The 56,931-nt window shown below is 61.7% G+C and carries 56 protein-coding genes and 1 other RNA gene (2 of these 57 running past the window's edge); 34 read left to right on the top strand and 23 right to left on the bottom strand.

The genetic code is table 11. The features are described from left to right. On the top strand, positions 1–358 hold the final stretch of the coding sequence (locus tag AMC88_RS00855; protein ID WP_004672645.1) for a prephenate dehydratase. 497 nt of this gene lie to the left of the window's left edge; 358 of the gene's 855 nt are visible here — the last part of the coding sequence; its start codon lies off the left edge, out of view; the stop codon is at positions 356–358. Between the two features lie 71 nt (positions 359–429). Here AMC88_RS00855 and AMC88_RS00850 read toward each other — a convergent pair whose 3' ends face one another. The 5 genes from AMC88_RS00850 to AMC88_RS00830 form a co-directional block, all read right to left on the bottom strand. Beyond that, on the bottom strand, positions 430–798 hold the full coding sequence (locus tag AMC88_RS00850; protein ID WP_004672651.1) for a VOC family protein: 369 nt from the start codon (positions 796–798) through the stop codon (positions 430–432). 124 nt (positions 799–922) lie between these two features. Beyond that, positions 923–1,183: a hypothetical protein gene (locus AMC88_RS00845; protein WP_004672654.1), complete on the bottom strand. Its 261-nt coding sequence runs from the start codon at positions 1,181–1,183 to the stop codon at positions 923–925. A 72-nt stretch (positions 1,184–1,255) separates the two neighbouring features. Continuing rightward, entirely contained in the window at positions 1,256–1,951 is a 696-nt protein-coding gene (locus AMC88_RS00840; protein ID WP_010015000.1) for a helix-turn-helix transcriptional regulator, read from the bottom strand. Between the two features lie 4 nt (positions 1,952–1,955). Next, the gene (nudC, locus tag AMC88_RS00835) at positions 1,956–2,915 is read right to left on the bottom strand and encodes an NAD(+) diphosphatase (protein WP_004674045.1); all 960 of its coding nucleotides are present in this window, start codon (positions 2,913–2,915) and stop codon (positions 1,956–1,958) included. Continuing rightward, entirely contained in the window at positions 2,912–3,322 is a 411-nt protein-coding gene (locus AMC88_RS00830) for an HIT domain-containing protein (RefSeq protein ID WP_004674046.1), read from the bottom strand. Before AMC88_RS00830 ends, nudC begins: the two co-directional genes overlap by 4 nt. An 89-nt stretch (positions 3,323–3,411) precedes the next feature. Here AMC88_RS00830 and ffs point away from each other — a divergent pair. From ffs to AMC88_RS00815, 3 genes are all read left to right on the top strand, one after another. After that, an RNA gene (ffs, locus tag AMC88_RS00825) (signal recognition particle sRNA small type) lies at positions 3,412–3,508 on the top strand. A 45-nt stretch (positions 3,509–3,553) separates the two neighbouring features. Beyond that, positions 3,554–5,425 carry a DNA polymerase III subunit gamma/tau gene (locus AMC88_RS00820; RefSeq protein WP_064824663.1) on the top strand — a complete coding sequence of 624 codons (1,872 nt, stop codon included), beginning with the start codon at positions 3,554–3,556 and terminating at the stop codon, positions 5,423–5,425. Between the two features lie 21 nt (positions 5,426–5,446). Continuing rightward, the gene (locus AMC88_RS00815) at positions 5,447–5,770 is read left to right on the top strand and encodes a YbaB/EbfC family nucleoid-associated protein (protein WP_004676719.1); all 324 of its coding nucleotides are present in this window, start codon (positions 5,447–5,449) and stop codon (positions 5,768–5,770) included. A 63-nt stretch (positions 5,771–5,833) separates the two neighbouring features. Here AMC88_RS00815 and AMC88_RS00810 read toward each other — a convergent pair whose 3' ends face one another. After that, a complete protein-coding gene (locus AMC88_RS00810; RefSeq protein ID WP_004676721.1) occupies positions 5,834–6,451 on the bottom strand; it encodes an MOSC domain-containing protein in 618 nt (205 codons plus the stop codon). 57 nt (positions 6,452–6,508) lie between these two features. Between AMC88_RS00810 and recR the strand changes: the two genes are divergently transcribed. After that, a complete protein-coding gene (gene recR / locus AMC88_RS00805; RefSeq protein WP_004676724.1) occupies positions 6,509–7,114 on the top strand; it encodes a recombination mediator RecR in 606 nt (201 codons plus the stop codon). 185 nt (positions 7,115–7,299) lie between these two features. Then, entirely contained in the window at positions 7,300–8,571 is a 1,272-nt protein-coding gene (locus AMC88_RS00800; RefSeq protein WP_037114987.1) for a lytic murein transglycosylase, read from the top strand. Between the two features lie 4 nt (positions 8,572–8,575). Here AMC88_RS00800 and AMC88_RS00795 read toward each other — a convergent pair whose 3' ends face one another. Together AMC88_RS00795 and AMC88_RS00790 are read right to left on the bottom strand one after the other, a co-directional pair. Continuing rightward, a complete protein-coding gene (locus tag AMC88_RS00795) occupies positions 8,576–9,031 on the bottom strand; it encodes a GNAT family N-acetyltransferase (protein ID WP_004673392.1) in 456 nt (151 codons plus the stop codon). A 12-nt stretch (positions 9,032–9,043) separates the two neighbouring features. Then, positions 9,044–10,675 (bottom strand): MFS transporter, encoded by a 1,632-nt coding sequence (locus AMC88_RS00790; protein ID WP_037114988.1) that lies wholly within the window; start codon positions 10,673–10,675, stop codon positions 9,044–9,046. 233 nt (positions 10,676–10,908) lie between these two features. Here AMC88_RS00790 and rimP point away from each other — a divergent pair, with 233 nt between their 5' ends. The 10 genes from rimP (at position 10,909) to AMC88_RS00740 (ending at position 23,217) form a co-directional block, all read left to right on the top strand. Further along, complete coding sequence (gene rimP / locus AMC88_RS00785) at positions 10,909–11,514, top strand: ribosome maturation factor RimP (protein ID WP_004673394.1); 606 nt, start codon at positions 10,909–10,911, stop codon at positions 11,512–11,514. 60 nt (positions 11,515–11,574) lie between these two features. Continuing rightward, on the top strand, positions 11,575–13,176 hold the full coding sequence (gene nusA, locus AMC88_RS00780; protein ID WP_004673395.1) for a transcription termination factor NusA: 1,602 nt from the start codon (positions 11,575–11,577) through the stop codon (positions 13,174–13,176). After that, on the top strand, positions 13,173–13,865 hold the full coding sequence (locus AMC88_RS00775) for an RNA-binding protein (protein ID WP_029531689.1): 693 nt from the start codon (positions 13,173–13,175) through the stop codon (positions 13,863–13,865). The genes nusA and AMC88_RS00775 overlap by 4 nt, the downstream gene beginning before the upstream one ends. 102 nt (positions 13,866–13,967) lie before the next feature. Continuing rightward, positions 13,968–16,721: a translation initiation factor IF-2 gene (gene infB / locus AMC88_RS00770; protein WP_064824662.1), complete on the top strand. Its 2,754-nt coding sequence runs from the start codon at positions 13,968–13,970 to the stop codon at positions 16,719–16,721. Between the two features lie 161 nt (positions 16,722–16,882). Further along, positions 16,883–17,287: a 30S ribosome-binding factor RbfA gene (gene rbfA, locus AMC88_RS00765; protein ID WP_012482211.1), complete on the top strand. Its 405-nt coding sequence runs from the start codon at positions 16,883–16,885 to the stop codon at positions 17,285–17,287. Positions 17,288–17,299: 12 nt separating this feature from the next. Further along, positions 17,300–18,232 (top strand): tRNA pseudouridine(55) synthase TruB, encoded by a 933-nt coding sequence (gene truB, locus AMC88_RS00760; protein WP_004677118.1) that lies wholly within the window; start codon positions 17,300–17,302, stop codon positions 18,230–18,232. A 78-nt stretch (positions 18,233–18,310) separates the two neighbouring features. Next, entirely contained in the window at positions 18,311–19,162 is an 852-nt protein-coding gene (locus AMC88_RS00755; protein ID WP_037117012.1) for an alpha/beta fold hydrolase, read from the top strand. A gap of 150 nt (positions 19,163–19,312) precedes the next feature. Continuing rightward, positions 19,313–19,582: a 30S ribosomal protein S15 gene (gene rpsO / locus AMC88_RS00750; RefSeq protein WP_009997779.1), complete on the top strand. Its 270-nt coding sequence runs from the start codon at positions 19,313–19,315 to the stop codon at positions 19,580–19,582. Positions 19,583–19,931: 349 nt separating this feature from the next. Beyond that, a complete protein-coding gene (gene pnp, locus AMC88_RS00745; protein ID WP_037117010.1) occupies positions 19,932–22,070 on the top strand; it encodes a polyribonucleotide nucleotidyltransferase in 2,139 nt (712 codons plus the stop codon). Between the two features lie 130 nt (positions 22,071–22,200). After that, the gene (locus AMC88_RS00740) at positions 22,201–23,217 is read left to right on the top strand and encodes a class I SAM-dependent methyltransferase (protein ID WP_004677114.1); all 1,017 of its coding nucleotides are present in this window, start codon (positions 22,201–22,203) and stop codon (positions 23,215–23,217) included. A gap of 92 nt (positions 23,218–23,309) precedes the next feature. On the opposite strand, the gene fabI is transcribed toward AMC88_RS00740, so the two are convergent. The 3 genes from fabI to fabA are packed head-to-tail and all read right to left on the bottom strand — an operon-like array spanning position 23,310 to position 25,914. Then, the gene (fabI, locus tag AMC88_RS00735) at positions 23,310–24,116 is read right to left on the bottom strand and encodes an enoyl-ACP reductase FabI (protein WP_037117007.1); all 807 of its coding nucleotides are present in this window, start codon (positions 24,114–24,116) and stop codon (positions 23,310–23,312) included. Between the two features lie 4 nt (positions 24,117–24,120). Beyond that, the gene (gene fabB / locus AMC88_RS00730) at positions 24,121–25,353 is read right to left on the bottom strand and encodes a beta-ketoacyl-ACP synthase I (RefSeq protein WP_037117005.1); all 1,233 of its coding nucleotides are present in this window, start codon (positions 25,351–25,353) and stop codon (positions 24,121–24,123) included. 45 nt (positions 25,354–25,398) lie between these two features. Beyond that, positions 25,399–25,914 (bottom strand): 3-hydroxyacyl-[acyl-carrier-protein] dehydratase FabA, encoded by a 516-nt coding sequence (fabA, locus tag AMC88_RS00725; RefSeq protein WP_004677111.1) that lies wholly within the window; start codon positions 25,912–25,914, stop codon positions 25,399–25,401. A 301-nt stretch (positions 25,915–26,215) separates the two neighbouring features. Here fabA and irrA point away from each other — a divergent pair, with 301 nt between their 5' ends. Then, positions 26,216–26,635 (top strand): iron response transcriptional regulator IrrA, encoded by a 420-nt coding sequence (gene irrA / locus AMC88_RS00720; RefSeq protein WP_003555773.1) that lies wholly within the window; start codon positions 26,216–26,218, stop codon positions 26,633–26,635. 63 nt (positions 26,636–26,698) lie between these two features. Here the strand turns inward: irrA and AMC88_RS00715 are convergent, their stop codons facing one another. Next, on the bottom strand, positions 26,699–27,334 hold the full coding sequence (locus AMC88_RS00715; protein WP_016735162.1) for a trimeric intracellular cation channel family protein: 636 nt from the start codon (positions 27,332–27,334) through the stop codon (positions 26,699–26,701). A gap of 114 nt (positions 27,335–27,448) precedes the next feature. On the opposite strand from AMC88_RS00715, the gene AMC88_RS00710 reads away from it, so the two are divergent. Further along, a complete protein-coding gene (locus tag AMC88_RS00710) occupies positions 27,449–27,922 on the top strand; it encodes a hypothetical protein (protein WP_037116998.1) in 474 nt (157 codons plus the stop codon). 3 nt (positions 27,923–27,925) lie between these two features. On the opposite strand, the gene AMC88_RS00705 is transcribed toward AMC88_RS00710, so the two are convergent. From AMC88_RS00705 to AMC88_RS00695, 3 genes are all read right to left on the bottom strand, one after another. Next, the gene (locus tag AMC88_RS00705) at positions 27,926–28,714 is read right to left on the bottom strand and encodes a YdcF family protein (protein WP_064824661.1); all 789 of its coding nucleotides are present in this window, start codon (positions 28,712–28,714) and stop codon (positions 27,926–27,928) included. 67 nt (positions 28,715–28,781) lie between these two features. Then, the gene (locus AMC88_RS00700; RefSeq protein ID WP_064824660.1) at positions 28,782–29,504 is read right to left on the bottom strand and encodes a YoaK family protein; all 723 of its coding nucleotides are present in this window, start codon (positions 29,502–29,504) and stop codon (positions 28,782–28,784) included. Positions 29,505–29,674: 170 nt separating this feature from the next. Continuing rightward, on the bottom strand, positions 29,675–30,082 hold the full coding sequence (locus tag AMC88_RS00695) for a hypothetical protein (RefSeq protein WP_010016109.1): 408 nt from the start codon (positions 30,080–30,082) through the stop codon (positions 29,675–29,677). A gap of 93 nt (positions 30,083–30,175) precedes the next feature. On the opposite strand from AMC88_RS00695, the gene AMC88_RS00690 reads away from it, so the two are divergent. Together AMC88_RS00690 and AMC88_RS00685 are read left to right on the top strand one after the other, a co-directional pair. Next, complete coding sequence (locus AMC88_RS00690; protein ID WP_004677104.1) at positions 30,176–31,387, top strand: alpha/beta hydrolase; 1,212 nt, start codon at positions 30,176–30,178, stop codon at positions 31,385–31,387. Positions 31,388–31,398: 11 nt separating this feature from the next. Next, positions 31,399–33,333 (top strand): mechanosensitive ion channel family protein, encoded by a 1,935-nt coding sequence (locus AMC88_RS00685; RefSeq protein WP_064824659.1) that lies wholly within the window; start codon positions 31,399–31,401, stop codon positions 33,331–33,333. Between the two features lie 27 nt (positions 33,334–33,360). On the opposite strand, the gene AMC88_RS00680 is transcribed toward AMC88_RS00685, so the two are convergent. After that, positions 33,361–33,720 (bottom strand): hypothetical protein, encoded by a 360-nt coding sequence (locus tag AMC88_RS00680; RefSeq protein WP_010024431.1) that lies wholly within the window; start codon positions 33,718–33,720, stop codon positions 33,361–33,363. A 25-nt stretch (positions 33,721–33,745) separates the two neighbouring features. Continuing rightward, entirely contained in the window at positions 33,746–34,402 is a 657-nt protein-coding gene (locus tag AMC88_RS00675; RefSeq protein WP_064824658.1) for a helix-turn-helix domain-containing protein, read from the bottom strand. 141 nt (positions 34,403–34,543) lie between these two features. Between AMC88_RS00675 and AMC88_RS00670 the strand changes: the two genes are divergently transcribed. Beyond that, the gene (locus AMC88_RS00670) at positions 34,544–35,557 is read left to right on the top strand and encodes a hypothetical protein (protein ID WP_064824657.1); all 1,014 of its coding nucleotides are present in this window, start codon (positions 34,544–34,546) and stop codon (positions 35,555–35,557) included. A 62-nt stretch (positions 35,558–35,619) separates the two neighbouring features. Here AMC88_RS00670 and AMC88_RS00665 read toward each other — a convergent pair whose 3' ends face one another. The 3 genes from AMC88_RS00665 to AMC88_RS00655 all read right to left on the bottom strand — a co-directional run bounded on the left by AMC88_RS00665 (position 35,620) and on the right by AMC88_RS00655 (position 39,371). Then, positions 35,620–37,401, bottom strand: coding sequence for a hypothetical protein (locus tag AMC88_RS00665; protein ID WP_184328567.1), 1,782 nt, complete (start codon positions 37,399–37,401; stop codon positions 35,620–35,622). A gap of 94 nt (positions 37,402–37,495) precedes the next feature. Beyond that, positions 37,496–38,161: a response regulator FixJ gene (gene fixJ / locus AMC88_RS00660; protein ID WP_064824655.1), complete on the bottom strand. Its 666-nt coding sequence runs from the start codon at positions 38,159–38,161 to the stop codon at positions 37,496–37,498. Further along, positions 38,127–39,371 (bottom strand): sensor histidine kinase, encoded by a 1,245-nt coding sequence (locus tag AMC88_RS00655; RefSeq protein ID WP_064824654.1) that lies wholly within the window; start codon positions 39,369–39,371, stop codon positions 38,127–38,129. Before AMC88_RS00655 ends, fixJ begins: the two co-directional genes overlap by 35 nt. 301 nt (positions 39,372–39,672) lie before the next feature. Here AMC88_RS00655 and AMC88_RS00650 point away from each other — a divergent pair, with 301 nt between their 5' ends. From AMC88_RS00650 to arcC, 4 genes are all read left to right on the top strand, one after another. Next, positions 39,673–39,879 (top strand): hypothetical protein, encoded by a 207-nt coding sequence (locus AMC88_RS00650; protein ID WP_037116985.1) that lies wholly within the window; start codon positions 39,673–39,675, stop codon positions 39,877–39,879. Positions 39,880–40,036: 157 nt separating this feature from the next. Beyond that, complete coding sequence (arcA, locus tag AMC88_RS00645) at positions 40,037–41,266, top strand: arginine deiminase (protein ID WP_037116983.1); 1,230 nt, start codon at positions 40,037–40,039, stop codon at positions 41,264–41,266. Between the two features lie 37 nt (positions 41,267–41,303). Then, positions 41,304–42,308: an ornithine carbamoyltransferase gene (locus AMC88_RS00640; protein ID WP_016735176.1), complete on the top strand. Its 1,005-nt coding sequence runs from the start codon at positions 41,304–41,306 to the stop codon at positions 42,306–42,308. A 1-nt stretch (position 42,309) separates the two neighbouring features. Beyond that, on the top strand, positions 42,310–43,245 hold the full coding sequence (arcC, locus tag AMC88_RS00635; protein ID WP_064824653.1) for a carbamate kinase: 936 nt from the start codon (positions 42,310–42,312) through the stop codon (positions 43,243–43,245). A 12-nt stretch (positions 43,246–43,257) separates the two neighbouring features. Here arcC and AMC88_RS00630 read toward each other — a convergent pair whose 3' ends face one another. Further along, positions 43,258–44,613, bottom strand: coding sequence for an amino acid permease (locus AMC88_RS00630; protein WP_064824652.1), 1,356 nt, complete (start codon positions 44,611–44,613; stop codon positions 43,258–43,260). Between the two features lie 265 nt (positions 44,614–44,878). On the opposite strand from AMC88_RS00630, the gene AMC88_RS00625 reads away from it, so the two are divergent. The 9 genes from AMC88_RS00625 (at position 44,879) to AMC88_RS00585 (ending at position 55,416) form a co-directional block, all read left to right on the top strand. Then, positions 44,879–45,238 carry a hypothetical protein gene (locus AMC88_RS00625; protein WP_016735179.1) on the top strand — a complete coding sequence of 120 codons (360 nt, stop codon included), beginning with the start codon at positions 44,879–44,881 and terminating at the stop codon, positions 45,236–45,238. A 191-nt stretch (positions 45,239–45,429) separates the two neighbouring features. Then, positions 45,430–46,359: a cation diffusion facilitator family transporter gene (locus AMC88_RS00620; RefSeq protein WP_064824651.1), complete on the top strand. Its 930-nt coding sequence runs from the start codon at positions 45,430–45,432 to the stop codon at positions 46,357–46,359. Between the two features lie 156 nt (positions 46,360–46,515). Further along, positions 46,516–48,777: an Orn/Lys/Arg family decarboxylase gene (locus tag AMC88_RS00615; RefSeq protein ID WP_064824650.1), complete on the top strand. Its 2,262-nt coding sequence runs from the start codon at positions 46,516–46,518 to the stop codon at positions 48,775–48,777. After that, positions 48,774–51,137 (top strand): ornithine decarboxylase, encoded by a 2,364-nt coding sequence (gene speC / locus AMC88_RS00610; RefSeq protein WP_064824649.1) that lies wholly within the window; start codon positions 48,774–48,776, stop codon positions 51,135–51,137. Before AMC88_RS00615 ends, speC begins: the two co-directional genes overlap by 4 nt. A 19-nt stretch (positions 51,138–51,156) precedes the next feature. Further along, positions 51,157–52,512, top strand: coding sequence for a putrescine-ornithine antiporter (potE, locus tag AMC88_RS00605; RefSeq protein ID WP_064829849.1), 1,356 nt, complete (start codon positions 51,157–51,159; stop codon positions 52,510–52,512). Positions 52,513–52,529: 17 nt separating this feature from the next. After that, complete coding sequence (locus AMC88_RS00600; RefSeq protein WP_064824648.1) at positions 52,530–53,453, top strand: amino acid ABC transporter substrate-binding protein; 924 nt, start codon at positions 52,530–52,532, stop codon at positions 53,451–53,453. A 130-nt stretch (positions 53,454–53,583) separates the two neighbouring features. Beyond that, positions 53,584–54,678, top strand: a complete 1,095-nt coding sequence (gene cax, locus AMC88_RS00595; protein ID WP_064824647.1) for a calcium/proton exchanger — start codon at positions 53,584–53,586, stop codon at positions 54,676–54,678. Positions 54,679–54,731: 53 nt separating this feature from the next. Next, complete coding sequence (locus AMC88_RS00590) at positions 54,732–55,043, top strand: potassium channel family protein (RefSeq protein ID WP_010021693.1); 312 nt, start codon at positions 54,732–54,734, stop codon at positions 55,041–55,043. 136 nt (positions 55,044–55,179) lie between these two features. Next, positions 55,180–55,416 (top strand): hypothetical protein, encoded by a 237-nt coding sequence (locus AMC88_RS00585; protein ID WP_016735186.1) that lies wholly within the window; start codon positions 55,180–55,182, stop codon positions 55,414–55,416. A gap of 52 nt (positions 55,417–55,468) precedes the next feature. Here AMC88_RS00585 and AMC88_RS00580 read toward each other — a convergent pair whose 3' ends face one another. Continuing rightward, entirely contained in the window at positions 55,469–56,623 is a 1,155-nt protein-coding gene (locus AMC88_RS00580) for an AI-2E family transporter (protein ID WP_064824646.1), read from the bottom strand. Positions 56,624–56,645: 22 nt separating this feature from the next. Further along, positions 56,646–56,931: the final stretch of a polyphosphate kinase 2 gene (gene ppk2, locus AMC88_RS00575; protein ID WP_004677082.1), read on the bottom strand. It continues 560 nt past the right edge of the window; 286 of the gene's 846 nt are visible here — the last part of the coding sequence; its start codon lies off the right edge, out of view — the gene reads right to left on this strand; its stop codon occupies positions 56,646–56,648.

The raw sequence follows: 56,931 nt of genomic DNA, 5'->3' as shown, positions 1-56,931 counted from the left end.
TGTCGAGGATACGGAAAACAACGTCACCCGCTTCGTCGTACTCTCGCGTGACGAGGAATGGGCGCAGCGCAATTCGGCGGAAGAAAAGGTCGTCACCACCTTCGTCTTCAACGTCCGCAACATTCCGGCGGCGCTCTACAAGGCGCTCGGCGGTTTTGCCACCAACAACATCAACATGACGAAGCTGGAAAGCTACCAGCTCGGCGGAAAATTCGTGGCGACACAGTTCTACGCCGATATCGAAGGCCATCCGAACGATCCGAACGTTCGCCGGGCATTGGAAGAACTGCGGTTCTTCTCCGAGAAGGTGCGCATCCTCGGCGTTTACAAGGGCCATGCGATGCGAGGCCTGCTTTAGGTCTTGTTTTATGCATGTCGCCGGGAGGCGCGGCTTCCGGCGACATGCAGGAGACAGAGCTCGCAGGGCGATTATTTGTCCGGCTCACAAACCCGCAACCGGTGGCCATCCGGATCAAGCACGACGAAGGTCGGGCCGAAATCGAGCTCGGTCAATTCCTGGGCGATCGGCAGTCCGCGCTGGCGCCAGTCCTCGTATTGCTTGGCAACGGCGTTTTCGCCCGCCACCATGAAGGCCACTTCGCCGCGGTTGCCGATGGCGGAGGGTTGCGGCTCGACCTTGCTGCGCCGCCAGAGGCCGAGGGTGAAGCCGCCGTCGAGCGGAAAGGCGACGAAATTCGGCGCCTCCACAGCCGGTTCGCGGTTCAGCAGGCTGCGATAGAAGCCGGCGCTCTCGCCAGGATCCTTGACGTAAAGGATAATCAGATTGGGGCTGGTCATTTCGGTTCTTCCTTTGATGTAATGGCTGAATGAACGCCTGCTGCCGATTCTGTCAGCAGGATACAGCGGGCGTTGCCGAAGCAACGCCCGGCCTTGTCGGGCGGAATGTCGATGATGAAACGGATTAAAGCGGGAAGCAGTCTTCGTGGCGCGGGTTGCGCCCGTCCATGAAACCGAGGTCGCGTTTCAGGTAATCAGGTGTCGCTTCGACGTCGAGTTTGGGGCGGCTTCCCCCGCCGATGCGGAAGAGGCCGATGGCAAACTGCAGCAGACCGAAGCGAACCGACTGCCGGGCATCGGCGAAGGTTTCAGCCGAGATAATGTCGGCAAAGCTATTGGTGGCGAAACGGTCGCCGGCCTGCTGAATGACTGGAGGCGTTACCATGATCAGTACTCCTTCCCTATTGGATTGAGACCGATCATAACGCCAACTGCTGACAGTTTATGGCAGCAGCGTTCAGCTCTCGAGCGGCACGTCCTGGGTCTCGCGCCATTCCTTCAGGAGCACCGTGCGGCGGCGCGGATAACGCACCTCGTGCAAAGCCATGTCGATGATGCGATCGGTGCGGAAATGGCGGAAATCCTGACGCAATTCGCACCAGGCCATCAGCACGCGCACATGCTCGAAATAACCGAGCGCGAAGGGCCAGACGCGGCGGCGCGAGATGCGCCCCTGCTCGTCGCCGTAATGCAGTTCGAGAACCCGCTCCAGGCGGATCGCCTTGCGGATGGCCGAGACATCGGCCTTGTCTTCGTCCCGGCGTTTCGGGCCGACGAAAAGGGCGGCCGAATCGATCATCTCGCGCATATCGGCGGGCAGCACGGCGGCGATCTTGGCGAGCGCATCGGCGCCGGCGCCGGCCAGGCGCGGCTCAGCGGCGCGGGCCACCCAGCGCGAGCCGAGCACCAGTGCCTCGAGTTCCTCTTCCGAAAACATCATCGGCGGCAGCATGAAGCCGGGCTTCAGCACATAACCGATGCCGGCTTCGCCTTCGATCATCGCGCCCTGGGCTTGCAGACTGGCGATGTCGCGATAGAGCGTGCGCAGGCTGACACCGGTCTCCTGGGCAAGCACCGTGCCGGTCACCGGCCGCCGATAACGCCGAAGCGTCTGGAGCAGCCTCAGCAGCCGTTCCGAGCGGGCAACCGGCATGGCGCTAGCGCTTCCACTCCACCCAGTCGCGCATCAGGCGGTGGGCGATCGCGCCCTTCGGCGGCGATGCCTTGCCGTTGGCGCCGGGGCGCTCCAGCATTTCGAGCGTCTCCTCGCGGGTGAACCAGCGGCAATCCTCGAGCTCCGTCTCGTCGCGGTTGATGCCGGTGGATTTCGCCTCGGCGTAACAGCCGATCATCAACGAATGCGGCATCGGCCAGGGCTGCGAGGCGTGGTAGCGGATGCGGCCGGTACGGATGCCCGATTCTTCCAGAGTTTCGCGGCGCACGGCGTTCTCGATCGTCTCACCCGGCTCGACGAAGCCGGCAAGACAGGAATACATGCCCGGCGCAAAATGCGGACTGCGGCCGAGCAGGCAGAGGTCGCGGCTCTCGTCGATCGTTAGCATGATGACGACCGGGTCGGTGCGGGGAAAGATCATGTGCTCGCAGGCGGCGCAGACACGCTTGTAACCGCCGATATGAATTTCCATTGCCGCGCCGCAGCGGCCGCAGAAGCGGTTGTCGCCGTTCCAGCGAATGAGGCTAGCCGCCTGGGCGAATTCGCCGAGCAATACCTCATCGATCAGCATTTCGCGAAACAGCGTGCGGCCGTCGGCAGGCTTGTACTGGCTGGCAAGGTCGTCGGCGTCGATGCCGACGGGCACGGCAAGGCGCGGTTCGCCAGACTTGCGGTAGCCGAGAAGCACCGTCTCGTCCCAATTCGGCCGAAGCTCCTGCAGTTCGTAGCGGGCAAAAAGCGGATCGAGCACCTGGCCGTCATGCTTCAGCACCAGCTTGTCATTGGCGAAGGCGAAAATATGCGTGCCTTCCCTCGCCAGCGCCTTTTCGACGGAGTGTTCATCGCGATGTTCGGAATCGCGATTGAGGTCGTTGCCGGCAAAGGCCGTGAGATTGCTGGGTTCCGGATGCGGCACATCCGAATCAAAAAGCGAATGGCTCATGATGAAAGGGCTTCCCGCAGCTTCGCTGTCAATTCGTCTCTCTTTTCGTCCTCGTAGGGCTCTGCCTGCCCGAAGCCCCAGACGGGACCGGGCCAGTTGGCATCGCCTTCGAAGCGGGCAATGACATGAACATGAAGCTGGCGGACGATGTTGCCAAGAGCCCCGACATTGATTTTTGTCGCGCCGGTGATCTCCTTCAAGGCCTTGGCGACCATCTCCGTCTCGAAAGTGAGCAGCACCTGGTCGAGCGGCGTCAGCTCGAAAATTTCGGTAATCCCCGTCCGGCGCGGCACGAGAATGAGCCAGGGCCACCTGGCGTCCCTCGACAATCTCAGATCACAGAGGCCGGTGACCATGACGCTGATGCTGTCTTTCTCCAGCCGGGGGTCGAGCACGAAACCGTCCAAAAGGCATTCCTCCCATGTTTTCCAACGACTAGCAGTTTTTTCGCATGTTGGCTTGCTTTTGATGACGATATTGCCGATATGTGCATCCGGGAGGTTGGTGGTGGACGAGCCACTCGCCAACCGGGTCAGGTCCGGAAGGAAGCAGCCCTAACGAGCCCGGCACGGGTCATCGTGCCAGCCTCCCACCTTCTCTTTACGAAGTGCCCGGCAATCCGGGCGACAAGCAGGGCGATGAGCGAAACCGAGCGACAATCAAAAGATGCCGCCTCGACGGGCACCGGATACCGGGTACTGGCTCGCAAATACCGCCCCAAGGATTTCACGGACCTGATGGTCGGCCAGGAGCCGATGGTCCGCACCCTGACCAACGCCTTCGAGACCGGCCGCATCGCCCAAGCCTATATGCTGACCGGCGTGCGCGGCGTCGGCAAGACGACGACGGCGCGCATCCTGGCGCGGGCGCTGAATTACAAGACAGCTGATGTCGACAAGCCGACGATCGACCTTCGCGCCCCCGGCGAGCATTGCCAGGCGATTATGGAAGGCCGGCATGTCGACGTGATCGAGATGGACGCCGCCTCCCATACCGGCATCGACGATATAAGAGAGATCATCGAGCAGGTGCGCTACCGACCGGTTTCGGCGCGCTACAAGGTCTATATCATCGACGAAGTGCACATGCTGTCGACGCAGGCCTTCAACGGGTTGTTGAAGACCCTGGAAGAGCCGCCGGAACATGTGAAATTCATCTTCGCCACCACCGAAATCCGCAAGGTGCCGATCACCGTGCTGTCGCGCTGCCAGCGCTTCGACCTGCGCCGCATCAGCGCGTCGGATCTCGTCGGGCTGTTTACGACGATCGCGGCCAAGGAAGGCATCGAGGCGGAAGCGGACGCGCTGGCGATGATCGCACGCGCCGCCGAAGGCTCGGCCCGCGACGGCCTGTCACTGCTCGATCAGGCGATCGCCCATGGCGCCGGCGTCGTGCAGGCGGAAGCGGTGCGGGGGATGCTCGGCCTTGCCGACCGCGCCCGCATCGTCGATCTCTTCCAGCATATCGTCAAAGGTGATGTCGCCGGCGCCCTCGCCGAATTCCAGAGCCAATACGAGGCCGGCGCCAATCCTGTCGTGGTGCTGACCGATCTTGCAGACTTCACCCATCTGGTGACGCGGCTGAAATATGTGCCGGATGCGGCAAACGATCCCTCGCTCAGCGAGATCGAGCGTACAAAGGCGGCGGAACTGGCCAAGGGTGTGGCGGTGACGACGCTGTCGCGCATCTGGCAGATGCTGCTGAAGGGCATTCCGGAAACCGAAGGCTCGTCGCGCACGGCAGGGGCGGCCGAAATGGTGCTGATCCGGCTGGCGCATGCTGCACATCTGCCGGCGCCCGAGGATGCGGCGCGGCGGCTTGCCGAATTTTCCGGCGACACTGCCGGCTCGCGCCCCACCTCCCCGCCTTCCGGCGGCGGTGGCGGCAACGGAACACGGGTTCCCTATCAGAGCAGCGTCGCGGCGCGTGCGCCCGAGCCGACACCGCGGCCGCAGCCCTCGGGGCCGACGGCGATGCTGCGCGCCGTGCCCAATCCGGAACCGCAGGCAATCGGCCGCGTCGAGACCAAGCCGGCTGAAGCGCCGAAGCCGCTGGTGCCGGTCAATACGATCGGCGATATCGTCGACCTCGCCGCCGAAAAGCGGGACGTCAAGCTGAAGGCGCTGGTGCGCAACTTCGTGCGGCCCGTCCGCATCGAGCCCGGCCGGCTGGACGTGAACCTCACCGAGGGCGCGCCAGGCACGCTGCTGAACGAGCTTGCCGTCAAACTCAAGGAATGGACAGGCATCCACTGGATCGTCAGCACCAGCCGCGAAGAAGGCGGGCCGACGATGGTGGAGGCGGAAGCCAAGGCGCAGCAACAGCGCGTCAGCGATGCCCGCCAGGACCCCGATGTCGCGGCGATCCTTGCGCAGTTTCCCGGCGCCAAGATCATCGACGTGCGCGTCAGGGCGCCGACGCCGGAGGAGGAAGCGGAAGAGGCGACACCGCCTGCCGCCGCCGAATCCGAGGACGGTGATATCCTGCCGGGCGACGACATAGAATTCTAAGTTTCAAGAAGGAGCGAGACGATGCGCGACATCATGGGCATGATGGGCAAAGTCAAGGAAATGCAGGCCAAGATGGAGCAGATGCAGGCGGAGATCGCCGAGCTCACGGCCGAAGGCAAGGCGGGCGGTGGCCTCGTCACCGTCGTCATCTCGGGCAAGGGCGAGCTGAAGAGCCTGAAGATCGACCCGTCGCTCTTCAAGGAAGACGATGTCGAGATCCTCGAGGACCTGATCGTCGCCGCCCACAAGGACGCCAAGGACAAGGCCGAGGCCCTCGCCGCCGAAAAGACCAAGGCGCTGACCGCCGGCCTGCCGATCCCACCCGGCTTCAAGCTGCCGTTCTGATAGCAGGCAGTAAGACTCGCTTTCACCGGAATCGTGCTGGCTATGCAGCGGCGAAATTGGCGCCTACGGCTGCGCTGCCAACATCGCCCGCAGCTTGTAGTGGATAGGGGCAGCGAGATATCGCGCCCGGTCAACCTGCGAAAGGCGTCGGCCGAACGTTTCCATCAGCTCCGGCATCGTGACCTTTTCTCCGGGAAAGGGTTGGTGCTCCAACGGCGTTCCGACTTCGGCAATGCCGCCGCGGATCACGCGGCAATAGATGCCGGGACGGGCGGCGGCGGTATAACGCTTGACGAATTTCGGGTCGGCCATTCTGGCGGCGAAGGTGGCGCAGGGGATGCGGCATGCTGTAACTTCGAGGACAAGGTCGCCTGATAGGAAGCGGTCGCCGACAGAAACAACGCGGTTGTCCAGATCCGAGATCACCATGTTTTCGCCGAAAGTGCCGGGCTCGTATGGCCGGCAGAGCTCCCGGCTCCACCAGTCGAGCGTCAGCGACCCCTCGATATAAACCGCCTGATCGACGCCGCCATGGTGCTTGCGATTGCAGATGGCATCGCCGACAAGCCCTTCGGCATCGATCATCACGGCGCCGTTGACGGCATGTTTGAAGATGCCGGTCTTATAGCTCTTACCGGTCAGCTTTTCCGGAGTGCCGGTGCAGAGCGCCAGGATTTTCATGGGACGGCCGATCCTTCCGCGATTCCGTTTTCGTTGCATATCAGTTAAGAACGGCGCATGGCAAAACGAGTCACCGGCCCTGAAATCGAAAAACTCATCCAGCTTCTGGCAAAGGTGCCGGGCCTCGGGCCGCGCTCGGCCCGCCGGGCGGCACTGCATCTGATCAAGAAGAAGGACCAGCTGCTGGGACCGCTGTCGAATGCGATGGGCGAGGCCTATGACAAGGTGAAGATCTGCTCGCGCTGCGGCAATGTCGATACGGTCGACCCCTGCACGGTTTGCACCGACGCTCAGCGCGACCAATCCGTCATCATCGTCGTCGAGGATGTCTCGGACCTCTGGGCGCTGGAGCGGGCCGGTGCGATGAACGCCGCCTATCACGTTCTCGGCGGCACATTGTCGCCGCTCGACGGGATCGGGCCCGACGATCTCAATATTCGCGGGCTGATCGACCGGATTGGTGAAGGCGGCATCCGGGAGCTGATCATCGCCGTCAATGCCACCGTCGAAGGACAGACGACCGCGCATTATATCACCGACCAGTTGCAGGGGCTCGACGTGAAGATCACGCGGCTGGCGCATGGCGTGCCCGTCGGCGGCGAACTCGATTATCTCGACGAGGGTACGCTAGCAGCGGCGCTGCGGGCGCGGACGGTGATATGAGGGGTTCTCGCATGTCGCACCGCCCCCCCCTCTGTCCTGCCGGACATCTCCCCCACAAGGGGGGAGATTGGCAAGATGCACCGGCCCCGCGAAATCTTGATCGTGAGCCAAGCGGCTCCGGTCCCCTGCCGCGTTTGATTGGGGCCACCGGGCGCTCCCAGCCGATCTCCCCCCTTGTGGGGGAGATGTCCGGCAGGACAGAGGGGGGTGCTCCGCGGCGGCTATGGACAATCGCACTTGCCGTCATGGCCGCCCTCCTCCCCCTTTCCGCCCACGCAACCCCTTCGAAGGCCGATGTCGAGGCGCAGTTCGAAAGCTGGGTGCAGAAGGATCTCTGGCCGGAGGCGAAGGCGAATGGCATTTCCGAGAAGAGCTTCAAAGCTGCCTTCTCCGGCGTCACGCTGAACTGGTCCCTTACCGACCTTGCGCCACCCGGCTTCCCGCCGCCGAAGGAGCAGAAGCAGACGCAGGCGGAGTTTTCCTCGCCCGGTCCCTATTTCAACGAGGACCGGCTGACGCGGCTTGCCGCAACCGGGCGCGGCTTTGCCGCGCAATACAGCTCGACGCTGAAGCGCATCGAGAAGACCTACGGCGTGCCGGGTTCGATCGTGCTCGCCATCTGGGGCCGGGAAACCGGTTTCGGCGCGGCGAAGATCCCGAATTCGGCGGTCGAGGTCTTGGCGACCAAGGCCTTCATGTCGACGCGCAAGGAGATGTTCCGCACCGAGCTGATGGCGGCGCTGCATATTATCGACGGCGGCGACGTCGCACCCGCCGATTTCAAAGGGTCCTCCGCCGGTGCGCTCGGCCAGCCGCAGTTCATGCCGACCAGCTATCTGAAATATGCGGTGGATTTCGACGGCGACGGCCACCGCAACATCTGGACCTCGGTGCCCGACACGCTCGCCTCGATCGCCAATTTCCTGGTCAAGAAGGGTTGGCAGCGGGATCGCGACTGGGGCTTCGAGGTGTCGATCCCGGAGGCGGTCTCCTGCGCCCAGGAGGGGCCGGATCTGGCAAAACCGCTGTCGCACTGGGCCTCGCTCGGCATCGACCGCATCTCCGGCAAGGGTTTTCCCTCCGGCGAGATGAAAGCGCAAAGCATGATGCTGGTTCCGGCCGGCCGCGACGGGCCGGAATTCATCGTCACGCCGAATTTCTACATCATCAAGGAATATAATAATTCCGACCTCTACGCGCTCTATATCGGCAATCTCGCGGACCGGATCGCCTATAATGGCGGCGCCTTCGAGGGCCGATGGGGCGATGTCGGCAAGATGCTGCGCTCGGATGTCGCCGCCATGCAGAAGGCGCTGGAACGGCAGGGCTACGATGTCGGCGGTTCCGACGGCCTGCCGGGTTACAAGACCCGGCGGTCGATCGGCCAGTGGCAGACGAAGAACGGCATGAAGCCGACCTGCTTTCCCGAGGCCACGATGAAGGACAGACTGAAATAGCCGTTCAGAGACTGCGCTTTAGGCCAACGTGGCTCGCGACGAAACCGAGCTTCTCGTAAAAGCGGATCGAATCCGTCCTCGTCTTGTCCGATGTCAGCTGCACGAGACCGCAGCCGCGCTCGGCGCATTGGACGATCGCCCATTCGATGAACGCGGAGCCGAGGCCGGAGCCGCGCAAACCTCGGGCGATGCGCACGCTTTCGATCTGGCCACGCCACATGCCGGTTCTCGAAAGGCCGGGAATGAAGCTCAGCTGCAGACAGCCGGCGATCCGATCCGACGCGTCGCTTGCCACGGCCAGCATCTGGTTGGCATCGGCTTCGATGGCGGCGAAGGCCGAGAGGTAACGCGGATCGATCGGATCCGCGACAATCTCCCTGGCGCTGCCGAGATCGTCATCGGCCAAAAGCCGGATGATAGCGGCGAGATCGGCTTGGCGGGCGAGCCTGAAACTGTGCATGCCTCTCCTCAATCAATGATGCAGGTCGATCGGCGCCTGGTGGAAGACGTCGCTATCAGGCGGAATGGCCTGGCGCTCGATCATCCGGTGAACATGCGGCAGGCCTTCGCCGCGGTGAAGCGCACGAAGTCTGTCGATGTTTTCGGCATCGGCCTGGGTGCGCCGCTGGTTGTGTCTGATGTATTCGACCCAGGTCGGCGTATGGTAGCTTTCGGTCCAGAGCCCGGGATTTTCGAGATCTCGCATCAGCGCCCAGTGCCGCGCACCGTCGCGGATGCGGATGCGGCGACGCTCGCCCATTAGCGCCATGAATTCGGCCAGGTCGTCGTCGGCGATCTCATAATCGACCTGGATAACGATCGGGCCGCTGCGCGGCGTGATGTCAAGGCTGAGCGCCGGCGCCGTGAAGCGATTGAGTGGATCGAGGTTGAGCGAGGCGAAAGCCGGCATCGAAAACCGCAGACCGATCGCAATGCCGACCAGCAAGACGACGGACGACATCAGCAGCGCATCGGCGACGCCGTAGCGGTCGGCGGCCACGCCCCAGAGCCAGCTGCCGCCGGCAATGCCGCCGAAGGTGACGGTCTGGTAGAGCGACAGTGCGCGGCCAACGACCCAGCGCGGCGTCGAAAGCTGCACGATGGTGTTGAAGAGCGACAGCGCCGAGACCCAGCAGGCGCCGGCGACGAGCAGCCCCGCGGAGGTGAGGACGGCGCTCGGACTGACGGCCGCAATGACGGCGCTGAGCGCAAAGCCGGCAAAAGCCAGGCGGATGATCGTCTCGCTGGAAAGCGCCTGGCGAATTCTCGCGCTCAGCACGGCCCCGCCGATCGCCCCGACGCCGAAAGCGCCGAGCATGAAGCCATAGGTCAGTGGCCCGCCGGCCACCAGATCAAGCGCGACAACCGGCAGCAGCGCCAGGATCGAGCTGGCGCCGATGCCAAAGATCAGACCCCTGACCAGAACCTTTTCGAGATTGGGCGACATCGAGACATATCGCAGACCGGCAAAGATGGCGCTGGCGAGCGCCTCGCGCGGCAGGGTCGAGACGGGCGTGTTTGGCCGCCAGCGCGACAGCGCGTAGATCAGCGGAAGGTAACTCAGCGTGTTGACCGCGAAGGCCGCGGCGGCGCCTGCGGCGGCCACGATCGCGCCGCCGATCGCCGGGCCGACACTGCGGGTGATGTTGAAGCCCATGCTGTTCAGCGTGACGGCGCCCGGCAGGTCGGCGCGCGGCACCATGTCGCCGACCGAGGCCTGCCAGGAAGGATTGTTGAGCGCAGTGCCGCAGCCGATCAGGAAGGTGAAGAACAGCAACAGCCAGGGCGTGATCCAGCCGAGAAGAACCGTGACCGTCAGCAGCGCCGAAACGATGAGCATCGTGCCCTGCGCCGTCAGCATGACGCGACGACGGTCGTAATTGTCGGCGAGCGCCCCCGATATCAGCGAAAACAGCATGATCGGCAGCGCGGTCGAGGTCTGCACCAGCGCGACCATGTCTTCCGAAGCGGTGATCGTCGTCATCATCCAGGCCGCGCCCACCGCCTGGATCAGGCCGCCGAAATTCGAGGAAAGGCTCGCAAACCAGATGGCGCGATAGGTCTCGTGCCGCAAAGGCGCCAATGTCGACGAAGTATACGCCACGATTCCTCCCGCTTTGCCGTTGTGCCCCAAGGCAATATATGCGCAAGACCGACGCTGGCTATAGACGCGGCCGCGCCGCGGCAAGCGAATTGGCTGAGACCTTGCAATTTCGTAAAAACCGGACTATATGCCTCTCAAATTCTTGATCGCTTGATGAAGAGTGGGCCGCAAGGACCCGCTCTTTTTTATTAGCGCGATCGCCCGAACAGCAGAAATTGCGAGGAGCGCACCGCTTGTCGGACATGACAAACGCAGACAACGAACTTGAGCCGCGGCTGATTACCGAAACCGGGCTCGACCAGCGTCTTGCCGATATCATCGAACCCGTTCTCGTCGGCATGGGCTTCCGGCTCATCCGCGTGCGTATGCTGAACCAGAACGGCATGACGATGCAGGTGATGGCCGAGCGCAACGACGGGACGATGACGGTTCAGGACTGCGAAGAAGTCTCGATGGCGATTTCTCCTGTCCTCGATGTGGAAGATCCGATCGATAAAGAGTATCATCTCGAAGTGTCTTCGCCCGGCATCGACCGTCCGATGGTGCGGAAATCCGATTTCGTCCGCTGGCAAGGCCACCTTGTGAAATGCGAGACGTCGATCATGATCGGCAATCGCAAGCGTTTCCGCGGCAAGATCGTCGAAGCGGACGCGGATGGTTTTACGCTTGAGCGCGACCAGATCGCTTACGGGGAAGAGCCGAAAGTCTCCATTCCCTTCACGGCGCTTAGCGATGCGAAGCTCATTCTGACCGACGACCTGATCCGTGATGCCTTGCGCGCCGACAAGCTGGCGAAAGCGCAGGCCGCCAATCAGAACGAAGCGGACGAGCAGGAATAACCGATTAACAGACCGCTCCCAGGGACGGGAACCCCGGAGCAAGGACGGAGAAACAAGACAATGGCAGTCAGTGCGAACCGGCTCGAACTTCTGCAGATCGCAGATGCAGTGGCGCGCGAAAAGGTCATCGACCGCGAGATCGTGCTTGCCGCAATGGCCGATGCCATTCAGAAGGCAGCACGCTCGCGTTACGGCACCGAGTCCAACATCCGCGCCGACATCAATCCGAAGACCGGCGAAATCCGCCTGCAGCGCCTGCTCGAAGTCGTCGACAAGGCCGAGGATTATTCGACGCAGATCCCGCTGGAACTCGCCCGCGACCGCAACCCCGACGCCGCACTCGGCGATTTCATCGCCGATCCGCTGCCGCCGATGGATTTCGGCCGTATCGCCGCACAATCCGCCAAGCAGGTGATCGTGCAGAAGGTGCGTGAGGCCGAGCGCGACCGCCAGTTCGACGAATTCAAGGATCGCGTCGGCGAAATCGTCAACGGCACCGTCAAGCGCGTCGAATACGGCAATGTCATCGTCGATCTCGGCCGTGGCGAAGGCATCATCCGCCGCGACGAAATGATCCCGCGCGAAAACGTGCGCTATGGCGATCGCGTCCGTGCATACGTATATGATGTCCGTCGCGAGCAGCGCGGCCCGCAGATCTTCCTGTCGCGCACGCATCCGCAGTTCATGGTGAAGCTGTTCACCATGGAAGTGCCTGAAATCTACGACGGCATCATTCAGGTGAAGTCGGTCGCCCGCGATCCGGGCTCGCGCGCCAAGATCGCCGTGATCTCGAACGACAGTTCGATCGATCCGGTCGGCGCCTGCGTCGGTATGCGCGGTTCGCGCGTTCAGGCCGTCGTCGGCGAGCTTCAGGGCGAGAAGATCGACATTATTCCGTGGTCGCAGGATCCGGCGACTTTCGTCGTCAACGCCCTGCAGCCGGCCGAAGTCGCCAAGGTCGTTCTCGACGAGGATGCCGAGCGTATCGAAGTCGTCGTTCCCGACGAGCAGCTGTCGCTTGCGATCGGCCGCCGCGGCCAGAACGTCCGCCTGGCGTCGCAGCTGACCGGCTGGGATATCGACATCATGACGGAGGCGGAGGAATCGGAACGCCGCCAGAAGGAATTCAACGAGCGCACCAACCTGTTCATGGATTCGCTCGACGTCGACGAAATGGTCGGCCAGGTCCTGGCCTCGGAAGGCTTTGCCGCCGTCGAGGAACTCGCTTATGTCGATCTCGACGAAATCTCCTCGATCGACGGATTCGACGAAGATACGGCGCAGGAAATCCAGACCCGCGCCCGCGAATTCCTCGAGCGTCTCGAAGCCGAGATGGACGAGAAGCGCAAGGCGCTCGGCGTTGAAGACGAGCTGCGCGGGATCGACGGCATGACTGCCCAGATGATGGTGGCGCTCGGCGAAGACGGCATCAAGACGATCGAGGACTTTGCCGGCTGCGCCGCCGACGATCTCGTTGGCTGGACGGAACGCAAGAACGGCGAAACGAAGAAGTTCGAAGGCCTGTTCTCGAAGTTCGACGTCTCGCGCGTCGAAGCCGAGCAGATGATCGTCCAGGCGCGCCTTGCAGCCGGCTGGATCACCGAAGAGGACCTGGCGAAGGGGACCGAAGAAGAGGTCACCGAAGCCGAACAGGAAGCATGATGACCGCGCATGAGCCGGACGCTCTCCCTCAGGACGACGATCTTGCAGGTTATGACGTGAACGGACGCATGTGCATCGTGACGCGTGAAAGCGGATCGCCGGATGAGCTGATCCGCTTCGTCGCGGCTCCCGACGGAACCGTCGTCGCCGACCTGAAGCGCGAGCTTCCGGGGCGCGGTTGCTGGGTGAAAGCCGACCGGTCGCTGGTCGACAGAGCGGTAGCGAAGAAGCTCTTCGCCCGCGCGCTGAAAAGCGACGTGAAGGCAGCAGACGATCTCGGCGCGAATGTCGACCGGCTGCTGGCGGCGCAATTGATGCAGATGATGAACATGGCGCGCAAAGCCGGCCAGTTCATCAGCGGCTCGTCGAAAGTGGACGCCGCGGTCAGAAGCGGAGCAGCCCTTGCGGTGTTCCACGCGACTGACGCGGCGGACGACGGGGTGCGGAAAATCGACCAGGCCCGCAAGGCCTGGCACCTCGGAATGGAGACCGAGGAGGAGATACCTTCCTACCGCTTCTTCTCGGAGAGCGAAATGGAAGGCCTGATGGGCCAGAATGCTTTTATCCATGCCGCAGTGCTTGCAGGGCAGGCGGGTGAGGGTGTAGTGAAGCGCGCAAAGATGCTCGAACAGTACCGTATTGGCGGTCAGTCCCGGGCAGCGGGCGGCGCTGGCCGGCAAAAACAATGAGACGGTCACCGGCATCGGCCGGTCTCATTCTCATTGATCGACAGTATTTGAACGACAGGGTCTGATCTCGTCATCGCTCCCTGTCCGAAGGAACGGGAACGAATGACCGATAGTAACGACGACAAGACACTCAGCGTAACGGGCAAGAAGACGCTTACCCTGAAACCATCGGGGATGAGCCAGGGCACCGTTCGCCAGGATATGGGTCGGGGTCGCACCAAGGCGGTCGTGGTCGAGACCCGCAAGCGGCGCCCGATGCGCCCGGAAGACGAAAAGCCGATCACGCCCGCTGCCCCCGCAGCCCCGGTCCGCGCAGCCGAACCGGCGCCGGCGCCCGTTCAGGCGCGCCCGCCGCAGCCGACACCGGCACCGCGGGTCCACCAGCCGGGCAACAGCCAGGCCAACCAGCGTCCGCAGCAGTCCTATCAGCCGCAGCGCTCGAACGACCGTCCGCGCCCTGTCGTGCTGAACCATCTGTCGCCTGAGGAGATGGACGCCCGCCGCCGTGCGCTGGCCGAATCCCAGGCGCGTGACGCCCAGGACGCGATTCGCCGCGCCGAGGAAGAAAAGCGCCGGGCCGCCGAAGAGGCGATCCGCAAGGCCGCCGAGGCCGAAGAGGCCGCTCGCAGGGCCGCCGAAGAGGCTGCCCGTCAGGCCGAGGCGCCCGCTGCCGCCGAACCCGCCGCTGCCGCGGCACCGGCTCCTGTTGTGGCCGAAGCGCGCCCGACCGCTCCGCGGCCGGCATCGCCGGCACCGGCTGCGCGCCGGCCCGATGGCGCCGGAGCACCTGCTGCCGCTCGTCCGGCGCCGGGTGCTGGCGCACCGGCAGGAGCCCGCGGCCGTCGTGATGACGAGGGCGATGATGATCGGGGCGCTGCACGCGGCGGTCCGGCTCGTGGCCGTGTTGTCCGCCCGGAACCGGCAAAGCCGGTTACCACGCGTCCGAAAACGGATGACGAGCGCCGCCGCGGCAAGCTGACGATCACCACGGCCGACGTCGATGGTGAAGACACCGGCCGCAGCCGTTCACTTTCGGCGATGCGCCGCCGGCAGGAGAAGTTCCGCCGCAGCCAGATGCAGGAAACCCGCGAGAAGATCTCCCGCGAAGTCGTTCTGCCTGAGACCATCACCATTCAGGAACTGTCGCAGCGCATGTCCGAACGCGCCGTCGACGTCATCAAGTTCCTGATGAAGGAAGGTCAGATGATGAAGCCGGGCGACGTCATCGACGCCGACCTCGCCGAACTCATCGCCGGCGAATTCGGCCATACCGTCAAGCGCGTCTCCGAATCCGACGTCGAGCTCGGCATCTTCAACATTGCCGACGTCGAAGGGGATCGCGTTTCGCGTCCGCCTGTCGTCACCATCATGGGCCACGTCGACCACGGCAAGACCTCGCTGCTCGACGCCATCCGCCATGCCAACGTGGTCGCCGGCGAAGCCGGTGGCATCACGCAGCATATCGGCGCCTATCAGGTTGAGCAGAACGGCCAGAAGATCACCTTCATCGACACCCCCGGCCACGCCGCCTTCACGGCGATGCGCGCCCGCGGTGCGCAGGCGACCGACATTGCGATCCTGGTCGTGGCAGCCGACGACAGCGTGATGCCGCAGACGATCGAATCGATCAATCACGCCAAGGCGGCCGGTGTCCCGATCATCGTGGCGATCAACAAGATCGACAAGCACGAGGCCGATCCGCAGAAGGTGCGCAACCAGCTTCTGCAGCACGAAGTCTTCGTGGAATCCATGGGCGGTGAAACGCTTGACGTCGAAGTGTCTGCCAAGACAGGCAAGAACCTCGACAAGCTGCTCGAAGCCGTTCTGCTGCAGGCCGAAATCCTTGATCTCAAGGCCAATCCGAACCGGACCGCGGAAGGTACCGTCATCGAAGCCCAGCTTGACCGCGGTCGCGGCTCGGTTGCCACGGTTCTCGTTCAGAACGGTACGCTGAAGCCGGGCCAGATCATCGTCGCCGGCGACGTCTGGGGCCGCGTGCGCGCCCTCGTCACCGACAAGGGCGATCATGTGAAGGAAGCCGGTCCCGCGACTCCGGTCGAGGTTCTCGGTCTCTCCGGCACGCCGCAGGCGGGCGACAAGTTCGCCGTCGTCGAAAGCGAAAGCCGCGCCCGCGAAATCTCCGAGTATCGTCAGCGTCTTGCCCGCGACAAGGCGGCTGCCCGCCAGTCGGGACAGCGCGGTTCGCTGGAACAGATGATGACGCAGATGCAGAGCACGGGCATCAAGGAGTTCCCGCTCGTCATCAAGGGCGACGTGCAGGGCTCGATCGAAGCGATTGCCGGCGCGCTGGAAAAGCTCGGCACCGACGAAGTCCGTGCCCGCATCGTCCATTCGGGCGCAGGCGGCATCACCGAGTCGGATATTTCGCTTGCCGAAGCTTCGAACGCCGCCATCATCGGCTTCAACGTTCGCGCCAATGCGCAGGCACGCCAGTTCGCCGAACGCCAGGGCATCGAGATCCGCTACTACAACATCATCTACGATCTCGTGGATGACGTGAAGGCAGCGATGTCGGGCCTGCTGTCGCCGGAACGGCGCGAAACCTTCATCGGCAATGCCGAGATCCTGGAGGTGTTCAACATCACCAAGGTCGGCAAGGTCGCAGGCTGCCGTGTCGTCGAAGGCAAGGTCGAGCGTGGAGCGGGCGTCCGCCTCATCCGCAACGACGTCGTCGTTCACGAAGGCAAGCTCAAGACCCTCAAGCGCTTCAAGGACGAAGTCTCCGAAGTGCCGATGGGCCAGGAGTGCGGCATGGCCTTCGAAAACTACGAGGACATGCGCGTCGGCGACGTCATCGAGTGCTTCCGCGTCGAACACATCACGCGCACGCTCTAAGCATCAGGCGCCTTGCGCAAGAACAGCTTTTCCAGAAGCCATCCGCCAGCCGGCGGATGGCTTCTGGTATCTGGCGGCCTTGACCTTTGCAGCCAAAAGAGTCATGGACGCTCTCCTTTGACGGGTTCGATTCCCAGCCGCATCGGCAAATAGAGATAACAATGACCAGACCAACATCCTCCGCGCCTTCGCAGCGCATGCTGCGCGTTGGCGAACAGGTCCGCGCCGCGATCACCCAGGTGCTGCAGCGCGGCGAAGTGCGCGACGACATCATCGAGGCGACCGTGATTTCAATTTCGGAAGTGCGCATGTCGCCGGACCTGAAGATCGCCACGGCTTACGTGACGCCGCTCGGCGTTTCCGACCACAGCATCGTCATCGAGGCTTTGAACCGCCATGCGAAGTTCATCCGCGGCCGGCTCGGGCCGCAGCTCCGGCAGATGAAATACATGCCGGAAGTGCGTTTCCGCGACGATACCAGCTTCGACAATTACAAGAAGATCGACGAGCTCTTGCGTTCGCCCGAGGTGAGCCGCGATCTCGACGGCGACAACGACGACCAATAACAGAAGAGACGCATGTCCAAACCACGCAAACCCAAAGGCCGGCCGATTTCCGGCTGGCTGATCCTCGACAAGCCGGTGGATTTCGGCTCGACGGAAGCCGTTTCCAAGCTCAAATGGCTCTACAAGGCGCAGAAGGCCGGCCATGCCGGCACGCTCGATCCGCTCGCCTCCGGCATGCTGCCGATCGCGCTCGGCGATGCGACCAAGACCGTTCCCTATGTGATGGACGGCCGGAAGATCTACGAGTTCACCGTCAGTTGGGGCGAGGAGCGCGCCACCGACGATCTCGAAGGCGATGTGACGCAGAGCTCGGAAAAACGCCCCAGCGAGCAGCAGATCCGCGATATCCTGCCCCGCTATATCGGCACGATCAGCCAGGTGCCGCCACAGTTTTCCGCCATCAAGATCGCGGGCGAACGCGCCTATGATCTGGCCCGCGACGGCGAAGCCGTCGAGATTCCCTCACGCGAAGTCGAGATATTCCGGCTGACCCTGCTTGCCTGCCCGGATGCGAATACCGCGCATTTCGAAGTGGAATGCGGCAAGGGCACTTATGTCCGGGCGCTTGCCCGCGATTTCGGCCGCGAGCTCGGCTGCTATGGCCATATCTCCGGGCTGCGGCGCACCTTCGTCGCACCTTTCGCGGAAGAGGCCATGGTGCCGCTTGCCAACCTCGTGGCGCTCGAAGCGATCGAAGACATGGACGAGCGGCTCGCCGCCCTCGATGCATTGCTGATCGACACCTGCGAGGCGCTTTCGGCGTTGCCTCACCTCGTCATCAACGACGACCAGGCGCACCGGCTGAAAATGGGCAATCCGATCCTGGTGCGCGGCCGCGATGCGCCGATTGCCGAAAGCGAAGCCTATGCGACGGCCCGCGGCCGGCTGATCGCGATCGGCGAGATCGGCCAGGGCGAGTTTCGCCCAAAGCGGGTTTTCGCCTAAGTCTGTACAGCTGACGATTGTCATGTGGTGGCGATGCGATATCTTCCTTTCGGGTCATAACGGCCCGAGGGGAAAATCATGCGCGCAATCGCAATTGGAATGCTGACGTTCTTTTCGTTGTTCCTGGCCGTCGCCGGGGCTCGATCTGCCGAGCGCTGGGCCGAGCTGCCGGCCTTTCCTGCCATGCCGGCGCCGAAGACAAGCGGCATGGCCGATGTGAACGACATCAAGATGTATTATGCCGAATATGGTGAAGGCGATCCGATCCTCTTCATCCATGGCGGCCTTGGCAATACCGGCGTCTGGGGTCACCAGATCGCCGAATTCGCGAGGGATCATCTGGTCATCGTCGCCGACAGCCGCGGTCACGGCCGCTCGACGCGCAGCCAGCAGCCTTTCGGCTACGATCTGATGACATCGGACTATGTCGCCCTTCTCGATTACCTGAAGATCGACAAGGTGACGCTCGTCGGATGGTCGGACGGCGGCATCATCGGTATCGACATGGCGATGAAACACCCGGAAAAGCTGACGCGGGTCATTGCCCAGGCGGCGAATGTCACCACGGACGGCGTCAAGCCCGACGTCATGAGCAACAGGACCTTCAACGCCTACATCAAAGTCGCCGGCGAACAATACAGGACGCTGTCGCCGACACCGAACGAATACGATGTCTTCTTTACGCAGATTTCGCGGATGTGGGCGACGCAGCCGAACTGGACGGCGACGGAGCTTGGCAAGATTACGCTGCCGGTCACGCTTGCCATCGGTGATCATGATGAGGCCGTAAAGCTCGATCATACCGAGATGATGGCGAAAGAAATTCCGGGCGCAAAGCTCGTCATCCTGAAAGACGCCAGCCATTTCGCCATGCTGCAGGATCCTGCGGGCTATAATGCTATGATCCGGAACGCCATGACGGGCCGCTGAAAGCTGCTGCGGCGCTCCCTCTTTCCTTCGCTGCTTATTTGGTTTATAGGCAGCGCCAGCATCGGGTACGCTCGATTGCATTCGCGGCCAAAGCTGGACGGCATCCCGGCTTTTGGCGACTTCTTCTCCTCTCATAGAAAGGACCATCCGATGTCGATCACTGCTGAGCGCAAGGCTGCGCTGATCAAGGAATACGCAACCGCCGAAGGCGATACCGGTTCGCCGGAAGTCCAGGTCGCGATCCTGACCGAGCGCATCAACAACCTGACCGAACACTTCAAGGACCACAAGAAGGATAACCATTCCCGCCGTGGCCTGCTGACGATGGTTTCGAGCCGCCGCTCGCTTCTTGATTATCTCAAGAAGAAGGATGAAGGCCGCTATTCCAAGCTGATCAACAGCCTGGGTATCCGCCGCTAAGATTGTCCGGCGGGCGCTTTCGAGCGTCCGCCGGATCTGTTTCGGGACGATGTTCCGATGAAATGTTCCCGCCGCGCCCTATCTCAAGCGGTGGAACGACCGGCAGACCCGGATGGGCCGGTTCTGCCAAACCAACCGCTGACCTGTCATGGGGCAGGATTGCCGGATGCTTTCGGCCAGAGCTTCCCGAAGCTTTGGCCCGGTTTTCCCGGGAGCAAGGGTTCCCGTGGAAGCTGAGACGAAAAGCCTCTCGTTGTCTTGCCCGTGATACGTCGCATTGATTGCGGTCGACTGTGCGCTGCGCCCTGATATCGGCGATGGCGCGTGCTCCCGCATTGAAGGACAAGATATGTTTGATACACACACCGTGGAAATCGAGTGGGCCGGCCGCCCGCTGAAGCTTGAAACCGGCAAGATCGCCCGTCAGGCCGACGGCGCGGTTCTCGCCACTTACGGCGAAACCGTTGTTCTCGCCACCGTCGTTTCGGCCAAGGCGCCGAAGCCCGGCCAGGACTTCTTTCCGCTGACCGTCAACTACCAGGAAAAGACCTACGCAGCCGGCAAGATCCCCGGCGGCTATTTCAAGCGCGAAGGACGCCCGAGCGAAAACGAAACCCTCGTTTCCCGCCTGATCGACCGTCCGATCCGCCCGCTCTTCCCGGAAGGCTACAAGAACGACACGCAGGTCGTCGTTACCGTCATCCAGCACGACCTTGAAAACAACCCCGACATCCTGTCGATGGTCGCGACCTCGGCAGCGCTGACGCTCTCCGGCGTCCCCTTCATGGGCCCGGTCGGCGGTGCGCGCGTCGGCTACATCAACGGCGAATATGTTCTCAACCCGCATCTCGACGAGATGGACGAGTCGAGCCTCGATCTCGTCGTTGCCGGCACCTACGACGCCGTGCTGATGGTCGAATCCGAAGCCAAGGAACTGCCCGAGGACGTCATGCTCGGCGCCGTCATGTTCGGCCACAAGGGTTTCCAACCGGTTCTCGACGCGATCATCAAGCTCGCCGAAGTTGCCGCCAAGGAGCCGCGCGACTTCCAGCCGGAGGACTATTCCGCGCTCGAAAGCGAAATGCTCGGCCTTGCCGAAGCCGAACTGCGTGAAGCCTACAAGATCACCCAGAAGGCCGACCGCTACGCCGCCGTCGACGCCGTCAAGGCGAAGGTGAAGGCGCATTTCCTCCCCGAGGAAGGCGAAGCCAAGTACACGGCCGAAGAAGTCGGCGCGATCTTCAAGCACCTGCAGGCCAAGATCGTCCGCTGGAACATTCTCGACACCAAGAGCCGTATCGACGGCCGCGACCTCGAAACCGTTCGTCCGATCGTTTCGGAAGTCGGGCTTCTGCCGCGCACCCATGGTTCGGCGCTGTTCACCCGCGGCGAAACCCAGGCGATCGTCGTTGCCACGCTCGGCACCGGCGAAGACGAACAATATGTCGACAGCCTGACGGGCATGTATAAGGAGCGCTTCCTGCTCCATTACAACTTCCCGCCCTACTCCGTCGGCGAGACCGGCCGCATGGGCTCCCCGGGCCGCCGCGAAATCGGCCACGGCAAGCTCGCATGGCGCGCCATCCGTCCGATGCTGCCGTCTGCCGAGCAGTTCCCCTACACGCTGCGCGTCGTTTCCGAGATCACCGAGTCGAACGGCTCGTCCTCGATGGCGACCGTCTGCGGCACTTCGCTCGCCCTGATGGACGCCGGCGTCCCGCTTGCCAAGCCGGTTGCCGGTATCGCCATGGGTCTGATCCTGGAAGGCGATCGCTTCGCCGTTCTCTCCGACATTCTCGGTGACGAAGACCACCTCGGCGACATGGACTTCAAGGTTGCAGGTACGGCCGACGGCATCACCTCGCTGCAGATGGACATCAAGATCGCTGGCATCACCGAAGAGATCATGAAGGTCGCGCTTAGCCAGGCCCAGGGCGGGCGCACCCACATTCTCGGTGAAATGGCCAAGGCGATCACCGAAAGCCGCGGCCAGCTCGGCGAATTCGCTCCGCGCATCGAAGTCATGAACATTCCGGTCGACAAGATCCGTGAAGTCATCGGCTCCGGCGGCAAGGTCATCCGCGAAATCGTCGAAAAGACCGGCGCGAAGATCAACATCGAGGATGACGGCACCGTCAAGATCGCCTCCTCTTCCGGCAAGGAAATCGAAGCGGCCCGCAAGTGGATCCACTCGATCGTTGCCGAGCCTGAAATCGGCCAGATCTACGAAGGCACGGTTGTCAAGACCGCCGACTTCGGCGCCTTCGTCAACTTCTTCGGTGCCCGCGACGGCCTCGTCCATATCTCGCAGCTCGCTTCCGAGCGCGTTGCCAAGACGCAGGATGTCGTCAAGGAAGGTGACAAGGTCTGGGTCAAGCTGCTCGGCTTCGACGAACGCGGCAAGGTTCGCCTGTCGATGAAGGTCGTCGACCAGGCCACCGGCCAGGAGATCGCGAACGAGAAGAAGAAGGAAGAAGCGGCCGAATAAGCCGCGTCTCCCAGATTGAATTCCGGGCGCGGGAATCTTCCGCGCCCTTTTTGTATCCCGGTTTTGCGCATGTCGTGGTCGCAAGGCCACTGCACAGTTTTGCGCGATATGCTTTAACGAGACGAGACCCATGAGCCGTGAGACGCTGAAGACCCTGTTCCATCCCTTTGCCAGCGGCACAGTCGAGGCGCCCGGCGAGGGCGAGCGTGTGCTCTTCCTCGGCGCCGAGGCAGGCTTTCAGCTGCCTGAAGGCTTTGCCGCCTCGCTCAGCGCCGTCCAGGGCTTCCGGCCGCTCTACCGGCAGCTGCTGGCGCAGCGGATCGAGGCCAAGCCGGAGATCGACGGCGAGAATTATGATGCGGCACTCGTCCTCTGCACCAAGCACAAGGGTGAGAACGAAGCCAATCTCGCCGTTGCGCTTGCCCGCACGCGGCCAGGCGGCCTGATCGTCGTTGCCGGGGCCAAGGAAGACGGCATCCAGCCGCTGCGCAAGCGCCTGGAAGGGTCCGGTCTCGCCATCGACCACATGCCGAAATATCACGGCGTCGCCTTCTGGTTCGGCCGGCCGGCCGATGCCGGCGAGATCGTAACCAAGCTGGAAAAAGCGCCGGTGCGGGTCGACGACCGCTTCCATGCGACAGCAGGCATGTTCTCGCATGACCGGGTCGATGCCGGATCGGAGCTGCTCGCCTCGCGCCTGCCGCAGGATTTTACCGGCGACGTCGCCGATTTCGGCGCTGGATGGGGTTATCTCTCCGTCGAGATGGCGAAGAGATCGCGCGGACTGACCCGCCTTGACCTCTACGAAGCCAACCACGCGGCTCTGGAGGCTGCGCGGGGCAATATGGCGGAGAATTGCCCGAACGCGCCTGCGCGCTTCTTCTGGCACGATCTGGCGGGCGAGCCGGTCAAGGACAAATACGATCTCGTCATCATGAACCCGCCCTTCCATGAGGGACATGCGGCCGAACCGTCGCTCGGCCAGGCGATGATCAAAACCGCCGCAACCGCGCTTCGCGGCGGCGGCAGACTGATGCTGGTCGCCAATCGCGGCCTGTCCTACGAACCGGTTCTTGCCGCAGAATTCAGAGAAAGCGGTGAAACCTGCCGCAATGCCCGCTTCAAGGTTCTGTGGGCGAAGAAATAAGGCTCAACGGGCTTCGAAGCGATCTACCCATCATGAAAACAAAGGCCGTGCGCAGGCTCTGCGCACGGCCTTTGAATTTCGATGAGCGGCGTCTACTCCACGTCTGCCCGGCGCAGCGTGTCCAGCGTCGGCATCGAGGTGATGTTGAAGCCGGCGTCGACGAAGTGGATTTCGCCGGTGACGCCGGCGGAAAGGTCCGAAAGCAGGTAGAGCGCCGAATTGCCGACCTGATCGATGGTCACGGTCTTGCGCAGCGGCGCATTGCGCTGGTTCCAGGAGAGGATCGCGCGCGCATCGGAGATGCCGGCGCCGGCGAGCGTGCGGATCGGCCCGGCCGATATGGCGTTGACGCGGATGCCGCGCGGGCCGTAATCGGCGGCGAGATAGCGCACCGAAGCCTCGAGCGCGGCCTTGGCGACGCCCATGACGTTGTAGTTGGGGATGACGCGTGTCGAGCCATTGTAGGTCAAGGTTAGCATCGCGCCGCCGTCGTCCATCAAGGGCGCGCAGCGCTTGGCGATCTCGGTGAAGGAGAAACAGGAAATGACCATGGTGCGGCTGAAATTCTCGCGCGTGGTATCGGCGTAGAGACCCTTCAGCTCGTTCTTGTCGGAAAAACCGATGGCATGGACGATGAAATCGAGCTTGCCCCATCGCTGTTCGATGGCATCGACCAGACTATCGACCGAGGCGATGTCCTCGACGTCGCAGGGCAGCACGAAATCCGAGCCGACTTCTGAGGCAAGCGGCTTGACGCGCTTGCCAAGCGCATCGCCCTGATAGGTGAAGGCGAGGTCCGCACCCTGTGCGGCGAGAGCCTTCGAAATTCCCCAGGCGATCGAGTGGTTGTTGGCGACGCCCATGACGAGGCCGCGCTTACCCTGCATGATTCCAGTCATTTTATTATCCGTTATGGCGCTGGAAGACGAGCGTGGCGTTCGTCCCGCCGAAGCCGAAGGAGTTGGAGAGAGCGATATCGATCTTCGCATCGTCGATACGCTTGCGCACGATCGGCACGCCTTCGAATTCGGGATCGAGTTCGCTGATATGGGCGCTCTCGCCGATGAAACCTTGCTGCATCATCAGCAGGGAATAGATCGATTCCTGTACGCCGGCCGCACCGAGCGAATGGCCGGTCAGCGATTTGGTCGACTGGATATGCGGAATCCTGGCGCCGAATACCTCGCGGATGGCGCCGATTTCCTTGCTGTCGCCGACCGGCGTCGAGGTGCCGTGCGTGTTGATATAGTCGACGTCGCCCTTCACCGTGGCCAGCGCCTGGCGCATGCAGCGGACGGCGCCCTCGCCCGAGGGTGCGACCATGTCGTAACCATCCGAGGTGGCGCCGTAGCCGACGATTTCGGCGTAGATCTTGGCGCCGCGGGCCTTGGCGTGCTCAAGCTCCTCGAGCACCAGCACGCCGGCGCCGCCGGCGATGACGAAGCCGTCGCGGTTGACGTCATAGGCGCGCGAGGCGCTGTCGGGCGTGTCATTGTACTTGGAGGACATGGCGCCCATGGCGTCGAAGAGATTGGACATCGTCCAGTCGAGATCTTCGTGGCCGCCGGCAAACATCACGTCCTGCTTGCCCCACTGGATCATCTCGGCGGCATTGCCGATGCAGTGCGCCGAGGTCGAGCAGGCCGACGAGATCGAATAATTGACGCCGTGAATCTTGAACCAGGTGGCGAGTGTGGCGGAGGCGGTCGACGACATCGCCTTCGGTACGGCGAAGGGGCCGATGCGCTTCGGGCTGTTGTTCTTGACGGTGATGTCGGCCGCTTCGATCAGGGTGCGGGTGGACGGACCGCCGGAGCCCATGATGATGCCGGCGCGTTCGTTCTGGGCGTAGTCCTTCTCTTCCAGACCGGAATCAGCGATCGCCTGTTTCATGGCGACATGGTTCCAGGCGCCGCCCTGAGACAGGAAGCGCATGGCGCGGCGATCGACCAGCTCGGCAAGTTCCGCCGGGCCGAGCTTCGGGCTGCCCCAGACCTGGCACTTGAAGCCGTGTTCGGCGAAATCGTTGGAAAAGGAAATACCCGACTTTGCCTGGCGCAAGGATTCGGTGACTTCGGCCGCGTCGCTTCCGATCGAGGAAACGATACCCAGACCCGTGACAACTACCCGTCTCATCTGATCAAACCTTTGTTGTTTTCGTCAGCCGCTCGAAATGCGGTTTCAGGCGGCCTTGTCTTTCGATAGACCGACGCGGAGATCGGCCGCCTGGTATATGGTCTCGCCATCCGCCTTCAGCCAGCCGTCGGCCGTGCCGAGCACGAGGCGGCCGCGCATGACGCGCTTGAAGTCGATGCCGTATTCGATCAGTTTCGTATGCGGCCGCACCATGCCCTTGAATTTTACTTCGCCTGTGGAAAGGGCCATGCCGCGGCCTTCCTCGCCGAGCCAGCCGAGGAAAAAGCCGGTCAGCTGCCACATGCCGTCGAGTCCAAGGCAGCCCGGCATGATCGGATTGCCTTCGAAATGGCAGGGAAAATACCAGTCGTCAGGGCGTACGTCGTATTCGGCCCTGAGATAGCCCTTGTCGAAGGCACCGCCGGTTTCGGAAATTTCCGTGATGCGGTGAACCATCAGCATCGGCGGCAGCGGCAGCTGCGCATTGCCGGGGCCGAACAGCTTGCCATGAGCGCAAGCGATGAGTTCTTCATACGAGAAGCTGGACTGTCTGGTTGTCATAAATTTTCTTTTTCCCCCCGCGTGAAGCCGATGGATGTGAACGTGTAGTCCAAGTTCTTCAGAAAATGAAGCACAAGCAAGGCAGCTTCATTCATCGCCCCGGACCAGGCCTACGCCATTATTTGGTGGTCGCATACAGGAAGGCCAGGGCCGCGACCAGACCTATTTGCGTCAAAAGCCCGATTTTGCCGCCTTTATCAGGCTCTTGTCCCCATTGAACTATTGAAAGGCTCCAATGCAAAAGTTATACCGCTTGAAGAAACATGATTGCTTTATGCAGGAATAACCGGAGTTGGTATTGATGACGGGTGCACTCCCGATCGCAATAGAGGTAAGGCTGCGCGGTGCAGGCCTGCGTCCCACCCGCCAGCGCGTCGCGCTCGGCGACCTCCTGTTTGCCAAGGGCGACCGGCATTTGACCGTCGAGGAACTGCATGAGGAGGCGGTTGCCGCCGGCGTGCCGGTTTCGCTGGCGACCGTCTACAACACGCTGCACCAGTTCACCGAGGCCGGTCTCATCCGCGTTCTCGCCGTCGAGAGCGCCAAGACCTATTTCGACACCAACGTTTCCGACCACCATCATTTCTTCGTCGAAGGCGAAAACGAGGTGCTCGACATTCCCGTCAGCAACCTGACGATCGCCAATCTGCCGGAGCCGCCCGAGGGCATGGAGATCGCCCATGTCGACGTGGTGATCCGCCTGCGGGCCAAACAGGGCTGACGGCGCCTTAGAACAGGATGTCGTCCGAAAACCGCTTACACTTTTCGGTATTATGCTCGGTCTCTACATGACATCGTCGGGGTGCCGGCCGGGCTTGTGCTTGTAAATCGGGAAGGTCCAGCCGAACCACAGCGCTCCGCCGCGAACGGCAAAGGCCGCCGCGACGCCGCAGCCCGAGGCGAGATAAAGCGGCATCCCCAGCGCATTGGCAAAGGTGAACACGCCGGCGCCGACAAGGGCTGCCGTCACATAGATTTCCGGCCGCAACAGCACCGAAGGCTCGTTTGCCATCAGATCGCGCAGGATGCCGCCGAAGGTTGCCGTCAACGTGCCGGTGACGATGGCAATGGTCGGGGAGCCGGTGGCGGCAAGTCCCTTGGCGGCGCCGAGCACGCAATAGGCGGCCAGACCGATCGCATCCAGCCAGATCAGCAAGCGATAGCGCGATTCCAGCAGATGAGCGGTGAAGAAAACGATGACGCCGACGATGCAGCAGACGAGAATATAGGCGGGATTCAGCACCCAGAAGACCGGCACGCGGCCAAGCACGATATCGCGCACGGTGCCGCCGCCGGTTCCCGTCACCATGGCGAAAAACAGGAAGCCAATCAGATCCAGCTGTTTGCGCGAGGCGGCGAGCGCGCCTGTCGCGGCAAACAGCGCAATGCCGGCATAATCGAGATAGACGAGCAACGACATGCGGACCCCGGAGCCGGCGAACAGTTTCCGGAAAGAACCACGGCGGCAAGGGCGGCGCAAGCCGGGGCGGCCATAAAGCGAGCTGATAGAGCTTTATCCAAAAGAGGAAAGCCCGTGAAAACGCTGGTGCTCGCCGTTCTGAATCTTCTCCTGCTGCTCACCTTGCCGGCTGCGGCCTTCGGCCAGCAATCGCTGATCTCCGATCCGGAGATCTACGAGAAGAAGCATTTCCAGGCGCAGTGCAAGGCGGCCGAATTCGCCGACGGCTTCGTCATCCGCCAAGACATCAACAATGACGGGCTGATCGATGCGGTGGTCAACGAAGGCGAACTTACCTGCGACGGACAGAAGGGGCCGCAATGCAACGACGACGGCTGCACCTATAATTTCTATCTGCAGGTCGCCGAAGGCGGTTATTTCATGATCGCCACAGCACAGATCTACGGCTACGATTTCGTCCAGCGCTTCGGCAACATGGTGCTGGCGATGAAGATGCATCCGCGGTTCTGCGATCGTACCGAGGGTGATCCGTGCATCGTGACGGCGCGCGTGCGCGGCACGAAATTCGTTACCATCTCGAAGAAATAGATTTCAATCCGGATAAAGCTCCGATGTCCGGCCGGCGAGATAATAGCCGACCAGGCCGTACCATTCGCGGATCGCCGTCGCCATGTTCTGTGCATTGAGGTTCGGCTGGGTGAAATCCAGGCCCGGCCTCACCTGCCCGTCGGTGCGATAATCGGTCGGCCAGGGCACGATATCGATGCCGAGCTTGCGGAAGATGCCGACGGAGCGCGGCATATGGAAACCCGAGGTGATCAGCAGGCAATGGGAAAGGCCCCGGCTCGCCAGGAATTCCCGTGTGTTGACGGCGTTTTCAAAGGTCGTGCGCGATTGCGTCTCCTCGATCAGGCGCTCCCTGCCGATGCCGAACAGCGGGAAGAAACGCTCGGATGCCGCCGCATCGCCTTCGTAAATGCCTGACATGGAGCCGTCGCCGCCCGACACCAGAATGCGCGAGTCGGGAAATTTCTGCGCGAGCCGCAGGGCTTCGACAAAGCGGTCGGCGCCGCCGTTGAATTCGATGCCGTGGCGGGCCGTGTTGACCTCGTTTTCGAAGGCGCCGCCGAGCACGATCATGCATTGCAGGTTCTCCGGATCGGCGGCAGGTTTTGCAAACCGCTGCTCGAGTCCCTGCATCAGAAGGTTGCCGGCCGTGGTGTAGAGCGTGACGAAGAGGATGAGGGCGCTCGCCGTTGCAGCAACGATACTCAAGGCACGCCAGCGCAGAAGCCCGGCGATGAGGGCGAAGAAGACGAGCAGGAATGCCAGCGACAGCGGCTGGCAGAAAATCCAAACGAGCTTCGAAATCAGGAACACGATCTACTCCTTGGGGACGACAGCGATCCTTCCTATCCGATTCGAGGGTAACAGGAATGCGACGCTTCTATTTGCCGCGCATAGCGGCCGAGCGGTGCGCGGCAAGCTTCTGGTTGAAGCGCCGCTGAAGCGGCCGGGGAATGAACATGGCGGCAAACGCCAGCGCCATGGCAAAGACGGAGACCAGCCACAAGGCATGGGCGCCTGTCAGCCGCGTCAGGACGGCGCCGGCGATCGCGCCGGCGATCATGCCGCCCCAGGGCACGATCTGGATCGTCCATTCGACACGGCGATCGCCGATGATCCAGCGGCCGATGCCGCGGCCGAAACGCGACAGGGCGCCGGTGACATAGGTCAGCCCGATCGGCAGGCCTTCGATATGTTCGACGGCGGCATTCACCATGCCCATGGAACAGACGATCAGGTAGAAGCTCGGAAGCATCATGCTTTGCGCGCTCGTCATCGAAGCGAGCGCCAGGACGAGGCCGACGCAGCCGAGCACGACGAATATCCGGCGCTCGGAGACATGGGCGATGACGATGCCAGCCGCATTGCCGAGCACGAAAACGACAATGGCCGAGATCAGCACCGCCGCATGATAAAGATTGCCGTCGCTGAGGGAGAGAGCCGCCCGCGTCGTGTTGCCAGTCATGAAGGAAACGAAATCGCCGGTCAGCAACAGGCCGGTCGCATCGGTCATGCCGGCCAAAAACGAGATCGCGCCGACAAGGGCGATCCCGGTCAGGGTGCGTCGTGTCCGGATGATACGGCGGCGTCTTGCTCTGGTCATTGCGGGTCCTGAAGCCGAATCGCTGAGTTCCGGCAGAAGGATACATCCTCTTCAGTGAGGAATTGGCAAAGAGGATCGGCAAAGATGCGGCGGACCCACGCTTCGCCGACGACGATAATATCGTCACGGCTAATGTTCGAAAGCGGAGTCAATCAGAGACGAGGCTTTCACTATAGATCAAAGGGATCGTCAGAAGACTTCACTTCGCTCATGGGGGTCTGTTCGAAGGGGTCCGATTGCGACGGCGATGGAGCTGATTTCGCCGTCACTTCGTTGACGGCACGTTGGCAATCCAACATTGCGGTTATCGCTTTTGCCGATCGGTCCAACCGGAGCTTCGCAATCTGGCGACCATTGAATTCAGCTCTTACGGTGAGCTTCTTTGCAAATTCCGCTACGAAATTGGTATCCGTTGTTGTCGCCACCAGAAGCATGGAGGTGCCAATGTCGCGGGCGGTTGCTGTCGCATCCCAGATCGAGCTGCGATCAAACTGAACCTTGATCGGGTATTCTTTCCCCGCCTCCAATGGAGGGATCGGACCTTGATGAGCGACGATCCCGATCGCCTTGAACGCCACAGATATTACGTGATGCTACAGGCGCCGCCATAGCCCGGCTGCTAGGATCCAAGGCTCGGAAAACCCTCCCTTGAGCGAATGCTGGATGTGTGAATGGCAAGACGTTGCGTGGCTCTTTTTCTTCTTCTGGCAAGTTGCGGGCATCCGGATGGCGTGATGACGCCGGTTTCAATTTCCTCGTCGCTGCCACCGGCATCCAAGGTCGACATGCTGGTTGCGACCACGCGCGAGCCTTCCGGGAACCCGGCGACGCTGTTCAACGGCGAGCGCAGTCCCAAACCGCATCTGACGCAGATCTCGATCTCAATCCCGGCAAAGCGTGAAGCCGGCACCGTGCAGTGGCCGAAGCGCCTTCCGCCCGATCCTGCCACCGACTTTGCCGTGACCAACGTCCAGCAGATCGACACGGTGGCGCAGGGCCGCGTCTGGTTCCGGCAGCATGTGAACGGCGGGCACGCGCTCGTCTTCATTCACGGCTTCAACAACACTTATGAGGATTCCGTCTTCCGGCTGGCGCAGATCGTGCACGACAGCAAGATGCAGGCGACGCCTGTCCTGTTCACCTGGCCGTCGAGAGCGGAGATCACCGCCTACCAGTACGACAAGGAAAGTACGAACTACTCGCGCACCGCGCTGGAGCAGGCGCTGCGCACGCTGGCAGCCGACCCCGACGTCAAGGACATCACCATCATGGCCCACTCGATGGGGACCTGGCTTGCCATGGAATCCCTGCGGCAGATGGGGATACGCGACGGGCACGTCAATTCGAAGATCCATAACGTCATCCTGGCCTCGCCCGACATCGACATCCAGGTCTTCGCCAAACAATATGCGGAGATGGGCGAGCCGCATCCGAAATTCACGATCTTCGTCTCCCAGGACGACAAGGCCCTTGCGGTCTCCAGCTTCATCACCGGGCGCGTCTCCCGTCTCGGCGCAATCAATCCGGCGGAAGAGCCCTATCGTTCGAAGCTCGAAAAAGCCGGCATCACCGCCATCGACCTGACGAAGGTGAAAACAAACGACAGGCTCAACCACGGCAAATTCGCCGAAAGCCCGGAGATCGTCCAGCTCATCGGCCAGCGCCTGATGACCGGCCAGACCCTGACCGATTCCAAGGTCACGCTGGGCCAGGGCATTACCGCCGTCGTCGGCGGTACGATGACGAATATCGGCACCGTTGCCGCTACCGCTGTGGCGGTGCCGGCTGTGATCGTCGAGCAGCCCGTCACCCGTAGGAGGCCGCCACGATCTGCCGACGAGACGCTCGAAGGCGACCTGAAGAAACAGACGCTGACGCAGTAAGGAGTTCCAGGTTGAAATGGCTTCTTTCCTTCACCGCCGCTTTTTTCTTCGCGTTGAGCGCTTTGGCGCAGGCTCCGCCGGCGGCCCCGCAGCAGAAGATCGACGAGCTCGTGCGCCTGTTGCAGGATCCCGAGGTGAAAGCCTGGCTCGATAGCCGCAACCAGGAAAGCGGGACCGCGACACTCGCCTCACCGGCGGGCCATTCGAGCTTGGCCAACTGGGAGGCAGGCGCGCGGGCGCGCGTGCATGCGATTCTGGCGGCGATCCCGGCAATCCCGCCGGAAGTGACGGCGGCGGCGACAAGAGCCAGGAGCGAGGCCGCCAGCAGAGGCTATGCGCCGGTTTTTCTCATATTCGGCGGTCTGCTCGCCTTCGGCCTTGCCGCCGAGGCGGTTTATCGCAGATTTGCCGCGCGCCGCGAGGCATTGTTCGGCCGGCTGATCCCGGTCGGCATATTCGCGGGCGCGATGGGCATCGTCTTTTTCGCGGTGGAATGGCCGCCGCTCGCGCGCGTGACGCTGCTTGCCTATCTCTCGGCTTTCATCCTCTTTCGATTGGCGGCTGCACTCCTGTCCGTCGCAACGATGGGTTTACCCCTGCGGCGGCGGCTGTTGATCCTGTTCGGCGTCATTTGTTTTGCGGTCGCGACCACGGCCGTAAGCGAGCCGCTTGGCGTTTCCCCTGACGTCAGCAAGGCCATCAGCTACTGCTTCTCGGTGGTCGGGCTGCTGCTTGCGATCGAGGCGGTGTGGTCGGTCTGGGAGGGGAGCCGCGCCAGGAAAGCGGCGATAACGGCCTTCCTCGTCGCCTTATGGCTCATCTGGTGCCTCAATATGAGGGGCCTGTTCTGGATCGGCATCTATGCGCTGGTGCTGCCCGGGATCCTGAACGCGGTCGGCCGGGTCGCGCTGTCCTTCACCAGCGATCCTGGCAGTCTGCGCGGTATCCTCATCGCCCGAGGCGCACGCGCCGTTGTCATCGCACTTGCGGTGGGATGGCTGGCACTCGTCTGGCAGCTCAATCCCGATACGCTCGGTCAGCGCGACCCGACGCTCGCCGCCTTATACTACGGAGGCCTGAAGAGCGTGCTGATCCTCGTGGTTGCCGACCTTCTCTGGCAGGTGGCGCGCGGCTGGATCGACCGAACATTGCGCATATCGACCAGCACGACATCGCTCGCGCCGGCCGACGCCGCTCGGCGCGCCCGCTTCCGCACACTTCTGCCGATCTTTCGCAATGCGCTCGCCGTCGCTGTCGCGGTCATGGCGGGGCTGATCGTGCTGGCGCAACTCGGCGTGCAGATCGGCCCGCTGATTGCGGGAGCGGGCATCTTCGGCGTGGCGATCGGTTTCGGCTCGCAGACCCTGGTCAAGGACGTCATCAACGGTGTGTTCTACATGCTCGACGATGCCTTCCGGGTGGGCGAATATATTCAGGCCAAGGACTACAAGGGAACGGTGGAGAGCTTCAGCTTGCGCTCGGTGCGTCTGCGCCATCATCGCGGCCCGGTGTTCACGGTGCCATTCAGCGAATTGGGCGCCGTCGAGAATATGAGCCGGGACTGGGTGATCGATAAGTTCAGGATCACCGTCGGCTTCGACACCGACATCGACAAGGCGCGCAAGCTGACCAAGAAAGTCGGGGCCGAGCTGATCGAAGATCCGGAGCTCGGCCAGCACTTCATCGAACCGCTGAAGATGAAGGGCGTCGAGCAGTTCGCCGACTACGGCATCGTCCTGAGCTTCGCCATGACGACGGTTCCGGGCATGCAGACCTATATTCGCCGCAAGGCCTATGCCAAGATTCGCGAAGTGTTCCTGGCCAACGGCATCGCATTCGCACAGCCGACGGTGCAGGTCGGCGGCGATGACAAGGGCGGCGGCGTTGCGGCGGCCGCTCAGGCGATCCGCGCCCAGCAGACAGATGCGGCGACATCGGCAAAGTGACCTTGCCGCAGAGTAGGATCGAAGGCGTTAAGGTTTCAAATCATAAGCCTGCTGCGATGCACGAAGCTCCGCCAGCGTCTTGCCGACACAGCTGCCGCCGCCTGCACCACCGACCGCCTTTGCCTTTCCATCAAGCGTGATCGTCCCGGCGATCCGGTCGGACGCAACATAGGTCGCGACGCCGTCCCGAGAGACGCGCGATATGTAAAAGGCATGAAAGGTCTCGTTGGACTTGCAATGGATGACCAGTGGAAACTGAGAAAAGGGATCGTCCTGCGCGAAGGCGACAGCCGGTTGAAGAACCGCCGCCAAAGCCCCGGCGCCGACCAGGCCGGCAAAAACTCGCTTGGTCAATCCGATCGACTTTCGGTGGGACGCATATGTCATGTTTCAATCCCTCTGATGGCGTGCATTAAATCGTCAAGGCGATAAGCGCATCGCGATCGAGAAGCCGGACCATGCGCTGTGATTTTCCGGCAAGCCGCAGGATGCGTTTTTCCCGGAGCTTCGTGAACGACCGAGCGACTGTTTCGACCGTCAGCCCTAGATAGTCGGCGATATCGCTGCGAGACATCATCATGTCGAATTCCGCATCCTCGGGATGGCGGTCGGCCATCTCCTGAACGAAGGCAGCAAGGCGCTTCAAGGCGCTTTGCTCGCTGATGATGAGCTGTTTGCATTGGGCCTTTGCGAGATTCGTCAGGGCAATGTGCAAAAGATCGATCGGGACGACCGCCTCCTGATTGGTGCGAAACGATCTCAGGCGCGTTTCGCAGATGGCTTCTGCAAAATCCGTCCGGACATTGCCGCTTTCGAGCCCAAACCATTCGCCCTTGCCGCAGAAGGACAGGATGTGCCGCTGGCCGTTCGATGTCAGGCGGTAGATCCGGACGGCGCCCGCTTCGACCTGGTAAATCGCAAGGGCGTATTCGCCTTCGCTGTAGATCGTTTCGTCGGCGCGGAGTTTGATCGACTGATCTTTAGGCGACGCGCAAGTTCCCTGGTGGTGGCCGGGAACCATGGTGTATTTTTCGATCGCCCGATCCTGAAACATGTGTGTCGCCCCCATCCACCTCAACCATAAGCAATCGTTGAACGTCTCGGTATTCGAGATATCCCTTACGTATTGCTACGGAAGCCGGCGACCACCGGCAGGTGTATAAAGCTATCATCCCTTGAGGGCGATGCGGCGGTATCGCGGGAGGTCTAAATGGTACCGGAAGAGGGACAGGCCGGCCAGGCACGCCAAGAACCCGAAAACGTGCGCCTACAGCTTGATCGTATCCTCGCCAGTCCGGAATTCCTCGCGCCTGAACGCGGGCGTCGCTTCCTGCAGTATATTGTCGAAGAGACACTTGACGGGCGTGGCGAACAACTCAAAGCCTCGACGATTGCGCAGGCGGTCTTCGGACGCGATGCCTCCTTCGATGCACAGAATGATCCGGTTGTCCGCATCGAAGCGGGGCGTATCCGCCGCGCCCTCGAACGATATTATCTCGTCTGCGGACACAGCGATCTGATAGAAATCACCATTCCCAAAGGGGGCTATGCCCCGCATTTTTCGAGTGGGGAAGACGGCTCGAACGCCGAGATCGCTGCCGCGCCAAATGGCGAGAACAAGCAACAGCCCGGGCATGACCAAGGTCAGCCCGGGCACGAGCAAGGTCAGCCCGGGCATGAGCGGGGTCAGCCCGGGCGTGAGCGCCCGTTGCGCTACCGCGATCTTCTCCTGCCAATCGGCGTTCCGGCCCTCTTCGGCGCAATAGCGGTGCTCGCCCTCATCCGTCCACTCGAATCCTACCTCTCGCCATCGGAAACGCCGCCCACCACGACATTGACAAGCAAGACCAGAATCGTCGTCGAACCCTTTGCGGCACTCGGCGGCACGGCGCGCGGAGCGGATCTTGCCAAGGGACTGGCCGATCAGCTGATCGCCAAACTCATGAAAGTGGATAGCCTTGTCGTGCTTGCTCCCGGCCGATCCGGCGTGGAGACGAGCGGCTCGTTGTTCAATCTTCAGGGAAGCACGCTTGTCGAAGGTACGGTCCTGCATCTGCATGTCCGCCTGATCAAGGGCGCCGACGGCGCCGTCGTCTGGGCAAATCAATATGATCGCGATCTGCGCGATCAGACCACCCTCAATGTCGAGGACGAAATTGCCGCGCAAATAATCTTGGAAATTTCAACCAGCCGCAAATTGAACGGCGCCGGCTCTCTTCGATAGCCATCGCATGCGATCACGCGCTCATCACCAGCGGGACCGTCCAATCGGGATCGTTCGTTCCCCTATTCTCCCGACGGCAGGTCGATGGCAACGCCCGCGGCGCGCAGGCCGTTGAAGAACTTTTCCTGATCTTCCGGGCGCTGCAGGCGCAGAGAAATCTCCTGGCGGATATTCGTCATCAATGCCGGGGCGTTCATATGAAGCCAATCCCGCTCCAGCTTCGCCCCGTCCATCTTGCCTGCGGCTCCGAGAATGGACAGCAGGGCAAGATGGCGCATCGGGTTGCCGTCGAGACCGGCTATCCGCGACCATTCTTCCGCCGCTTCGATATCGCCCCTCATCAATGCGCACATTGCCATGCCGGCCTCGTAGTAGCCTCTAGGCCCGGCATTTTTGTCAAGCGCGATCGATATCAATTCGCAACCCGATTGCCACTTTCCGGACATTGCCAATCGCAGGCCATACTCGCCGGCGACCTCCACGTCATCGGGATTTGCAGCATAGGCTGCAGTCCCGGCAGCAATGGCCTTGTCGATATCGCCCTGGAAAAAGCTTACCAGCATGACGGCGCGAAGGACGCGGGGATTATCCGGCGCCAGCGATGCCGCCCGCTGTGCCGAAGCGGCTGCCAACGCCAGCGCCTCGGATGAAGAGGGTGTGCCGAGCTTGTAGCGAAATCTCACCTCGTCGAGGTAGACCAGGGACAAGAGCGCCCAGGATGTCGCATTATCCGGACGCTGCCGGATTGCCTGTTCCAGGCACTCGCGTACTGCGCCATGGTTTTTCGCCGTCATCGTCTCAATATAGCTGCCATAGAGTGGAGCGCAGGCATAGGCGTCCTTGTCTGCTTTCCGCGCTGACTGCGCGATCATGGCCGTTTCCGCTTGAGAGATGGCGCCATGGGGCCGCGCTATCGCGCCGGCAATTTGCCGGGCGACATCTGTTTGAATCTCGAGCTTGTTCTGCGCGCGAAGATCGGCGTCGAAATTATTCGCCCAGATGACGGCCCCGTCTGTCTGGCGCACCAACCTTGCAACGGAGCGCAACCTGCTCCCGTCCATCTGGATATTGCCTTGGAGCGCGTAGTCGGCAGCCGCGGCATGATCACCCGTCGACGGTTCGGCGACCACGACCAGGGCATCGAACTGAGCAAGCTGGCCAATAATATCGTCCCTCAGGCCGCGGGCGATATCCGAACTGGAATCGAAGAGGCTGCTCTCGGCAAAAACCTCGACGGCGACCGTCGGCGCAAGGCCCCCCGACGGCGGCGGCCTGATCGGAGTGCCGCCTCGAGCGAAAAGGGCAATGGCAAGGGCGAGGAGAGGAAGAATAAGGACGGCCAGCAGACCGGTCCCGCGGCCGCGAGCGGTCGGCAGAGCCGGGCGCTGCGTCTCCCGTGGCGAATAGGTTTGATCTGCGAAAGCTGCGATCTGCACATTGCGGTCTTTCTCCGGCCGTGTCGGCGCCGACGCGTCCCGGAGATATTCGAAATGCGGCACGTAGCCGCCTTTCGGCACCGTGATGACGACCTCGTCCGCCTGGCCTGCGACGAGATAATAACGCTCCAGTGCCTTTCGGATGCGGCCGGCTTCGATCCGGACGACCGGATCGTTCTGCGGGTCGAACGATGCTTCCCGACCAAACACCACATTTGCGATGGTGAACGCCTTCAGGAAGCCTGCTCGACCTGCAAGCGTCTCGTTGACGACAAATCCCAAGAAATTTCGCCCGCGCTGCGGCGCGTGAAATTCTTCACTTGCAAGAATTCGCTCAACTTGCCTGCAGATTTCCTCAGCGGTCGGTCCAGGACTGCTGACTATATTGACCTGTGTTGCGTTTCTCATGCTCGCCCCTACGACAAGATCACGCAATTATGTAAGCATCTTCTAAAGCATCATATCTCACGAGCCTGAAGTTGCAAGCTTAGCTTTCTTGGAATTATCGGGCGCAGGCTGGCCAGGGGTCGACGGGCGAAATCCGTTCGGCGCTCGACTGCACAACCATATCGACTGTGACCGCCATACGCATGAGCTCGGCAAGATTGCGAGCACCCATCTTGGCCATCACATTGGCGCGATGGACCTCCACCGTGCGCGAGCTGATGCCCAGTTGGTAGGCGATCATCTTGTTCTGCAGACCATCGAGCACCCCCGTCAAGACCTGATGTTCGCGATCGGTGAGCTGGCGAAGCCGTGCCGCGACGCTTTCGGAATCGGCAATCGAGCGGCCGGGCCGCCTTTGTCCCATTGCCAGATTGATCGCCGCGATCAGGGCCTCTTCCCGAAGCGGCTTTTCGAGAAAATCTGATGCCCCCGCCTTCATCGCCTGCACGGCTGCCGCGACATCGCCCTGGCCGGTAATGACGATCGCCGGAACGTTCACGCTGGACAGTCGAAGGCGCTGAAGCAATTCGATGCCGTTGACATCGGGCATGCGCAGATCCGTCACAAGGCAGTTTCTGCCCGAAAGAGGCAGAAGATCGAGAAATGCGTTTGCGCAGCTATGGGCCCGCACGGCAAAACCTGCTGACGCCAGCAGGAATGTCAAAGATCGTCTCAGCGCCTCCTCGTCATCGACGAGATGGATCGTCAGGTCGTTCGCCATCGGCTTCAATCTCCACCAGCGGAAGCGAGAACGAAAACACTGAACCGCTCTCTGTTCTCCTACGCGCGCCTATCCGGCCTCCATGCGCCTCGACAATGCGCTTGGACAAGGCCAAGCCCATGCCGAGGCCGTGCGGCTTGCAGGTCACGAAGGGGCGAAACAACGAATCTTCGATCTCGGCTGCAATCCCGCAGCCGTTGTCGGACACGTCGACAACGAGATGCGCGAAACTGTCCACTGCCGTTCGGATCGCAATGCGGGGCTGCTCGACACACTCCGTCGCCTCCAGGGCATTGCGAACGAGGTTGGTGAGCACCTGCACGATCTGAACGCGGTTTGCGAGAACGGTGTCCTGCGCCGCTTCGAACTGAAAGTCCGTGTGCATGTCCTTCCGCCGCGACCCGATGAGCGCTAGTCTTGCCGCCTTGTGGATCAGCTCGTGCATCGCCTCCGGCGTCCTCTCGGAAGCGCCACGCTCTGCGAATTCTCTGACGTTCTGAACGATACTTCCTGCCCAGAGCGCGTGGCGCTTAATTTCCAGCAGCGCTTCGCGGAGCTCTTCGCTGCGCCCGGGCCGCTTGCCCGTGACAAGACGCCCGCACCCTTCGGAATAGGCCGCGATCGAGGACAGCGGCTGGGAAAGTTCATGGGCAAGAGTCGATGCCATCTCTCCCAGTTCGGTCACTCTTGCAAGGCGGGCGATCTCCAGCTGCAGCTCACGAACTTGCCGCAAAGTCTCACCCTCGGTGCGGAAGTCTTCGAAAACCGCCGCGGTGAAGACGCCTTTTTCGTCATGCTTCCTGATAATGGTAAGGGCGGTCGGAAACTGGGCTCCGCTCTTGGTGATCGCCAGGCCGGCACGCACCGCCCCCTCGTCTGCCCAGCGTCCATTCAATCGAATATCCGGTGTCGGACGCCAGACAAAGCCGATCTTTCGGCCAATCAATTCACGCTCCTCATAGCCGAACAGGGCGACCGCTGCCTTGTTGCAGGCCGAAATTCTGTGGCGGTCGCCAATAAAAAACACCGCGTCCGGCATATGGTCATGGAGTTGCCGGATCCAGTCCATCCGCGGCCCGCCGTTTCCTTCGCGAAAGCCCCTCGCAGCCTCGCGACGCGGTGTCTGCGACGTCACGGGGGAGACTTGTCCTGCTGCCACGCTCGGACCGGCTTCGGCGACAGTATGCGGCGCTTCCATCTTGATCGGCATGATGGTCTCCTCACCCCTTGAGAAGTATTGGCCTCATGGAGCGTCAGTTCCTCCGGCAATGACCTGAGGATACCACCCACAGACAGCTAATCCGTGTAGTATCGCGTAGCCTCTATTGTTGTTTTGGTCGCAATCTTTGGCACCGCTTCCCCGGCGTCGGCCTTCGTCGCCATTGATCCGGCTCAATGCCCCCGTCCCGTTGTTCCACTATTGTGAGGCGCAAAGACCAGGAGCCAATTGAGGACGTCGAAAGGTGAAAAGGTCCGGCTGACGCTGGTGGATCCTCTGGGAGGTTTCGGTAATGTGGCGGTTGCTCCTCGAAGCTCCGTTCGAACAGGATATAGAACTCGCCGTCATCGACGATGACGGCGTCCATGCCTTGATTTTCCCCTGCCAGCGCCTTTCCGACGGCTGGATCGATGCCACCAGCGGCGAAATGCTCGACATCCACCCAACTCATTGGCGCCCATGGCAAAACCGTCGCAGCGACCGTTCCGGCCTTCATTGAGGGCGACGCAGCCCGGTGACAGCCGGCCTCAGGCAAGAATCCACATACCGCACCGCGAATTGTCTGCGATCAATGACACGACCGAGCGGACCGAAATAATCTGTCTTCGAAGAATGGGCGGTGCGGCCGCGATCCAGAAGGCTGAAAGGAGGACCACATGCGTGGTTTCGGGGTTCACTCGGAGGTCGGGAAATTGAGAACCGTCATGGTCTGCAGACCGTCGCTGGCGCATCAGCGCCTGACGCCTGCCAATTGCCATGATCTGCTTTTTGACGATGTTCTATGGGTTCACGAGGCCCAGAAGGACCATTTTGATTTTGTGCTGAAGATGCAGGAACGGGGGGTCGAAGTCCTCGAACTCCACGACTTGCTCGGCCAGACGCTCGCCAACCAGCAGGCGCGCGATTTCTTGTTGGACCGGCGCATTACCCCAAATGTGCTTGGCTCGCAGATCGCCGAGGCGATGCGGCCATGGCTTGATGAAATGCCGGCCGCGCAGCTCGCCGCCTTCATGATCGGCGGCATCGCAATCTCCGACCTGCCTGAGGTCAAGGCAAAGTCGCTGATGCTCAGCGCCCTGCCGGAGACGGATTTCGTTATCCCGCCGATCCCGAATACCTTGTTTCAACGCGACCCCTCCTGTTGGATCTATGGCGGCGTGACCTGCAACCCGATGTTCTGGCCGGCACGACGCGCCGAGACGCTGATCCAGCGTGCGATCTACAAGTTTCATCCGATCTTCCTCGGCGGCGATTTCCAGATCTGGTGGGGCGATTCGGACCAGCCGTTCGCCAATGCCTCGATGGAGGGCGGCGACGTCATGCCGATCGGCAACGGCACCGTGCTGATCGGCATGGGCGAGCGTACGACCTACCAGGCCGTCGGCCAGGTGGCGCAAGCCCTGTTCAGGAGCAAGGCGGCAAAGAGAGTGGTCGGCTGCCTGATGCCGAAGAGCCGTGCGGCCATGCACCTCGACACGGTTTTCAGCTTTTGCGATCGCGATGTCGTCACCCTGTTTGCCGAGGTCGTCGATCAGGTCCGCTGCTACAGCATGTACCCCAAGGACGACGACGGCACATTCGAGATCCACCCTGACAATCGGCCGATGCTCGATGTCGTCGCCGAGGCGCTCGACCTGCCGCAATTGCGCACCGTCGAAACCGGCGGCAATTCCTACCAGGCCGAGCGCGAACAATGGGACGATGGCAACAATGTCGTCGCGCTCGAGCCCGGCGTCGTCGTCGCCTACGACCGCAACACCTACACGAATACGCTTCTGCGCAAGGCGGGGATCGAGGTCATCACCATTCGCGGCTCCGAACTCGGCCGCGGCCGTGGTGGCGGCCATTGCATGACATGCCCCATCTGGCGCGACCCGGCTTACTGACGTTTCACACCATGAACCAGACCGACGGAGCAAGACCATGAGCTTCAATCTGCGCAATCGATCGCTTCTGACCGTGCAGGACTATACGCCGAGGGAATTCCGTTACCTCCTCGACCTCGCTCGCGACCTGAAGCGGGCCAAATACGCCCGCACCGAACAGGAGCATCTGAAAGGCAAGGAAATCTGCCTGATCTTCGAGAAGACCTCGACGCGAACGAGATGCGCCTTCGAGGTCGCCTGCTCGGACCAAGGCGCCAACGTGACCTATCTCGATCCCTCCGGCTCGCAGATTGGCCACAAGGAATCCTTCAAGGACACGGCGCGGGTGCTGGGGCGCATGTATGATGCGATCGAATATCGCGGCTCTGCGCAGAAAGGCGTGGAGACGCTGGCAAAATACGCCGGGGTGCCCGTCTATAACGGACTGACGGACGAATATCATCCGACGCAGATGATCGCCGACGTCATGACCATGCGCGAACATAGCGACAAGCCGATCGCTGAGATCAAATATGCCTATGTCGGCGACACCCGCTCGAATATGGGACATTCGCTGCTGATCGTCGGCTGCCTGCTCGGCATGGATGTGCGCATCTGCGGGCCGAGATCGCTGTGGCCTTCGGAAGAATACATGAAGATCGCCAAGGATTTGCAGCAGGCCTCGGGCGCGCGCCTGCTGGTCACCGAAGATCCCAGAGAAGCGGTCAAGGACGTCGATTTCATTCACACCGATGTCTGGGTCTCGATGGGCGAGCCGAAGGAGGTCTGGCGCGAACGTATCAAGCTGCTCACCCCGTATCAGGTCAACCAGGACCTGATGAAAGCGACCGGCAATCCGCAGACCAAGTTCATGCATTGCCTGCCGGCTTTTCACGACACCGAAACCACGCTCGGCAAGCAGATCGCTGAAGATTACGGCATGGACAACGGGCTTGAAGTCACCAACGACGTCTTCGAGTCCGAGGCCAACGTCGCCTTCGAGCAGGCGGAGAACCGTCTGCATACGATCAAGGCACTGCTTGTCGCCACTTTGGGAGATTAGCATGCGTGTGGTCATAGCGCTTGGTGGCAATGCGCTTCTCCGGCGCGGGGAAGCGATGACAGCCGATACTCAGAGACGCAATGCGCGCATCGCCGCGCAGGCGATCGCACCCTTGGCGGCCGACCATGAAATCGTCATAACCCATGGCAACGGGCCGCAGGTCGGCCTACTTGCCCTCCAGGGCGCGGCCTACAAGCCTGAGGAAGCCTATCCGCTCGATGTTCTCGGCGCCGAAACCGAAGGCATGATCGGCTATATGCTGGAGCAGGAGCTCGGCAATCTCCTGCCATTCGAGCAGCCCCTGGCGACCTTGCTCACGATGGTGGAAGTCGACGCGGACGATCCCGGCTTCCAAAATCCCACCAAATTCGTCGGCCCGGTCTACGACCAGGCCGAAGCGGACCGGATCCGCACCGAAAAGGGCTGGGTGTTCAAACAGGACGGCGAAAAATGGCGACGCGTCGTTGCCTCCCCGGTGCCGAAGCGGATCTTCGAAATCCGTCCGGTCCGCTGGCTCCTGGAACAGCGCACGATCGTCATCTGTGCCGGCGGCGGCGGCATTCCGACGATGTACGAGAAGGGCGCCAACCGAAAGCTGGTCGGTGTCGAGGCGGTGATCGACAAGGACCTGTGCTCCGAGCTTTTGGCGCGCGAGCTGAAGGCCGATCTTCTGATCATGGCGACGGATGCCGAAGCCGTGTGCCTCGATTGGGGCAAGCCGTCCCAGAAGGCTATTCATCGGGCACGCCCCGACGACCTCACGCAGTTTTCCTTCCCGGCGGGCTCGATGGGTCCGAAGGTCGATGCCGCCTGCCATTTTGCGCGCAGCGGCAACAGGACCGCGGCCATCGGAAGTCTAGCCGATATTGCCGGATTGGTGCGGGGAGACCGCGGGACGATCATCAATGGCGGTTTTGCCGCGCTGAGCTGGCACTAAGCTTTCATGACCTTATCCGGAGACGGCCGGCTGCCTTGGTGCAGCCGATGCCGTTTCCTTGGCGGTCACTTCAGCACCATTTCGCCTTTGCCAGACATAGACGGGTATTCCGAGCATCAATAGCACGAGGCCGTAGAGCACCGGTTCGGCGCCGGAGCCGTAAAGGGTGAAGATTGCGAAGATGAAGGCGATGAGTTCGATGGCGCTCACCCGTGGCATTCGCCCATGGGTCACTCCCGCAACGAGGCTTCCGGCAAGTGAGCAGAAGGCATAGGGAATGACGGCAGCCATGGTGCTTAGCCCGACCATCAGCCGGTAGACGGCGGCGAAACCCTCGGAGCCGATCGCCTGGACGAGCACCAAAAGTGTTGCGAAGGAGGCTGAGATGATCATGCCCCATGCCGGCACGCCGCGCGGGGAGAGCCGGGCGAAAAGCGGCGGAAACAGGCCGTCGCGGGCCGCCGCCATCGGAACCTGCCCCATCAGCAAGGTCCAGCCGTTGAGAGCACCGATCGAGGAGAGCAGCACGGCAATCGCGATCGCCAGCTCGCCGGGCCGGCCCCACATGATCGCCGCGGCCTGGGAGAATGGCGCAACCGAGTGAACCAGCTGGTCGCGCGGCAGAAGGCCCATCACGACAATGGTGCCCAGAACGTAGAGGGCGGCGGCGATCGAGATCCCAAGCACGGTCGAGCGGGGGATGGTGCGCTCGGCGTTTTCGACATCGCCTGCGGGTACGGTCGCCGATTCCAGCCCCAGATAGGCGAACATCGTCAACGGCGCCAGCGTTGCGACCGACTGCAGCAGCGATTGTCCGCTCGGGTTGAATTCGGAGAAATGCGACGTGTCGATGAAGAGAAGACCGATAATGGCGACGGCGCCGAAGGGGAGCAGCTTGGCATAGGTGGTGACCTGAGCGAAGACGCCCGCCGCGTGCACGCCACGAAGATTGACGAGGACGATCGCCCAGATCACGCCGAGCGTCAGCACGGTCGCGGCGAAACGATTGCCGAGGGCGGGGAAGAGATCGACCATCACGCCGGCAAAGGCGATTGCGATGACGGGCAGCGATGTCCAGATGGAAATCCAGTAGCCCCAGGCGATCAGGAAGCCGGCAAAATCGCCATAAGCGAGCCTTGTATAGGCGTAGGGGCCGCCGACCGCGGGCACGAGGCGCGCTAGGCGCGCGAAGGTCAGGCCGAGACAGATCGCGCCGGCGCCCATGACGATCCAGACGATGATCGCCAGATTGCCGTAGGGTGCGACCGCAGCCGGCGAAAGATAAAAGCCCGAGCCCACCATGTTTCCGACGACGATGGCGGTGCAAGCGGCAAGTCCCAGACTCTTGCCATTTGGCGACGTTGTCATGGTGCCCTCCCGAGAGACGCCCTTCTCGATGCCGATTTCGGCTCGAACTTCCGTTCCCGGACGCGATTTTCCTCCCAAAGAATGGATGCCGCAATCCGGTTCAATGCGTAGTGGCGACAAAGTCTTTTCGGCATTAGCGGCAGCCGCGCGAGCGGGCGGCAGTGTCCCTCTTGTTTGAACGGCATTGATTGTACTCAATGCCTGGCGCCGCTGCGTGAGCTATCCTCCACAACCGAACATCATTCTGTTCTCAGGAGTTAGTGCGATGAAGATGGCCATGATCATTGGACTTGCCGCGATCACTGCCGTCGCCGGAATAGTCCCGGTCGACGCGCAGCAGACGAGACGCGAATATCGCAGAATGAACTGGAGCGAGAATCTGCCTGACGCGGTACGAACCTATCACGACAGACGATTTACGATCGTCAGCTATAGGACGGCAGATTTTTCTGAGACCGGCGCCCACCCGACACAGGGAAGCGAGGAGCACGTCAAAGCCATCCGGGATGCGATCCGCGCAAACAAATGGCTTACCGCCCAGCTCAAAACCAAAAAGCTCACCGCGAACGACATCGAATGGGTCTCGCGGGCACGCAACGGCAACATGACCTTCTATACGAAATGACCGGTCTCAGCGCCGCACAGATTTCAGTTGAGGCAGGCCTCGAGGCCGCCTTCTCCGATAGGACAGCCGCCCGCCTCTGTGGGCGACTGCGACCGGGCAAAAGATGAAACGCAGGCCCACCCATTCACATCTCGTCTCACCTTCACGATCAGCATAAAACAATCGCAATGAAGGGTGTCGGAGGCGGGGCAATGAGATTGGGCGAGCAGGGATTTCTCAGGATCTCGATCGCGGCGACGGTGGTGGTCGCTACGCTCGGCGTGGTTTTCGGCATTCTTTCCGGATCGTTCTCCATCGCTTTCGACGGCGTATATTCGCTGGCCGACGCGGCGATGACCGGCTTGGCGCTCTGGGTTTCCAGCCTGATCATACAATCGACGCAGCGCGACGCCCGATCCGGCAGGATTCGAAACCGTTTTACCATGGGCTTCTGGCATCTGGAGCCGATCGTGCTGATGCTCAATGGCTGCCTGTTGATGACCGTTGCCGTCTATGCGCTGATCAGCGCGATCATCAGCATCCTCAGCGGCGGCCATGAATTGCAATTCGGCATGGCGGTGGCTTATTCCGCAGCGACCCTGCTTGTCTGCGCCGTCATGGCCTTCCTCGGCATCCGGCTGAACGCCCGCATCAAATCCGATTTCATTTCGCTCGACGTCAAGGCCTGGATCATGTCCGGCGGCATCGCGCTTGCCCTGCTGATTGCATTTCTGATCGGCATGGCCGTGCAGGCGACGCCGGCCGCTTGGGTTGCCGGCTATATGGACCCCGCGGTTCTGGCGCTGGTCTGCCTGGTCATGATCCCGCTTCCGATCGGCACCGTCTGGAAGGCGTTGACCGAAATCTTGCTGATCGCGCCTGCCGATCTCCAGGAGCATGTCGATCGCATCGCTTCGGAGACGGTTCGTCGCCTTGGCTTCCTCTCGCATCGCGCCTATGTCGCCCGGGTCGGCCGGGCCATGCAGATCGAACTCTACTTCATCGTGCCGGAAGGACTTCCGGCAAAGACCGTGGAGGAATGGGACGCGCTCAGAGACGAGATAGGCGATGCGATCGGAGATGAGAGCGCCAATCGCTGGCTGACGATCGCCTTCACGGCCGATGCGGAATGGGCGGAATAAGCCGGCGCCGGCATTCCCGCTGACATCGAAATGCTTTGCCCAAGATTGATTGCAATCAACGACGGAGCACCACCCGTCCTGTACCATCCCTCTAGTTGAGATGCCCGTCGCTGCAGAGCGGCCACGGCCTGTGACCCTCGATTTCCGGAGGAACGCATGGAATTCCAGATGGCATTTCCGATTGCGGTTATCGACGAGGATTTTGATGGCAAGAGCGCTGCCGGCCGCGGCATGCGCGATCTGGCGGCCGCAATCGAGAAGGAAGGTTTCCGGATCGTCTCCGGCGTTTCCTACGAGGATGCGCGGCGCCTCGTGCATATCTTCAACACCGAATCCTGCTGGCTGGTGTCCGTCGATGGAGCCGAGGACAAGACCACGCGCTGGCAGCTGCTGGGAGAGGTCCTGGCCGCAAAGCGGCAGAGGAACGACCGCCTGCCGATTTTCCTCTTCGGCGACGATACCACCGCCGAAGACGTGCCGGCATCGGTGCTGCGCCACGCCAACGCCTTCTTCCGGCTGTTCGAGGATACGGCGGAATTCATGGCGCGTGCCATTGCGCAGGCCGCCCGCAACTATCTCGACCGGCTGCCGCCGCCGATGTTCAAGGCGCTGATGGACTACACGCTTGAGGGCGCCTATTCCTGGCACACGCCAGGCCACGGCGGCGGTGTCGCCTTCCGCAAGAGCCCGGTCGGCCAGCTCTTCTATACGTTCTTCGGCGAAAACACGCTGCGGTCCGACATCTCCGTATCGGTCGGCAGCATCGGTTCGCTGCTGGATCATGTCGGACCGATCGCCGAGGGCGAGCGCAATGCGGCCCGCATCTTCGGCACCGACGAGACGCTGTTCGTCGTCGGCGGCACGTCGACGGCCAACAAGATCGTCTGGCACGGCATGGTCGGGCGCGGCGATCTCGTGCTCTGCGATCGCAACTGCCACAAGTCGATCCTGCACTCGCTGATCATGACGGGCGCCACCCCGATCTATCTCATCCCTTCGCGCAATGGGCTCGGTATTATCGGTCCGATCTCGAAGGATCAGTTCACGCCTGAATCGATCGCCCGCAAGATTGCCGCGAGCCCCTTTGCGGGGCAGACCAGCGGCAAGGTCCGGCTGATGGTCATCACCAATTCGACCTATGACGGGCTTTGCTACAATGTCGATGCGATCAAGGCCTCGCTCGGCGACGCGGTCGAGGTGCTGCATTTCGATGAAGCCTGGTATGCCTACGCCAACTTCCACGAATTTTACGACGGCTTCCACGGCATCTCGTCGAACCAGCCCGCACGATCGCAAAACGCCGTTACCTTTGCCACGCACTCGACGCACAAGCTGCTTGCCGCCCTTTCGCAGGCATCGATGATCCACATCCAGCATGCCGAGACCAAGCGGCTCGACATCACACGCTTCAACGAAGCCTTCATGATGCACACCTCGACCTCGCCGCAATACGGCATCATCGCCTCCTGCGATGTCGCGGCCGCCATGATGGAGCAGCCGGCCGGGCGGTCGCTGGTGCAGGAGACGATCGATGAGGCGATCAGCTTCCGCCGGGCGATGAACCGCGTGAAAAGACAGACCGAGGGCAGCTGGTGGTTCGACGTCTGGGAGCCGACGGTTGCCGAGCAGACGCCGAGCGACACCCATGCCGACTGGGTGCTGAAGCCGGGCGATGACTGGCATGGTTTTACCGGCCTTGCCGAAAATCATGTCATGGTCGATCCGATCAAGGTCACCATCCTTTCGCCGGGCCTCTCGGCCAGCGGAGCGATGGATGAGCACGGGATACCGGCCGCCGTCATCACCAAATTCCTCTCCTCCCGGCGCATCGAAATCGAGAAGACCGGCCTCTATTCCTTCCTTGTTCTCTTCTCGATGGGCATTACCCGCGGCAAGTGGAGCACGCTCGTCACCGAGCTCATCAATTTCAAGGACCTCTATGACGCCAATGCGCCGCTGACACGGGCGCTGCCGGCACTGGCCGCAGCTCATCCGGAAGCCTATGCGGGCGTGGGATTGAGAGATCTCTGCGAAAAAATCCATGCGATTTACCGCAAGGACGACGTGCCGAAGGCGCAGCGCGAGATGTACACGGTGCTGCCTGAGATGGCACTGCGTCCCGCCGATGCCTATGACCGGCTGGTCAAGGGCAAGATCGAGAGCGTCGAGATCGACGATCTGATGAACCGCATCCTCGCCGTAATGATCGTTCCCTATCCGCCGGGCATCCCGCTGATCATGCCGGGCGAGCGGATCACGCAATCGACGAAGTCCATCCAGGACTACCTGCTCTATGCGCGTGACTTCGACAGCAAATTTCCCGGTTTCGAAACGGATATACACGGCCTTCGCTTCGCCTCCGGTGACGGCGGACGCCGCTATCTCGTCGATTGCATTGCAGGGGAGGAAGAGGAATGATCCCGCGTGATGTGAAGTCTCCGACGGTCGCCATACCCTTCCACAAGATGCTGAAGATCGTGGCGATCATCGACCGCGACAACTCTCAGGCTCAGGAACTGGTGTCACAGATCATCGACCAGGGTTTCGAGGTTGAACTGCGTGGCGACTATTCCGCCGATGTCTCAGAGGATGCCGATGTCGGCGCCTATATCGGCTCGGTCGAGGGCGGCCAGCTGTCGGCGGCTCGCAGCTTCCTTCGCTCGGTCAGGGATATCGGCTTTCGTACACCGATCTGGGCAATGGCCGATACGCTGACCATCAAGCATATGGACGTCGTCGAAATGGCCGGCGAGGTCGACGGCTTCGTTTACCTCGGCCAGCAGACGCCGACCTTCTACGCCAAGCAGATCGTCTCCAGCGCGGTCAATTACGGCAAGTCACTGCTGCCGCCGTTTTTCGGCGGCATGATGGCCTATGACGGCGAGGCGAATATCGCCTTCGATTGCCCCGGTCATCAGGGCGGCCAGTTCTATCGGAAGTCGCCGGCCGGCCAGCTGTTCTTCAAATATTTCGGCGAGAGCATTTTCCGCAACGACCTCTGCAACGCGGATGTCGATCTCGGGGACCTGCTGATCCACGAAGGTCCAGCCGTCGAGGCCCAGAAACAGGCGGCGCGCATCTTCGGTGCTGACCGCACCTATTTCATCCTCAACGGAACAAGCACCTCCAACAAGGTGGTTGCCAATGCGGTGCTGCACAGCGGCGATCTCGTGCTCTTCGACCGCAACAACCATAAATCCCTGCATCAAGGCGCTCTCGTTCAGGCCGGCGCCATCCCGATCTATCTGCCAACCGCCCGCAATTCTTTCGGCATGATCGGCGCGGTGGACTGGGCGGCGTGGGATGAAAGCTGGCTGCGACGAAAGATCGAGGAACATCCGCTCGTCGCCGACAAGAGCCGTGCGAAGGCAGATCGGCCCTTCCGTCTCGCCTGCATCCAACTCGCGACCTATGACGGCACGATCTATAATGTCGGCCAGGTCATGGAAAAGATCGGCCATCTCTGCGACTACGTCCTCTGGGACGAGGCCTGGATCGGCTACAATGCCTTCCACCCGCTCTTCGAAGGCCACAGCCCGATGCGTCTCAAGGACCTGCGGGCCGACATGCCGGGCCTGTTTTCAACCCAGTCGGTGCACAAGCAGGGCGCCGGCTTTTCCCAGGCGTCGCAGATCCACAAGCGGGACGACCATATCAGCGGCCAGCGGCGGTTCGTCGAACACAAGCGCTTCAATGAATCGCTGCTGATGCATGTCTCGACCTCTCCCTTCTATCCGCTGTTCGCCTCGCTCGATGTCAATGCCAAGGTGCATGAGGGCAAGGCCGGCGAGATGCTCTGGGACCGCTGCATCGAACTCGGGATCGAGGTGCGCAAGAAGTTGCGCGGTTTCGTTCAGCACTACGAGTCCAATGCCGCAAGCTCCGAAGAACAGTGGTTCTTCGATCCATTCGTGCCGGACAAGGTCACCGTTTCAGGCTCCAAACATACCAACGACCTCGAAGGCGTGCGGTGGGAGGATATCCCAACGGATGTGCTCAAACGCGAGCAGCAATGCTGGCAGTTCGATCCGCAGGCAAAGTGGCACGGCTATGCCGGGTATGCACCAGGTTACACCATGGTCGACCCCAACAAGCTGGCAATACTGACACCCGGCATCGACCGGAAGACCGGCGGCTATCGCGACTTCGGCATCCCGGCGACTGTCGTCGCCAACTATCTGCGCGAGCAGCGGGTGGTGGCGGAAAAATGCGACTTGAACAGTCTCCTGTTCCTGCTGACCCCGGCCGAGGATGAGAGCAAGCTGAACACGCTCGTCGCCAAGCTGGTCAAATTCAAAAATCTCTGGGACCGAGACGCGCCGCTGCAGGAAGTGCTGCCGACCGTCTATGCGGCCAATCGCGAGCGCTATGCCGGTTATACGGTCCGTCAGGTCTGCCATGAGATGCACTCCTTCTATCGCGATGCTGGCGTGAAGGAGTTGCAGCGCCTCTGCTTCCGCTCCGAGAGTTTCCCGGAACCGGCCATCGCTCCCAAGCAGGCCTACGAAGCGCTGGTCGCCAACAATGTCGATTATGTACCGCTGACGCAGGCTGCCGGCCGTATTTCGGCAACGCTGGCGCTGATCTATCCGCCGGGGATCGGCGTGATCGTTCCCGGCGAGCGCTGGGATGATCGGGCGCGCCCGATGCGGGACTATTTCCTGGCCTTCGAGGAGTCGTTCAACCGGTTTCCGGGGTTCAATTACGAAGTCCAGGGCGTGTTCCAGGAAAGGATCGAGGGGCGGATCCAATTCCACACATATGTCGTGCGCGAGTAGACGCAGGGAGGGTTTCGTCATGACCGACAACACAATGCATCTCGCGGCCGAGGCCACGACCAAGAAAAAAATGAACCTGGTGCAGCTCACCTTCATCGTTGCCGTCAACATGATGGGATCGGGCATCATCATGCTGCCCGCCAACATGGCCCAGGTCGGTGCAATCTCGCTGCTTTCCTGGCTCGTGACGGCCATCGGTTCCATGGCGATCGCCTATGGCTTCGCCCAGGCCGGGCTGTTCAACCAGCGTCCAGGCGGCATGTCCGCCTATGCGGAGGATGCCTACGGCAAAGACGGCTACTTCATGGTGTTCTTCCTGTATTTCCTTTCGCTTGCCGTCGGCAATGTCGCCATCGGCATCTCCGCCGTCGGCTATCTTGCCGAATTTTTTCCGGTGCTGACGTCCACGCCGATCATGACCTGCGTGGCGCTGATCATCCTCCTGTGGCTGACCACGGCGGCCAATTTCGGCGGTCCGCGCATTACCGGACGCATCGGTTCGGTTACGGTCTGGGGCGTCATCCTTCCGGTCGGGCTGCTGTCGATCATCGGCTGGCTCTGGTTCAGCTCAAGTACGTTCGGCGCGGCCTGGAATCCGACAGGGCTGACGCTGGCCCAGGGCATGGGGTCGAGCATCTCGCTGACGCTCTGGGCCTTCCTCGGCATGGAGTCGGCCGCACAGAATTCCGACGCAGTCGAAAATCCGAAACGTGACGTGCCCCTCGCCTGCATGTTCGGCACGCTGGGCGCCGCCGTCATCTACATCCTGTCGACGACGGTCATTCAGGGCATCGTACCGAATGCCGATCTCGCCACCTCCACCGGGCCGTTCGCACTGGCCTATGCCACGATGTTCAATCCGACGATCGGTTCGATCGTCATGGCGCTGGCGGTGCTTGCCTGCCTCGGCTCGCTGCTGGGCTGGCAGTTCACGATCGCCCAGACGGCGAAGACTGCAGCGGAAGAGAAGATGTTTCCGTCGATATTTTCCCGGGTCAACGAAATGGGAGCGCCGGTCAGCGGCATGATCATCCTCGGCATCGTGCAGACCGGGCTTGCGCTGATGACCATATCGCCAACCTTGAGCGAGCAGTTTTCCGCTCTCGTCAATCTCGCCGTGGTGACGAACGTGTTGCCCTACATCATCGCGCTCTCTTCGCTGTTCGTGATGATGAAGGCTGCCCGCGTACCGCAGGCGAAATACCGGCTGAACGCCATCATCGCTATGGTCGGCATGGCCTACAGCGTTTTCGCCATCTATGCCTCCGGCAAGGATGCGGTGCTTGGCGGCATGATCGTCACAGGGATCGGTTTCATCATTTACGGGCTCATCGCCCCGCGATTCGCCAGCGTGAACCGGGCGCCGGCCGAGTAACACAGGGAGGACCAGATATGTCAGAGAGAAATGGTCGCTGGGCGGCTATCGCCGCCTCTGTCCTCGCGGCAGCGGTCGTTTACGCCGTCGCGCTGCCCGCGCAGGCGCAGACGCTGGACCGCGTCAGGACGAACAGCGCGCTGAAACTCGGCTACGACCCGGACGCAAGACCGTTTTCGTTCGATGCCCAGGGCAAGCCCGACGGCTATGCCGTCGCGCTCTGCAACAGGATCGCCGACAGCCTGAGGGCGCAGCTGAACCTGTCGAAGCTCGATGTGGAATGGGTTCCCCTTTCGGGCGACGCCAAGCTGCGAGCCATACAGGACGGCACGGCGGACCTTGTCTGCGCTGCGGAGCCGGTGACGCTCGGCCGCCGGCAGCAGGTCTCGTTCTCGCTGCCGATCTTCCCGAGCGGCACCGGAGCGCTGCTCAATGCCAGCGCGCCCTTGGCATTGCGCGAGATTCTGCAATATGGCGAACCATCGAGCCGGCCCGTCTGGCGCGGTGCGCCGGCCCGCACGATCCTCGAACACAAGACCTTCTCCTCGATAGCCGGCACGACGAGCGAAGAGTGGCTGTCCGGCAGGATCAAGACCTTCCAGCTCGCGGCGACGGCGACGCCCGTCACTGACTATCAACAGGGGATCGAGCGTATCCTGGACGGCAGCTCGGCTGTGCTGTTTGGCGACATGCCGCTTCTGATGGACGCTGCCGCCCGCAGCGACAGTTCCGGTAATCTCATCGTGCTCGAGCGCCATTTCACCTACGAACCGCTCGGCCTTGAGCTGACGCGCGGCGACGAGGATTTTCGCCTGGCGGTCGATCGCGCGTTGAGCCAAGCCTACGCGGCGGAGAATTTCCGAGCATTCTTTACAACATGGTTCGGCCCGCCGGACGACGCAGTCGTAACCTTCTTCCGGCAGACGGCTCTTCCCGAGTGAGGCGGCGCGCAGCATAAGGAATGCGAGGAACCGGGGACCATGGGGAGCCCGTCAGAAGCGCGACGGAGCTCGCCGACATTGCCGTGACAGGCGGAGGTTCGTCCATCCAGGCGATCACAGGGAGTGACGGTTGAGCCACCTTTTCAAAGAAATTCGTGACAGCCCGATACTCTGGCTGCTCGCTGCCGTGCCGGTGGTATTCGTGGCTGCGGCGCTCTTCCCAGAAGCCCATACGGCGCTTTTCGTCCTGTCGGTGCTCGCCATCGTGCCGTTGGCCGCTTTGCTTAGTCATGCGACCGAATCCGTTGCCGCCAAGACGGGTGACGCCGCGGGCGGGCTGCTGAATGCGACCCTTGGGAATCTGACCGAACTGGTCATTGCGCTGGCTGCCCTGCAGGCCGGCGAATATACGCTGGTCAAGGCATCCATCGCCGGAGCGATCGTCACCAACACGCTATTCATGCTGGGCGCTTCGTTTCTGCTCGGCGGCCTGAAATATCACCTTCAGGAATTCAACCGGGCGAGCGCCCGTCTTCAAGCGGGCCTGCTTTTCCTCGCCACAATCGCGCTGCTGATGCCTTCGGCGCTTGGCGAGTTGGACGCGGCGTCCATCGCACCGGTCACCCACACGCTCAGCCTCAGCCTGGCCGTTCTGCTGATCATCGGATACGGACTTGGGCTGTTTTTCACGCTGGGGACGCACCGGGAATTTTTCTCTTCGGCGGAACACGCCGAGGCCGGCGAAGCGCCGTGGCCAATTGGCCTCGCCCTCGGTACACTCGCCGGCGTCACGGTGCTCGTGGCGTTCGTCAGCGAGATTTTCGTTGAATCCGTGCAGGAAGCGGCCGTCGCTTTCGGCATGACCCCCGCCTTTGTCGGTTTTATCGTCGTCGCATTGGTCGGCGCCGCCGCCGAAATGGCCTCGGCTTTTTCCGGGGCGCGCAAGAACCGGCTCGATCTGAGCGTCGGCATCGCACTCGGAAGCGCGTCGCAGATCGCCTTGTTCGTCGCGCCGGTTCTCGTCTTGATGAGTTATGTCATCGGTCCGTCGCCGATGGATCTGCAATTCTGGCCGGGTGCGGTGACGATGGTGTTTCTTGCCACCGTCACTGCGATGTTCGTCACCAACAGCGGACGATCGGCATGGTTTGTCGGCGTCCTCGTGCTGATGGTCTATATGATTTTCGCCATAACGCTCTACGTCTTACCGCCGGCCGTGAGATGAGGTTGCGGGGTTCCAAACAGCAGCGACCCGACGGCGGACCGTACACCCGGCAGATGAGACGGCTGTTCTTCATCGCGCTCGCCAGGCAGCTTCGTGTGATCTGGCCGATCCTTTCCGGCATCGTGTCGATCATGGTGGCATCCGGCCTTGCAATTTGGCGCATCGAGGATTGGCGTATCGATGAAGCGCTTTATTTTACCTTCGTGACAGGCCTTACCATCGGTTACGGCGACTTCACGCCCAAACATGTTTCGGCGCGAATTTTGGCTTTGATTATCGGTTTTGCCGGGATCGTGCTGACCGGGGTCATTGCAGCCATCACCGTAAAAGCCCTGAATGCAACGGACCGAGACGGCAACAGCTAGACTAGACCCGTTACGTGGCAGACTTCGTGTGCCTTCGGTCTCCAATCCATAAATTTATTCGTGATCTCCGGGAACGATCCGATAGCTTCGTGACTTCGTATCCATTGCACGTGTGCCTTGAATGCGGAACTGATCCATGAGCCAAGAGCGCGGCCGCAGAAAACTAATGTTGCGACTTCCCGATATCCGGCATCTGCTGGCGAGTATAACCAGTGAGGCACTCCAGGAGATGTTCGAGTCCTACGATCTCGCAGTCGATGCGCTGGAGCGGTTTCGAAACAGGAGCCCGAGGGAAGAGGGGCTGATCAGCGAATACGAACAGCTCTGCCACGAAATCGAGCAGGAGGTTGTCGTCTACTGCAAGAACAGGTGAGCGCCGCCAGCAACCTGTCCGCGGAGGGATCTCGCCGACCTCGACCAGACGGTTATCGTGTCTGTTCGACGCGTTCGGGTTGAGCATCGAAACTCGCGGGGCGGCTATTTTCCGGTGCGGTCGAGACCGAAGGCCAGGCCCAGGCTCTCAGCAACTCATAGAAGACGCTGAGAACGACCGGCCCGAGAAACAGGCCCAACAGACCCTGCGACAGGGTGCCGCCGATCACGCCGATCAGGATCACCGGCATTGGCGTGGAGAGACCGCGCGCCATCAGGATCGGTTTCAGTATGTTGTCGATGATCATGATGGGGATGGCCACGACGGTGAAAACCAATGCAATCGGCGTGGGCCAGGAGAACCACGCCCAGAGAATGACGGGCAAGAGGACAAGCGCCGGCCCAAGCTGCATCAGGCATAGGACAAACACGATAAAGGTCAAAGGTCCGCCGGCCGGAATGTCAAAAAGGGCAAAACACAATCCGCACAACAGCGCCTGCAGGAAGGCCACGCCTATGACGCCGCGCGATACGTTTCGCACCGTGGTTCCCGCCAGTCGGGCGAAGCCGACACCCTTCTCGCCGGCGATCCGGCTTGCCAGTATCTGTATGGCTGCGGCCAAGCGTGCCGAGCGGGTGAGAAATATGCCCGAAAGCACGATCGAAACGACAAAACTCAAGATACCGCCGCCGATCGAGGCAAGTTTGGCGACGATAACGGCCGTCACTTCACGAATGGGCGCCTGAAACTTGATGATGGTGGCGGCCAGATCGGTTGCGATCTGATTCCATGCGCCGTGGATCCGCTGGCCGACGACAGGCCACTCCCGGATAGCGGCCGGCGCTGCGGGCAGCGTGAAATTCCCCTCTCGCAACTTGCCGATCAGCGCCTGAGCGGCGTCGGCAAAATTGACCGCGACAAGGGCCAGCGGCGCGATGATCAGGACGAGAGAAAAGACGACGATGACGACGGCTGCGATGACGGGCCTGTTGCCGATCAATCTGGAAAGCGCCTCGAATATCGGGAAAAGCGCGACCGCCAGAATAGCGGACCAGATGACGATCAGTGCAAAGGGAGCAATGAGGACCAGGGTCCAATAGGCGAAAAGCCCGATGATGCCCAAGCGGACAAGATCGCTTATTCTCGCCTCTATCGAAATCTGCCCTGGTCCGGCTCCCTGCGCCGCCGTATCACCCGTGCTGTCCATCGTGGCATCCCGTCCGCCCGCGTTATGACGCGGCGTTCGGCACGACATGGCGGATGCTGCGGTCCTCCACGAAATCCGCCGGCCGTTTCTGACGTTTTCCGAGATCGGGCGCGTCGAACTTCACACGTTCATAGGGGATGGATTGCAGGATGTGCGAGATGCAGTTGACCCGGGCACGCTTCTTGTCATCCGAGGGCACGATCCACCATGGCGCATGGTTGCTGTCGGTCATGCGCAGCATCTCGTCATAGGCCCGCGTGTAGTCCCACCAGCGCTGATAGGACTCGACGTCCATGGGACTGAGCTTC

The sequence above is a fragment of the Rhizobium phaseoli genome, assembly GCF_001664385.1.
GTDB classification, from domain to species: domain Bacteria; phylum Pseudomonadota; class Alphaproteobacteria; order Rhizobiales; family Rhizobiaceae; genus Rhizobium; species Rhizobium phaseoli.
This window is presented reverse-complemented; position numbering and strand designations above follow the sequence as displayed.

Coding starts and splice junctions, on each gene's coding strand:
- AMC88_RS00850 (WP_004672651.1), bottom strand. CDS start 798: ATGACCAGCCCCAATCTGATTATCCTTTACGTCAAGGATCCTGGCGAG.
- AMC88_RS00845 (WP_004672654.1), bottom strand. CDS start 1,183: ATGGTAACGCCTCCAGTCATTCAGCAGGCCGGCGACCGTTTCGCCACC.
- AMC88_RS00840 (WP_010015000.1), bottom strand. CDS start 1,951: ATGCCGGTTGCCCGCTCGGAACGGCTGCTGAGGCTGCTCCAGACGCTT.
- nudC (WP_004674045.1), bottom strand. CDS start 2,915: ATGAGCCATTCGCTTTTTGATTCGGATGTGCCGCATCCGGAACCCAGC.
- AMC88_RS00820 (WP_064824663.1), top strand. CDS start 3,554: ATGAGCGAAACCGAGCGACAATCAAAAGATGCCGCCTCGACGGGCACC.
- AMC88_RS00815 (WP_004676719.1), top strand. CDS start 5,447: ATGCGCGACATCATGGGCATGATGGGCAAAGTCAAGGAAATGCAGGCC.
- AMC88_RS00810 (WP_004676721.1), bottom strand. CDS start 6,451: ATGAAAATCCTGGCGCTCTGCACCGGCACTCCGGAAAAGCTGACCGGT.
- recR (WP_004676724.1), top strand. CDS start 6,509: ATGGCAAAACGAGTCACCGGCCCTGAAATCGAAAAACTCATCCAGCTT.
- AMC88_RS00800 (WP_037114987.1), top strand. CDS start 7,300: ATGTCCGGCAGGACAGAGGGGGGTGCTCCGCGGCGGCTATGGACAATC.
- AMC88_RS00795 (WP_004673392.1), bottom strand. CDS start 9,031: ATGCACAGTTTCAGGCTCGCCCGCCAAGCCGATCTCGCCGCTATCATC.
- nusA (WP_004673395.1), top strand. CDS start 11,575: ATGGCAGTCAGTGCGAACCGGCTCGAACTTCTGCAGATCGCAGATGCA.
- AMC88_RS00775 (WP_029531689.1), top strand. CDS start 13,173: ATGATGACCGCGCATGAGCCGGACGCTCTCCCTCAGGACGACGATCTT.
- infB (WP_064824662.1), top strand. CDS start 13,968: ATGACCGATAGTAACGACGACAAGACACTCAGCGTAACGGGCAAGAAG.
- rbfA (WP_012482211.1), top strand. CDS start 16,883: ATGACCAGACCAACATCCTCCGCGCCTTCGCAGCGCATGCTGCGCGTT.
- truB (WP_004677118.1), top strand. CDS start 17,300: ATGTCCAAACCACGCAAACCCAAAGGCCGGCCGATTTCCGGCTGGCTG.
- AMC88_RS00755 (WP_037117012.1), top strand. CDS start 18,311: ATGCGCGCAATCGCAATTGGAATGCTGACGTTCTTTTCGTTGTTCCTG.
- rpsO (WP_009997779.1), top strand. CDS start 19,313: ATGTCGATCACTGCTGAGCGCAAGGCTGCGCTGATCAAGGAATACGCA.
- pnp (WP_037117010.1), top strand. CDS start 19,932: ATGTTTGATACACACACCGTGGAAATCGAGTGGGCCGGCCGCCCGCTG.
- AMC88_RS00740 (WP_004677114.1), top strand. CDS start 22,201: ATGAGCCGTGAGACGCTGAAGACCCTGTTCCATCCCTTTGCCAGCGGC.
- fabI (WP_037117007.1), bottom strand. CDS start 24,116: ATGACTGGAATCATGCAGGGTAAGCGCGGCCTCGTCATGGGCGTCGCC.
- fabB (WP_037117005.1), bottom strand. CDS start 25,353: ATGAGACGGGTAGTTGTCACGGGTCTGGGTATCGTTTCCTCGATCGGA.
- fabA (WP_004677111.1), bottom strand. CDS start 25,914: ATGACAACCAGACAGTCCAGCTTCTCGTATGAAGAACTCATCGCTTGC.
- irrA (WP_003555773.1), top strand. CDS start 26,216: ATGACGGGTGCACTCCCGATCGCAATAGAGGTAAGGCTGCGCGGTGCA.
- AMC88_RS00715 (WP_016735162.1), bottom strand. CDS start 27,334: ATGTCGTTGCTCGTCTATCTCGATTATGCCGGCATTGCGCTGTTTGCC.
- AMC88_RS00700 (WP_064824660.1), bottom strand. CDS start 29,504: ATGACCAGAGCAAGACGCCGCCGTATCATCCGGACACGACGCACCCTG.
- AMC88_RS00690 (WP_004677104.1), top strand. CDS start 30,176: ATGGCAAGACGTTGCGTGGCTCTTTTTCTTCTTCTGGCAAGTTGCGGG.
- AMC88_RS00680 (WP_010024431.1), bottom strand. CDS start 33,720: ATGACATATGCGTCCCACCGAAAGTCGATCGGATTGACCAAGCGAGTT.
- AMC88_RS00675 (WP_064824658.1), bottom strand. CDS start 34,402: ATGGGGGCGACACACATGTTTCAGGATCGGGCGATCGAAAAATACACC.
- AMC88_RS00670 (WP_064824657.1), top strand. CDS start 34,544: ATGGTACCGGAAGAGGGACAGGCCGGCCAGGCACGCCAAGAACCCGAA.
- AMC88_RS00665 (WP_184328567.1), bottom strand. CDS start 37,401: ATGAGAAACGCAACACAGGTCAATATAGTCAGCAGTCCTGGACCGACC.
- fixJ (WP_064824655.1), bottom strand. CDS start 38,161: ATGGCGAACGACCTGACGATCCATCTCGTCGATGACGAGGAGGCGCTG.
- AMC88_RS00655 (WP_064824654.1), bottom strand. CDS start 39,371: ATGCCGATCAAGATGGAAGCGCCGCATACTGTCGCCGAAGCCGGTCCG.
- AMC88_RS00650 (WP_037116985.1), top strand. CDS start 39,673: ATGTGGCGGTTGCTCCTCGAAGCTCCGTTCGAACAGGATATAGAACTC.
- arcA (WP_037116983.1), top strand. CDS start 40,037: ATGCGTGGTTTCGGGGTTCACTCGGAGGTCGGGAAATTGAGAACCGTC.
- AMC88_RS00640 (WP_016735176.1), top strand. CDS start 41,304: ATGAGCTTCAATCTGCGCAATCGATCGCTTCTGACCGTGCAGGACTAT.
- arcC (WP_064824653.1), top strand. CDS start 42,310: ATGCGTGTGGTCATAGCGCTTGGTGGCAATGCGCTTCTCCGGCGCGGG.
- AMC88_RS00630 (WP_064824652.1), bottom strand. CDS start 44,613: ATGACAACGTCGCCAAATGGCAAGAGTCTGGGACTTGCCGCTTGCACC.
- AMC88_RS00625 (WP_016735179.1), top strand. CDS start 44,879: ATGAAGATGGCCATGATCATTGGACTTGCCGCGATCACTGCCGTCGCC.
- AMC88_RS00620 (WP_064824651.1), top strand. CDS start 45,430: ATGAGATTGGGCGAGCAGGGATTTCTCAGGATCTCGATCGCGGCGACG.
- AMC88_RS00615 (WP_064824650.1), top strand. CDS start 46,516: ATGGAATTCCAGATGGCATTTCCGATTGCGGTTATCGACGAGGATTTT.
- speC (WP_064824649.1), top strand. CDS start 48,774: ATGATCCCGCGTGATGTGAAGTCTCCGACGGTCGCCATACCCTTCCAC.
- potE (WP_064829849.1), top strand. CDS start 51,157: ATGACCGACAACACAATGCATCTCGCGGCCGAGGCCACGACCAAGAAA.
- AMC88_RS00600 (WP_064824648.1), top strand. CDS start 52,530: ATGTCAGAGAGAAATGGTCGCTGGGCGGCTATCGCCGCCTCTGTCCTC.
- AMC88_RS00590 (WP_010021693.1), top strand. CDS start 54,732: ATGAGACGGCTGTTCTTCATCGCGCTCGCCAGGCAGCTTCGTGTGATC.
- AMC88_RS00585 (WP_016735186.1), top strand. CDS start 55,180: ATGAGCCAAGAGCGCGGCCGCAGAAAACTAATGTTGCGACTTCCCGAT.
- AMC88_RS00580 (WP_064824646.1), bottom strand. CDS start 56,623: ATGGACAGCACGGGTGATACGGCGGCGCAGGGAGCCGGACCAGGGCAG.